This is a genomic window from Oscillibacter valericigenes (assembly GCF_021531915.1).
In the GTDB taxonomy this organism is placed as follows: Bacteria; Bacillota; Clostridia; order Oscillospirales; family Oscillospiraceae; genus Oscillibacter; species Oscillibacter valericigenes_A.
In genome coordinates, this window is sequence record NZ_JAFBIV010000002.1 from 167,288 (window position 1) to 222,756 (window position 55,469).

Annotated in this window: 61 protein-coding genes and 1 tRNA gene (2 of these 62 running past the window's edge); 5 read left to right on the top strand and 57 right to left on the bottom strand. The window is 59.8% G+C overall.

All coding sequences use genetic code 11. From position 1 onward, the window contains the following. The 26 genes from map to JQM66_RS02595 form a co-directional block, all read right to left on the bottom strand. Positions 1–455: the 5' portion of a type I methionyl aminopeptidase gene (gene map, locus JQM66_RS02470; RefSeq protein WP_235228219.1), read on the bottom strand. The gene continues 298 nt to the left of window position 1, outside the view; the window shows 455 of its 753 coding nt (coding positions 1–455); it begins with the start codon at positions 453–455; the stop codon falls past the left edge of the window. Positions 456–459: 4 nt separating this feature from the next. Further along, complete coding sequence (locus JQM66_RS02475; RefSeq protein ID WP_235228220.1) at positions 460–1,092, bottom strand: adenylate kinase; 633 nt, start codon at positions 1,090–1,092, stop codon at positions 460–462. A 16-nt stretch (positions 1,093–1,108) separates the two neighbouring features. Beyond that, positions 1,109–2,515, bottom strand: a complete 1,407-nt coding sequence (secY, locus tag JQM66_RS02480; protein WP_235228221.1) for a preprotein translocase subunit SecY — start codon at positions 2,513–2,515, stop codon at positions 1,109–1,111. 1 nt (position 2,516) lies between these two features. After that, positions 2,517–2,957 (bottom strand): 50S ribosomal protein L15, encoded by a 441-nt coding sequence (gene rplO / locus JQM66_RS02485; RefSeq protein ID WP_235221231.1) that lies wholly within the window; start codon positions 2,955–2,957, stop codon positions 2,517–2,519. Positions 2,958–2,971: 14 nt separating this feature from the next. Further along, on the bottom strand, positions 2,972–3,154 hold the full coding sequence (gene rpmD / locus JQM66_RS02490) for a 50S ribosomal protein L30 (RefSeq protein ID WP_235228222.1): 183 nt from the start codon (positions 3,152–3,154) through the stop codon (positions 2,972–2,974). Positions 3,155–3,167: 13 nt separating this feature from the next. Further along, positions 3,168–3,668: a 30S ribosomal protein S5 gene (rpsE, locus tag JQM66_RS02495; RefSeq protein ID WP_235221229.1), complete on the bottom strand. Its 501-nt coding sequence runs from the start codon at positions 3,666–3,668 to the stop codon at positions 3,168–3,170. A 19-nt stretch (positions 3,669–3,687) separates the two neighbouring features. After that, a complete protein-coding gene (gene rplR / locus JQM66_RS02500) occupies positions 3,688–4,047 on the bottom strand; it encodes a 50S ribosomal protein L18 (protein ID WP_235228223.1) in 360 nt (119 codons plus the stop codon). Positions 4,048–4,061: 14 nt separating this feature from the next. Continuing rightward, entirely contained in the window at positions 4,062–4,607 is a 546-nt protein-coding gene (gene rplF / locus JQM66_RS02505) for a 50S ribosomal protein L6 (RefSeq protein ID WP_235228224.1), read from the bottom strand. A 15-nt stretch (positions 4,608–4,622) separates the two neighbouring features. Beyond that, complete coding sequence (rpsH, locus tag JQM66_RS02510) at positions 4,623–5,021, bottom strand: 30S ribosomal protein S8 (RefSeq protein ID WP_235221226.1); 399 nt, start codon at positions 5,019–5,021, stop codon at positions 4,623–4,625. A gap of 309 nt (positions 5,022–5,330) precedes the next feature. Then, positions 5,331–5,516: a type Z 30S ribosomal protein S14 gene (locus tag JQM66_RS02515; RefSeq protein WP_235228225.1), complete on the bottom strand. Its 186-nt coding sequence runs from the start codon at positions 5,514–5,516 to the stop codon at positions 5,331–5,333. A 14-nt stretch (positions 5,517–5,530) separates the two neighbouring features. Continuing rightward, entirely contained in the window at positions 5,531–6,070 is a 540-nt protein-coding gene (gene rplE / locus JQM66_RS02520) for a 50S ribosomal protein L5 (protein WP_235228226.1), read from the bottom strand. 19 nt (positions 6,071–6,089) lie between these two features. After that, positions 6,090–6,401, bottom strand: a complete 312-nt coding sequence (gene rplX, locus JQM66_RS02525) for a 50S ribosomal protein L24 (RefSeq protein ID WP_235228227.1) — start codon at positions 6,399–6,401, stop codon at positions 6,090–6,092. 15 nt (positions 6,402–6,416) lie between these two features. Further along, positions 6,417–6,785, bottom strand: coding sequence for a 50S ribosomal protein L14 (rplN, locus tag JQM66_RS02530; protein WP_235228228.1), 369 nt, complete (start codon positions 6,783–6,785; stop codon positions 6,417–6,419). A gap of 14 nt (positions 6,786–6,799) precedes the next feature. After that, positions 6,800–7,066 (bottom strand): 30S ribosomal protein S17, encoded by a 267-nt coding sequence (gene rpsQ, locus JQM66_RS02535; protein WP_235228229.1) that lies wholly within the window; start codon positions 7,064–7,066, stop codon positions 6,800–6,802. A gap of 17 nt (positions 7,067–7,083) precedes the next feature. After that, positions 7,084–7,284: a 50S ribosomal protein L29 gene (gene rpmC, locus JQM66_RS02540; RefSeq protein WP_235228230.1), complete on the bottom strand. Its 201-nt coding sequence runs from the start codon at positions 7,282–7,284 to the stop codon at positions 7,084–7,086. A gap of 1 nt (position 7,285) precedes the next feature. Beyond that, complete coding sequence (gene rplP / locus JQM66_RS02545) at positions 7,286–7,708, bottom strand: 50S ribosomal protein L16 (RefSeq protein WP_235228231.1); 423 nt, start codon at positions 7,706–7,708, stop codon at positions 7,286–7,288. Next, positions 7,708–8,583 carry a 30S ribosomal protein S3 gene (rpsC, locus tag JQM66_RS02550; protein WP_235228232.1) on the bottom strand — a complete coding sequence of 292 codons (876 nt, stop codon included), beginning with the start codon at positions 8,581–8,583 and terminating at the stop codon, positions 7,708–7,710. The genes rplP and rpsC overlap by 1 nt, the downstream gene beginning before the upstream one ends. A gap of 18 nt (positions 8,584–8,601) precedes the next feature. Then, positions 8,602–8,946, bottom strand: coding sequence for a 50S ribosomal protein L22 (gene rplV, locus JQM66_RS02555; RefSeq protein WP_235228233.1), 345 nt, complete (start codon positions 8,944–8,946; stop codon positions 8,602–8,604). Between the two features lie 18 nt (positions 8,947–8,964). After that, complete coding sequence (rpsS, locus tag JQM66_RS02560; RefSeq protein WP_235228234.1) at positions 8,965–9,225, bottom strand: 30S ribosomal protein S19; 261 nt, start codon at positions 9,223–9,225, stop codon at positions 8,965–8,967. A 14-nt stretch (positions 9,226–9,239) separates the two neighbouring features. Then, complete coding sequence (rplB, locus tag JQM66_RS02565) at positions 9,240–10,073, bottom strand: 50S ribosomal protein L2 (protein ID WP_235228235.1); 834 nt, start codon at positions 10,071–10,073, stop codon at positions 9,240–9,242. 23 nt (positions 10,074–10,096) lie between these two features. Continuing rightward, positions 10,097–10,390 carry a 50S ribosomal protein L23 gene (gene rplW, locus JQM66_RS02570; RefSeq protein WP_235228236.1) on the bottom strand — a complete coding sequence of 98 codons (294 nt, stop codon included), beginning with the start codon at positions 10,388–10,390 and terminating at the stop codon, positions 10,097–10,099. Continuing rightward, complete coding sequence (gene rplD, locus JQM66_RS02575) at positions 10,390–11,013, bottom strand: 50S ribosomal protein L4 (RefSeq protein WP_235228237.1); 624 nt, start codon at positions 11,011–11,013, stop codon at positions 10,390–10,392. Before rplD ends, rplW begins: the two co-directional genes overlap by 1 nt. Before the next feature lie 18 nt (positions 11,014–11,031). After that, positions 11,032–11,751: a 50S ribosomal protein L3 gene (rplC, locus tag JQM66_RS02580; protein ID WP_235228238.1), complete on the bottom strand. Its 720-nt coding sequence runs from the start codon at positions 11,749–11,751 to the stop codon at positions 11,032–11,034. Positions 11,752–11,903: 152 nt separating this feature from the next. Next, positions 11,904–12,215, bottom strand: coding sequence for a 30S ribosomal protein S10 (rpsJ, locus tag JQM66_RS02585; RefSeq protein WP_235221213.1), 312 nt, complete (start codon positions 12,213–12,215; stop codon positions 11,904–11,906). Positions 12,216–12,727: 512 nt separating this feature from the next. After that, positions 12,728–14,167 carry a proline--tRNA ligase gene (gene proS / locus JQM66_RS02590; RefSeq protein ID WP_235228239.1) on the bottom strand — a complete coding sequence of 480 codons (1,440 nt, stop codon included), beginning with the start codon at positions 14,165–14,167 and terminating at the stop codon, positions 12,728–12,730. Positions 14,168–14,334: 167 nt separating this feature from the next. Continuing rightward, positions 14,335–16,788, bottom strand: coding sequence for a phosphoketolase family protein (locus tag JQM66_RS02595; protein ID WP_235228240.1), 2,454 nt, complete (start codon positions 16,786–16,788; stop codon positions 14,335–14,337). Positions 16,789–17,065: 277 nt separating this feature from the next. Between JQM66_RS02595 and JQM66_RS02600 the strand changes: the two genes are divergently transcribed. Both JQM66_RS02600 and JQM66_RS02605 read left to right on the top strand, forming a co-directional pair. Continuing rightward, the gene (locus tag JQM66_RS02600; protein ID WP_235228241.1) at positions 17,066–17,581 is read left to right on the top strand and encodes a M48 family metallopeptidase; all 516 of its coding nucleotides are present in this window, start codon (positions 17,066–17,068) and stop codon (positions 17,579–17,581) included. An 11-nt stretch (positions 17,582–17,592) separates the two neighbouring features. Further along, on the top strand, positions 17,593–18,297 hold the full coding sequence (locus JQM66_RS02605) for an IMP cyclohydrolase (protein ID WP_235228242.1): 705 nt from the start codon (positions 17,593–17,595) through the stop codon (positions 18,295–18,297). A gap of 49 nt (positions 18,298–18,346) precedes the next feature. Here JQM66_RS02605 and JQM66_RS02610 read toward each other — a convergent pair whose 3' ends face one another. The 3 genes from JQM66_RS02610 to glpK form a co-directional block, all read right to left on the bottom strand. Further along, complete coding sequence (locus tag JQM66_RS02610; RefSeq protein WP_235228243.1) at positions 18,347–18,739, bottom strand: hypothetical protein; 393 nt, start codon at positions 18,737–18,739, stop codon at positions 18,347–18,349. A 149-nt stretch (positions 18,740–18,888) separates the two neighbouring features. After that, positions 18,889–19,266, bottom strand: a complete 378-nt coding sequence (locus tag JQM66_RS02615) for a zinc ribbon domain-containing protein (protein ID WP_235228244.1) — start codon at positions 19,264–19,266, stop codon at positions 18,889–18,891. Between the two features lie 97 nt (positions 19,267–19,363). Further along, the gene (gene glpK, locus JQM66_RS02620) at positions 19,364–20,875 is read right to left on the bottom strand and encodes a glycerol kinase GlpK (protein WP_235228245.1); all 1,512 of its coding nucleotides are present in this window, start codon (positions 20,873–20,875) and stop codon (positions 19,364–19,366) included. A gap of 77 nt (positions 20,876–20,952) precedes the next feature. On the opposite strand from glpK, the gene JQM66_RS02625 reads away from it, so the two are divergent. Then, entirely contained in the window at positions 20,953–21,891 is a 939-nt protein-coding gene (locus JQM66_RS02625) for an alpha/beta hydrolase (protein ID WP_235228246.1), read from the top strand. Positions 21,892–21,937: 46 nt separating this feature from the next. On the opposite strand, the gene JQM66_RS02630 is transcribed toward JQM66_RS02625, so the two are convergent. From JQM66_RS02630 to JQM66_RS02705, 16 genes are all read right to left on the bottom strand, one after another. Next, a complete protein-coding gene (locus JQM66_RS02630; protein WP_235228247.1) occupies positions 21,938–23,911 on the bottom strand; it encodes an S-layer homology domain-containing protein in 1,974 nt (657 codons plus the stop codon). 14 nt (positions 23,912–23,925) lie between these two features. Next, positions 23,926–25,182, bottom strand: coding sequence for an ABC transporter permease (locus JQM66_RS02635; protein ID WP_235228248.1), 1,257 nt, complete (start codon positions 25,180–25,182; stop codon positions 23,926–23,928). After that, a complete protein-coding gene (locus JQM66_RS02640; RefSeq protein ID WP_235228249.1) occupies positions 25,179–25,880 on the bottom strand; it encodes an ABC transporter ATP-binding protein in 702 nt (233 codons plus the stop codon). The genes JQM66_RS02635 and JQM66_RS02640 overlap by 4 nt, the downstream gene beginning before the upstream one ends. A 4-nt stretch (positions 25,881–25,884) precedes the next feature. Continuing rightward, positions 25,885–27,540, bottom strand: a complete 1,656-nt coding sequence (locus tag JQM66_RS02645; protein WP_235228250.1) for an HlyD family efflux transporter periplasmic adaptor subunit — start codon at positions 27,538–27,540, stop codon at positions 25,885–25,887. Positions 27,541–27,734: 194 nt separating this feature from the next. Next, entirely contained in the window at positions 27,735–29,792 is a 2,058-nt protein-coding gene (locus tag JQM66_RS02650) for a TRAP transporter permease (RefSeq protein WP_235228251.1), read from the bottom strand. Between the two features lie 98 nt (positions 29,793–29,890). Further along, the gene (locus tag JQM66_RS02655) at positions 29,891–30,841 is read right to left on the bottom strand and encodes a TAXI family TRAP transporter solute-binding subunit (protein WP_235228252.1); all 951 of its coding nucleotides are present in this window, start codon (positions 30,839–30,841) and stop codon (positions 29,891–29,893) included. A gap of 667 nt (positions 30,842–31,508) precedes the next feature. Then, a complete protein-coding gene (gene thrS / locus JQM66_RS02660) occupies positions 31,509–33,305 on the bottom strand; it encodes a threonine--tRNA ligase (protein ID WP_235228253.1) in 1,797 nt (598 codons plus the stop codon). Positions 33,306–33,670: 365 nt separating this feature from the next. Next, the gene (gene pgsA, locus JQM66_RS02665) at positions 33,671–34,192 is read right to left on the bottom strand and encodes a CDP-diacylglycerol--glycerol-3-phosphate 3-phosphatidyltransferase (RefSeq protein WP_235228254.1); all 522 of its coding nucleotides are present in this window, start codon (positions 34,190–34,192) and stop codon (positions 33,671–33,673) included. Between the two features lie 17 nt (positions 34,193–34,209). After that, on the bottom strand, positions 34,210–35,532 hold the full coding sequence (gene rimO / locus JQM66_RS02670) for a 30S ribosomal protein S12 methylthiotransferase RimO (RefSeq protein WP_235228255.1): 1,323 nt from the start codon (positions 35,530–35,532) through the stop codon (positions 34,210–34,212). A 42-nt stretch (positions 35,533–35,574) separates the two neighbouring features. Then, the gene (locus JQM66_RS02675; RefSeq protein ID WP_235228256.1) at positions 35,575–36,195 is read right to left on the bottom strand and encodes a regulatory protein RecX; all 621 of its coding nucleotides are present in this window, start codon (positions 36,193–36,195) and stop codon (positions 35,575–35,577) included. Then, positions 36,185–37,306 carry a recombinase RecA gene (gene recA, locus JQM66_RS02680; RefSeq protein WP_328284104.1) on the bottom strand — a complete coding sequence of 374 codons (1,122 nt, stop codon included), beginning with the start codon at positions 37,304–37,306 and terminating at the stop codon, positions 36,185–36,187. Before recA ends, JQM66_RS02675 begins: the two co-directional genes overlap by 11 nt. 61 nt (positions 37,307–37,367) lie before the next feature. Next, positions 37,368–38,234 (bottom strand): peptide chain release factor N(5)-glutamine methyltransferase, encoded by an 867-nt coding sequence (prmC, locus tag JQM66_RS02685; protein ID WP_235228257.1) that lies wholly within the window; start codon positions 38,232–38,234, stop codon positions 37,368–37,370. Between the two features lie 21 nt (positions 38,235–38,255). Next, positions 38,256–39,230, bottom strand: a complete 975-nt coding sequence (locus tag JQM66_RS02690; protein ID WP_235228258.1) for a DUF1385 domain-containing protein — start codon at positions 39,228–39,230, stop codon at positions 38,256–38,258. A gap of 71 nt (positions 39,231–39,301) precedes the next feature. Then, a complete protein-coding gene (locus JQM66_RS02695) occupies positions 39,302–40,747 on the bottom strand; it encodes a sensor histidine kinase (RefSeq protein WP_235228259.1) in 1,446 nt (481 codons plus the stop codon). Between the two features lie 262 nt (positions 40,748–41,009). After that, entirely contained in the window at positions 41,010–41,696 is a 687-nt protein-coding gene (locus JQM66_RS02700; RefSeq protein ID WP_235228260.1) for a response regulator transcription factor, read from the bottom strand. Between the two features lie 21 nt (positions 41,697–41,717). Further along, entirely contained in the window at positions 41,718–43,082 is a 1,365-nt protein-coding gene (locus JQM66_RS02705; protein ID WP_235228261.1) for an FG-GAP repeat domain-containing protein, read from the bottom strand. A gap of 190 nt (positions 43,083–43,272) precedes the next feature. Here JQM66_RS02705 and JQM66_RS02710 point away from each other — a divergent pair. Continuing rightward, a tRNA-Leu gene (locus JQM66_RS02710) sits at positions 43,273–43,359 on the top strand. 240 nt (positions 43,360–43,599) lie between these two features. Here the strand turns inward: JQM66_RS02710 and JQM66_RS02715 are convergent. The 8 genes from JQM66_RS02715 to JQM66_RS02750 all read right to left on the bottom strand — a co-directional run bounded on the left by JQM66_RS02715 (position 43,600) and on the right by JQM66_RS02750 (position 50,436). Then, a complete protein-coding gene (locus JQM66_RS02715) occupies positions 43,600–44,292 on the bottom strand; it encodes a lysozyme (RefSeq protein ID WP_235228262.1) in 693 nt (230 codons plus the stop codon). A 10-nt stretch (positions 44,293–44,302) separates the two neighbouring features. After that, a complete protein-coding gene (locus JQM66_RS02720; protein WP_235228263.1) occupies positions 44,303–44,644 on the bottom strand; it encodes a hypothetical protein in 342 nt (113 codons plus the stop codon). A 179-nt stretch (positions 44,645–44,823) separates the two neighbouring features. Further along, positions 44,824–45,708 carry a PfkB family carbohydrate kinase gene (locus JQM66_RS02725; RefSeq protein WP_235228264.1) on the bottom strand — a complete coding sequence of 295 codons (885 nt, stop codon included), beginning with the start codon at positions 45,706–45,708 and terminating at the stop codon, positions 44,824–44,826. A 72-nt stretch (positions 45,709–45,780) separates the two neighbouring features. Next, positions 45,781–47,349, bottom strand: a complete 1,569-nt coding sequence (locus tag JQM66_RS02730; RefSeq protein WP_235228265.1) for an alkaline phosphatase family protein — start codon at positions 47,347–47,349, stop codon at positions 45,781–45,783. Positions 47,350–47,371: 22 nt separating this feature from the next. Then, entirely contained in the window at positions 47,372–48,148 is a 777-nt protein-coding gene (locus JQM66_RS02735; RefSeq protein WP_235228266.1) for an HAD family hydrolase, read from the bottom strand. A 58-nt stretch (positions 48,149–48,206) separates the two neighbouring features. Further along, positions 48,207–48,944, bottom strand: coding sequence for an HAD family hydrolase (locus tag JQM66_RS02740; RefSeq protein ID WP_235228267.1), 738 nt, complete (start codon positions 48,942–48,944; stop codon positions 48,207–48,209). A gap of 20 nt (positions 48,945–48,964) precedes the next feature. Then, positions 48,965–49,696, bottom strand: coding sequence for an HAD family hydrolase (locus tag JQM66_RS02745; protein WP_235228268.1), 732 nt, complete (start codon positions 49,694–49,696; stop codon positions 48,965–48,967). Between the two features lie 2 nt (positions 49,697–49,698). Beyond that, entirely contained in the window at positions 49,699–50,436 is a 738-nt protein-coding gene (locus JQM66_RS02750; protein ID WP_235228269.1) for an HAD family hydrolase, read from the bottom strand. Between the two features lie 600 nt (positions 50,437–51,036). On the opposite strand from JQM66_RS02750, the gene JQM66_RS02755 reads away from it, so the two are divergent. Continuing rightward, entirely contained in the window at positions 51,037–52,050 is a 1,014-nt protein-coding gene (locus JQM66_RS02755; protein ID WP_235228270.1) for a LacI family DNA-binding transcriptional regulator, read from the top strand. Positions 52,051–52,123: 73 nt separating this feature from the next. On the opposite strand, the gene JQM66_RS02760 is transcribed toward JQM66_RS02755, so the two are convergent. The 4 genes from JQM66_RS02760 to JQM66_RS02775 all read right to left on the bottom strand — a co-directional run. Beyond that, a complete protein-coding gene (locus JQM66_RS02760) occupies positions 52,124–52,885 on the bottom strand; it encodes an HAD family hydrolase (RefSeq protein ID WP_235228271.1) in 762 nt (253 codons plus the stop codon). 2 nt (positions 52,886–52,887) lie between these two features. Then, entirely contained in the window at positions 52,888–53,859 is a 972-nt protein-coding gene (locus tag JQM66_RS02765; protein ID WP_235228272.1) for a ComEC/Rec2 family competence protein, read from the bottom strand. Between the two features lie 6 nt (positions 53,860–53,865). Next, the gene (locus tag JQM66_RS02770; RefSeq protein WP_235228273.1) at positions 53,866–54,420 is read right to left on the bottom strand and encodes a hypothetical protein; all 555 of its coding nucleotides are present in this window, start codon (positions 54,418–54,420) and stop codon (positions 53,866–53,868) included. Between the two features lie 83 nt (positions 54,421–54,503). Continuing rightward, on the bottom strand, positions 54,504–55,469 hold the 3' portion of the coding sequence (locus JQM66_RS02775) for an extracellular solute-binding protein (protein WP_235228274.1). Its footprint extends 339 nt past the window's final position; 966 of the gene's 1,305 nt are visible here — the last part of the coding sequence; its start codon lies off the right edge, out of view — the gene reads right to left on this strand; the stop codon is at positions 54,504–54,506.

Sequence of the window (55,469 nt, forward strand, 5' to 3'; positions counted from 1 at the left end):
GACTGGATGGCCGCAGAGATATCCTGCAGACGGTATCCTTCCTTTGCGAACTTGATGCCCTCAAAAAAGCTCTGTCTGGTCACATCGATCAGATCCTGCGCTTCCTTGGAGATCTGTCCGCAGGCGAAGGTCGCCGCGCAGTCACCGTGGAATCCTCCGATATATGCACCCACATCCACGCTGACGATGTCGCCCTCTTGCAGCACCCGTTTGCCGGGGATGCCGTGAATGACCTCGTCGTTGACGCTGATACAGGCGCTGGCCGGATAGCCGTGATAGTGGAGGAAAGACGGGACCGCTCCCTGTTTGCGGATGAAATGCTCCACCGCGTGGTCGATCTCCTGGGTTGTTACGCCGGGTCTTACCATTTCCCCTGCCAAGGCACGGGCAGCCGCGGTAATTTTTCCGGCCCGGCGCATCAAGTCGATCTCATGGGCAGATTTCAGCGTGATCATCGCTTCATCTCCCCAACGCGCGGAGGATGGCCTCAGAGGTCTCCGCCACAGTAGGCTGGTTCTCTACGGATTTCAGGAGGCCGCGCTTCGCGTAGAAGTCCTTCAGAGGTTCGGTCTCCTGGTGATAGACCTCGAGGCGGTGCTTGACCGTCTCGGGTTCATCGTCATGACGCTGGATCAGCTTGCCGCCGCACTTGTCGCAGATGCCCTCCTGCTTGGGAGGCACAGCCACCAAATGGTAGCTGGCGCCGCAGTGCTCACAGACGCGGCGTCCGCTCATGCGCTCCATGATGACCTCGTCGGAGATCTCAATGGAGATGACATCGTCGAACACGATGCCGGCCTTCTCCAGGGACTCAGCCTGGGCGATGGTGCGGGGTACGCCGTCCAGGATGTAGCCGTTCTTGCAGTCGTCCTCGGCCACCCGGTCATGGATGATGCCGATGATAACCTCGTCGGGCACCAGCTTGCCGGCCTTCATATAGGCCTCAGCCTGCTTGCCGGTCTCCGTGCCGGCCTTGATGGCGGCACGGAGGATGTTGCCCGTGGAGATGGTAGGGATGTCCAGCTCTTTACACAGGATGTCGGCCTGTGTTCCCTTCCCGGCGCCGGGGGCGCCAAGCAGGATCAGTTTCATAAAACTGCCCTCTTTCTTATTCCAGGAAGCCCTTATACTGACGCATCAGCATCTGGGATTCCAGAGCCTTGACGGTCTCCAGCGCCACGCCGACCACGATGATGACGGAAGTACCGCCGATGGCCACGCTGTTGTTGCCGATGAGCTTGCCCGCGATCAGGGGGCAGATGGCCACGATACCCAGATAGATGGCACCGAACAGGGTGATCTTGTTCAGGACCTTCTTGATGAAGTCCACAGTGGGCTTGCCCGGACGGAAGCCGGGAATGAAGCCGCCCTGCTTCTTCAGGTTGTTGGCGATCTCAACGGGGTTGAACTGGATGCTGGAGTAGAAGTAGCTGAAGCCAATGATCATCACGAAGTACACCACCATGTAGACGACGGACTTGGTGTCAATGGCCTGATAGATGGAGTAGGACACGGTGCCCTTCTGGGGAACACCGATGAAGCTCCACACCGTGATGGGCAGAGAAGCGATGCTCTGGGCGAAGATGACGGGCAGAACGCCAGCCATGCTCACCTTCATGGGCAGATTGCTGCTCTGGCCGCCGTACATCTTGCGGCCCACCTGACGCTTGGCGTACTGCACGGGGATGCGGCGCTCGGCGTCATTGATGAAGACGATGAACACGATCAGAGCCAGGATGCCCACCAGCAGCAGAATGAGACCCAGGGGGGAGATGGCACCGCTCATGGTGGAGTCCACCATGGTCTGGATCTGCTCTTCGCTGTAATAGGAGTAAGCCGCCTGATAGGAGGCCTTCAGACCTTCAGCAGTCAGCGCTCCGGACCGGATAGAGGACCAGGTCTGGATGCCCTTGATCATGCCGCTGATCATGCTGGGCACGCGGGCCAGGATGCCGGCGAACAGGATGATGGAGATACCATTGCCCACGCCGAACTCGTTGACCTGCTCACCCATCCACATCACGAAGGAGGAACCTGCGATCAGGGTCACAATGATGACCAGGGCGGCCCAGATGCCAGGGGCATCGGTGTCCAGCAGGTTGTAACGCTTGATCATGAAGTAGTAGCCCACAGCCTGCAGAACGGCAATGCCCACCGTGGTATAGCGGGTAATGGACTGGATCTTCTTCTTGCCCTCCTCGCCGCCGTCACGGGCCAGCCGCTCCAGAGCGGGGATGGCCACGGTCAGCAGCTGGATGATGATGGAGCTGTTGATATAGGGCTGGATGCTCAGGGCAAAGACCGTCGCCATGGAGAAGGCGCCGCCGCTGATGGTGTTCAGCAGACCGAAGTAGGTGCTGCCCATGGACTCCAACTGCAGTGCCAGAGCACCCTTGTTGATATAGGGAACGGTGATGGCATTGCCGATCCGGAAGATCAGCAGAATGAGGAGTGTAAAGATGATCTTCTTCCGCAGCTCGGGAATGCCCCACGCTTTGCGAATCGTCTGGATCACGTTACTTCACCTCTGCCTTTCCGCCTGCTGCCTCGATAGCCTCCTTGGCAGAAGCGGAGAAAGCAGAAGCCTCCACGTTGACCTTCTTGGTGACCTTGCCATTGCCCAGGACCTTATAGCCATACTCACACTTGGAGAGAATGCCCTTGGCCAGCAGAGCCTCGGCGGTAACAGTCTCACCATCCTCGAACGCATTCAGTGCGTTCAGATTGATGATCTCCAGGGGCTTTGCGAAAATGTTGTTGAAGCCGCGCTTGGGGATACGGCGTGCCAGAGGCATCTGGCCGCCTTCGAAGCCCACGCGGATCTTGCCGCCGGAACGGGCCTTCTGGCCCTTGTGGCCGCGGCCGCCGGTCTTGCCGTTGCCGGAGCCGGCGCCCCGGCCCTTACGGTAGGCCTGACGGACAGAGCCCTCGGCGGGAGACAGTTCGCTCAGTTTCATAATTCCGTGCCTCCTTACTTCACTTCAGTAACCTGCAGCATGTAGCCGATCTTAGCGATCTTGCCGCGGGTCTGGTCGTTGTCGGGCTGCACGGTGACATCACCGATCTTGCGCAGGCCCAGGGAATGTGCGGTGGCGACCTGCTTCTCCAGGCGGCCATTCAGGCTCTTGACGAGCTTAATATTTAAGTTTGCCATGTTTAGCGCCTCCTTAACCCACGATCTCTTCGACGCTCTTACCGCGGATGCGGGCGACCTCCTCGGGGCCACGCATGTTCTTCAGGCCCTGGAAAGCGGCGGCGACGACATTGTTGGGGTTGTTGGAACGCAGGCACTTGGTACGGATGTCCTTGATGCCCGCGGCCTCGACGACGGCACGCACAGCGCCGCCGGCGATCACGCCGGTACCGGGGGCAGCGGGCTTCATCAGCACGCGGCCGGCACCAGCCTCACCGATGGTCTCATGAGGAACGGTAGTTCCGGACAGAGTCACGGTGATCATGTTCTTCTTGGCGGCCTCGATGCCCTTGCGGATAGCCTCGGGGACTTCGGCGGCCTTGCCCAGGCCGTAGCCGACCTTGCCCTTACCGTCGCCAACGACGACCAGGGCGGAGAACTTCATAACACGGCCGCCCTTCACCGTCTTGGAAACACGGTTCAGGTACACGACCTTCTCGATATACTCGCTCTGCTCTCTTTCAAATCTAGGCATTGTTATCGTTCCTCCTTCCTTAGAAATTCAGGCCGCCTTCGCGGGCGCCCTCGGCCAGAGCCTTCACACGGCCGTGGTACAGGTAACCGCCGCGGTCGAAGACCACGTTCTCGATACCCTTGGCCTTGGCGCGCTCGGCAACCAGCTTGCCAACGGCGGTGGCAGCGGCAACGTTGCCGCCGTAACCTTCGATGGCCTTGTCCAGGGAAGAAGCGGAAGCCAGAGTCACGCCGTTGACATCATCGATGACCTGGGCGTAGATGTTGGCTTCGCTGCGGAACACATTCAGACGCGGCATCTCGGGGGTGCCGGAGATCTTGGCGCGAACGCGCTTGTGGCGCTTCAGACGCTGAGCGTTGGTATTGGGTCTCTTAATCATATCGGCACACCTCCTTACTTCTTAGCGCCGGTCTTACCCACCTTACGGCGGATAACTTCGTCAGTATACTTGATGCCCTTGCCCTTATAAGGCTCGGGGGGACGCTTCTCGCGGATCTCAGCGGCAAACTGACCGACAGTCTGCTTGTCGCAGCCGCTGACAATGATTTTATTGGGACCGGGGACATCGATGGTGATACCCTCGATCTCGGGAACGATCACCTGATGAGAGAAGCCCAGGTTCATGACCAGGTTCTTGCCCTCCTTGGCAACACGGTAACCGACGCCGTTGACGTCCAGCTCCTTCTTGAAACCGTCGGTCACGCCGACGACCATGTTGTGGAGCAGGGTACGGGTCAGGCCGTGCAGGCTGCGGTGCAGCTTGTCATCGGAAGGACGCTCCACGGTGATCGTGTTGCCTTCCTGCTTAATGATCATTTCCGCGCGCAGAGCACGGGTCAGTTCGCCCTTAGGTCCCTTGACGGTGACCACGTTGCCGTCGGCCACGTTCACGGTAACACCGGCGGGAACGGTAATGGGCATTCTGCCAATTCTAGACATTGTTAAATACCCTCCTTACCAGACGAATGCCAGGACCTCGCCGCCGACATGCAGCTCGCGAGCCTTCTTGTCGGTCATGACGCCCTTGGACGTAGAAATGATGGCGATACCCAGGCCACGCAGAACGCGGGGCAGCTCATCGGCGCCCACATAGACGCGCAGGCCGGGCTTGGAAACGCGGCGCAGACCGGTGATGACCTTCTCTTTGCCGGCGTTGTACTTCAGCGTGATGTGGATCATGCCCTGGAGGCCGTCGTCCACCACGGTGAAGCTCTTGATGTAGCCCTCGTCCAGCAGGATCTGAGCAATGCTCTTCTTCATGTTGGAAGCGGGAACATCAACGGTGTCGTGCTTGGCACTGTTGGCGTTGCGGATGCGGGTCAGCATATCCGCAACAGGATCGGTGATATGCATGGTTAAATCCTCCTATTTTAGAGTTGCGGCCCAATGGACCGCTGCGGCAGCGAGGTATCATGGCCAATGGGGTAGTCTGCTCGCGCATGTGTGCCCAATTGGTCATGACCTTTCGCCATCCGAATCACCTAAGCCCCATATCAAAGGCTTTTGGTTACAAAAAGTTAGGTCGCCAGCTCCTGTTTCGTGAGAAAACATTTCTGAACATGGCGCAGTGGGCACATTTCCGTAGAAATGTCCCACTTTTCTAGCGTACCAGAAGAACCGAGGTTCGTCAAGTGTTTTTCGCTGCGCCGATTCAATTTTTTCTTAGAAAGAAGCCTTGCGGACACCGGGGATCTCGCCCTTGTAGGCCAGCTCCCGGAAGCAGATACGGCAGACACCGTAGTCACGCAGGTAAGCGTGGGGACGGCCGCACAGCTTGCAGCGGTTGTACTTGCGAGTGGAGAACTTCGCAGGGGCCTGCTGCTTCAGGATCATAGATTTCTTAGCCATTCTTCTCTTCCTCCTTAGCGGGCGAAGGGAGCGCCGACCTGCTTGAGCAGCTCGCGGGCCTCTTCATCGGTTTCAGCAGTGGTGCAGATGACCACGTCCATGCCGCGGATCTTGTCGATCTTGTCGTACTCGATCTCGGGGAAGATCAGCTGCTCCTTGATGCCCAGGGCATAGTTGCCGCGGCCGTCGAAGGAGTTGGGGTTGATGCCCTGGAAGTCACGGACACGGGGCAGAGCCACGTTGAACAGACGGTCCAGGAACTCCCACATCTTGTCGCCGCGGAGAGTGACCTTGGCGCCGATGGGCATGTCCTCACGCAGCTTGAAGTTAGCGATGGACTTGCGGGCCTTGGTGATAACGGGCTTCTGACCGGTGATCTTGCTCAGGTCGCCCACCACGTTCTCCAGGACCTTGGAGTTTTCACGAGCCTCGCCGCAGCCCACGTTCACGACAACCTTGTCGATCTTGGGGATCTGCATGACGCTCTTGTAGCCGAACTGCTTCATCAGAGCGGGTGCGACTTCGGCATTGTACAGTTCTTTCATTCTAGCCATTTTGCCTTACGCTCCTTTCTTACAGCTCAGCGCCGCAGTGCTTGCACACGCGGGTCTTCTTGCCGCCCTCAACCTTGTGCGCAATGCGGGTAGCCTTGCTGCACTTGGGGCAGACCACCTGCACCTTGCAGGCGGCGATGGCAGCCTCGCGCTTGACGATGCCGCCCTCCTCGCCCTGACGGCGAGGCTTCACGTGGCAGGTCACCATGTTGATGCCCTCCACAACGACCTTCAGGGAACCGGGAATGGTGCCCAGCACCTTGCCCTGCTTACCCTTGTCCTTACCGGACAGGACGACAACGGTATCGCCCTTCTTCACGTTCATAGCCATTACTCGTTGCCCTCCTTAAATGACTTCGGGGGCGAGGGACAGGATCTTCATGTAATCCTTGTCACGCAGCTCGCGAGCCACAGGCCCAAAGATACGGGTACCTCTGGGGTTGTGGTCGTCCTTGATCAGGACGGCGGCGTTGTCGTCGAAGCGGACATAGGTGCCGTCGTTACGACGGACGCCCTTGGCGCTGCGGACGATGACGGCCTTCACGACCTCGCCCTTCTTCACGGTGCCGCCGGGAGTGGACTTGCGGACGGAAGCAACGATCACATCACCGATGTTGCCGAACTTCCGGCCGGAACCGCCCAGAACGCGGATGCACTTGATCTCCTTGGCGCCGGTATTATCGGCGACTTTCAGATAAGACTCCTGCTGAATCATACTTCGGCACCTCCTTACTTCGCTTTCTCAATGATCTCAACCACGCGCCAACGCTTGTCCTTGGACAGGGGGCGGGTCTCCATCACCTTAACGGTATCGCCAATGCCGCAAGCGTTCTGCTCGTCATGAGCCTTCAGCTTGTAGGTACGGCCGACGATCTTCTTATACAGAGGATGGGCGACGCGGTCCTCGATAGCGACGACCACGGTCTTGTCCATCTTGTCGGAAACGACCTTGCCAACGCGGGTCTTCCGGGAGGAAGTTCTGATTTCTTCGTTCATGTTCGCTTACCTCCTTCTTACTGCTTGTCGGAAGCGGCGAGCTCCGCCAGCACGGTCTTGACTCGGGCAATGTCGTGCTTGGTCTCGCGGATCTTCACGGGGTTATCCAGCTGATTGGTAGCGTGCTGCATGCGCAGATAGAACAGGTCTTTCTTCAGGCCGGCCAGCTTCTCATTCAGCTGCTCGGGGGTCATCTTACGGATTTCACTTGCCTTCATCTTACTCACCTGCTTCCTCGGTGCGGGCGACGATCTTCGTCTTGATGGGCAGCTTGTGGCTGGCCAGACGCAGCGCCTCGCGGGCAACTTCTTCGGGAACGCCGGCGATCTCAAACATGACACGGCCGGGCTTCACAACGGCAACCCAGTACTCGGGGTTACCCTTACCGGAACCCATACGGGAGTCGGCAGCTCTCATGGTAACGGACTTATCGGGGAAGATCTTGATCCAGACCTGACCACCACGCTTGGTGTAACGGGTCATGGCAATACGGGCAGCCTCGATCTGGTTGCTCTTGATCCAGCCGGGCTCCTCAGCCACCAGGCCATACTCACCGTAAGCGATGGTGTTGCCGCGGGCGGCCTTACCAGTCATACGACCGCGCTGCATGCGGCGGTACTTGACTCTCTTAGGCATTAACATTACTGGGCTCCTCCTTCCTTAGCGGGGGCTGCGGGACGGCCCTGGCCGCCGCGGTTGAAACCGCCCTGGGGACGGCCCTGACCGTTGCGGTTGAAGCCGCCGTTCTGACGATCACGGTTGAAACCGCCCTGGCCGCCGCGGTTGAAGCCGCCCTGACGACGGTCGCCATCACGGCGGGGACGACGCTCACGACGCTCCTGATAGGGCTTGGAGGTGTCCATGGTGCGGGGGGTGGTGCGCAGGGTCTGGCTCAGAACCTCGCCCTTGTAGATCCAAACCTTCACGCCGATGCGGCCGAAGGTGGTGGCAGCCTCAGCGAAACCGTACTCGATGTCGGCACGGATGGTCTGCAGGGGGATGGTGCCCTCGTGATAGTGCTCAACACCGGCGATCTCGCGGCCGCCCAGACGGCCGGAGCAGCAGGTCTTGATGCCCTTGGCGCCGGCGCGCATGGCGCGGGCCATGGCGTTCTTCATGGCCCGGCGGTGGGAGATACGCTTCTCCAGCTGCTGAGCGATGTTCTCAGCCACCAGCTGAGCGTTCATGTCGGGGTTGCGGACCTCGACGATGTTCAGCTTCACCTTCTTGCCGATCATCTTCTCGACGGCCAGGCGATACTGCTCGATCTGCTCGCCGCCCTTGCCGATGACGACACCGGGACGGGCGCAGTGCAGGTAGATGGTCACGGTATCAGCGCTGCGCTCGATCTCGATCTTGGGCACGCCGGCACCGTACAGGGTCTTCTTCAGGTACTTGCGGATCTTCTGATCCTCAACGATCAGGTCGCCGACCTTCTCATCACTGGCATACCAACGGGAATCCCAGTCTTTGATGACGCCCACGCGCAGGCCGTGGGGATTAACTTTCTGTCCCATAAACTGTTCTCCTCTCTCTTATGCCTTTTCCGCCACAGCCAGGGTGACGTGAGAAGTGCGCTTATTGATACGATAGGCGCGGCCCTGAGCCCGGGGCATCATCCGCTTCAGGATGGGGCCGGGAGTGGCGAACACCTCGGACACCACCAGCTTGGCAGGGTCCATGCCGAAGTTGTTCTCGGCGTTGGCGCAGGCGGACTTCAGGAGCTTCATCAGAGGCTCGGAAGCGGCCTTGTTGGTCTGCATCAGGATGGCCATGGCGGTGCCGGCATCCTTGCCGCGGATCAGATCGCAGACGATCTGGATCTTGCGGGGAGAAATGCGGACATAGCGCAGATGGGCCTTAGCGATCTTGTTTTCCATGTTCAGCATCCTCCTTTATCAGTCTTTGCGATGGCCGCGGAAGGTACGGGTGGGAGCAAACTCACCCAGCTTGTGGCCGACCATGTCCTCCTGGACATAGACGGGCACGTGCTTGCGGCCATCGTGAACAGCAATGGTGTGACCGACGAAGGCAGGGAAGATGGTGGAGCTGCGGCTCCAGGTCTTCAGAACCTTCTTCTCGTTGTTGGCGTTCATTTCCTCGACCCGCTTCAGAAGCTCAGGGGCAACATAGGGGCCTTTTTTAATAGATCTGCTCATATTACCTTGCCTCCTTACTTCTCGTTGCGACGCTTCACAATGAACTTATTGGTGGGGTTCTTGCCCTTGCGGGTCTTGTAACCCAGAGCGGGCTTGCCCCAAGGAGTGACGGGCCCGGAACGGCCGACGGGAGCACGGCCCTCGCCACCGCCGTGGGGGTGGTCGTTGGGGTTCATGACAGAGCCGCGGACGGTGGGACGCCAACCCATGTGGCGCTTACGGCCGGCCTTGCCGATGTTGATGTTCTCGTGCTCGATGTTGCCCACCTGACCGATGGTGGCGTAGCAGTTGGTACGCACGATGCGGACCTCGCCGGAAGGCATACGGATCTGAGCGTCGCCGCCCTCCTTGGCCATCAGCTGAGCAGCGGTACCGGCAGCGCGGACCAGCTGGGCGCCGTTGCCGGGATGCAGCTCGATGTTGTGGATGATGGTACCAACGGGGATGTTGGCGATGGGCAGAGCGTTGCCGGGCAGGATATCGGCGTCGGGACCGGTCATGATCTTGTGACCGGCCTTCAGGCCGACAGGAGCCAGGATGTAGCGCTTCTCGCCGTCCTCATACTCGATCAGGGCGATGTTGGCGCTGCGGTTGGGGTCATACTCCAGGCGGAGCACGGTGGCAGAGCCGACCTTGTCGCGCTTGAAGTCGATGATGCGGTACTTGCGCTTGTTGCCGCCGCCGCGATGGCGAACGGTGATGCGGCCATAGCTGTTGCGGCCGGAACTCTTCTTCAGAGGCTCGGTCAGGCTGGGCTCGGGCTTGGCCTTCTTGTCGATGCCGTCGAAACCGGAGACCGTCATCTGACGGCGGGAGGGAGTCGTCGGCTTAAAAGTTTTGATAGACATATCGCTTTACTCTCCTTCCGTTATCAGACCATGCCTTCGAAGAATTCGATGGTCTTGGAATCAGCAGTCAGCTGGACATAGGCCTTCTTCCAGCTCCGGGTCATGCCGGGGCGGGCAGCGCCCATGCGCTTGGCCTTGCCGGGAACGTTCAGGGTGTTGACGGAAGCGACCTTCACGCCGAAAATCTCCTCAACAGCCTTCTTGATCTCGACCTTGCCGGCAGTCTTGGCAACTTCGAACACGTACTTCTTGTCGGCGGCGCCGGCCATAGCACGCTCGGTGATGATAGGACGGATAATGATATCGTAAGCAGTCATTATGCGTACACCTCCTCGATGGTAGCGAGGGCAGCCTGATCCACCACCAGGTACTGAGCGTTGATGATATCATAAACGTTCAGCATGTTGGCAGCGGTGGTCAGCACGCCGGGGATGTTGCGGGCGCTCTTGACGATGACGGTGTCAACAGCGGGGGTCACGACCACGGCCTTGCCGTTCACCTGGACGGCGTCCAGGAACTTGCGGAAGTCAGCGGTCTTGATGGCGTCCATCTTGATGGAGTCGATGACCACCAGCTTGCCCTCGGCAGCCTTGGCGGACAGGACAGACTTCAGTGCCAGGCGCTTGACCTTCTTGTTCAGCACATAGCTGTAATCCCGGGGCTTGGGGGCGAACACGATGCCGCCGTGAGTCCACTGGGGAGCACGGGTGCTGCCCTGACGGGCGTGGCCGGTGCCCTTCTGACGCCAGGGCTTTTTGCCGCCGCCGGAAACCTCGGCGCGGGTCAGGGCGCTCTGGGTGCCCTGTCTGCAATTGGCGAGGTGGTTCTTCACAACCTCATGCACAACAACGGTATTGGGCTCGATGCCAAAGACCGCGTCGTTCAGTTCCACGGTACCGACTTCTGCGCCGGCCATGTTCAAAACTTTGATCGTAGACATTACTCACGCACCCCTTTCTTACTTCGTTCTGGCGGAAGCCTTCTGCGGGTTGCGGCCGGAAGCCTTCTGCGGGTTCTTGCTGATGTCGGCGCCAGCCTGCTTGACCTTGTGGACCTTGACGGTGGACTTGATGGTCACCAGACCGCCCTTGGGGCCGGGAACGGCACCGCAGACAACCAGCATGTTCAGCTCGGGATCGACCTTCACGACGGACAGGTTCTGGACGGTGACCTGGTCAACGCCCATGTGGCCGGCGCCGATCTTGCCCTTGAAGATACGGGAGGGATCGGTACCGGAACCCATAGAACCGGCATGACGATGGACAGGGCCGGTACCGTGGGTCTCCTTCAGACGGGCAGCGCCGTGACGCTTCACAACACCAGCGTAGCCGTGGCCCTTGCTGATGCCGGTGACATCCACGAAGTCGCCGACCTTGAAGGTGTCGGCCTTGACGATGTCGCCGATGTTCAGCTCGGCGGCGTTCTCCAGGTCGAACTCGCGCAGGTGCTTCTTGGGAGACACGCCAGCCTTGTTCAGGTGACCCATCTCAGGCTTGGTCAGCTTGCGCTCGGGGACATCCTCATAGCCCAGCTGAACAGCCTCGTAGCCTTCCTTTTCGGAAGTCTTCTTCTGAACGACCACGCAGGGACCCGCCTCGATGACGGTGACGGGGATCACATGGCCGTTCTCGTCAAAAATCTGGGACATGCCCACTTTTTTGCCGATGATTGCTTTCATGTATGTTCCTCCTTAAAGGTTATTGGTCGGCTTAGATACGTCCGGGTTGGGTCCCGGGCCGCATTGCTCTGCCGACATGACCCGTCCGCCTCGCAAGTCGGCGGACATGGACAGCAAACAGATTGAATAAGGTATTGCGCGGGAAATCAGCCTTACAGCTTGATCTCGATCTCCACACCGGCGGGCAGCTCGAGGGCCATCAGGGCCTCGACGGTCTTGGGGGTGGACTTGGTGATGTCGATCAGTCTCTTGTGGGTGCGGCGCTCGAACTGCTCACGGCTGTCCTTGTACTTGTGCACGGCCCGCAGGATGGTGACGACTTCCTTCTTGGTGGGCAGAGGGATGGGGCCGGAAACCTCAGCGCCGGTGCGCTTGGCGGTCTCGACGATCTTCTCTGCGCTCTGGTCGATGACCTGGTGGTCATAGGCCTTCAGACGAATGCGGATCATTTCTTTCTGTGCCATGGTTTGTTTCCTCCTGATTTCGTAGGTAGTTTGACGCAGTCTCGACGACCTACGGCGAGAGAGTTTTTCTATACGCTTATCCGTGCGTATCATTCCCGCTCATGAAAAATACCGGCATAAGGAATGCTCCTCCGGCCGGTACCAGATCATGGCGTGGCGATATACGCGACGTACAGATCATCTCAGCCGCCCGATTATCGGACATACTCCCCGGAAGTTACCTCCTCTCGGAGCAATCTCCCGGTTCATCGCAGTATCCACACGGCGGGACATGCCCTTCCCGCGCGGACTTACTTATAATAAAAGAAAATCCCCTTGATGTCAAGGGGATTTTCTCTGTTTTTGATGAAATTTTTCAGAAATTTTTGGAGGTAATTCCTTTTATATTCCAATCATTTTTGTCAGGACATGTGCCTGACAAAAATTCCTTGGCCCAGCCGCCCTGGGCGGCGACACCAGTGAAGAACGCTTCACTGGTGAGGGGAATCTAAAGGGGGGACGAAGTCCCCTCTTTAATAAGCGACACCCCAGTAAATATCGGTGGTGCACTTCTTGCCGCACACGGGGCAGACGCCCTCGGTGCCGCTCTGGGCCAAAGGCATGCAGCGGGAGCTGACACCGGCCCGCTCCTTCATGGCCATCTCGCACTCCAGTGCGCCGCACCACTTGGACCGCAGGAAGCCGCCCTTGCCGTCAGCGATGGCCTTGGCCTCCTCGGGAGTCTTGATGTCAAAGGTGTTGTCCTCCCGGTTCTTCAGGGCCATGGCGTACATGTTGTCGTGGACGGCGTCCAGCAGCTCCGCCACCTTGGTCTCCAGCTCAGCCAGGGGGACGAACACCTTTTCGCCGGTGTCCCGGCGGGCGATGACGCACTGCTCCTTCTCCATGTCCTTGGGGCCGATCTCCACCCGCAGGGGCACGCCCTTCATCTCATACTCGGCAAACTTCCAGCCGGGAGAGTTGTCGGAGTCGTCCAGCTTGGCCCGGACACCGGCGGCGTTCAGCCGGTCCCGCAGGGCCGCCGCTGCGTCCAGAACGCCGGGCTTGTGCTGGGCCACGGGGATCACGATGGCCTGAATGGGAGCCACCCGGGGAGGCAGCACCAGGCCGTTGTCGTCGCCGTGGGTCATGATGATGCCGCCGATCATACGAGTGGACACGCCCCAGGAAGTCTGGTGGGGATGGTGGGGCTGGTTGTCCTTGCCGGCGAAGGTGATGTCGAAGGCCTTGGCGAAGCCGTCGCCGAAGTAGTGGCTGGTGCCGGCCTGGAGGGCCTTATGGTCGTGCATCATGCATTCCACGGTGTAGGTCTCCTCGGCACCGTTGAACTTCTCCTTATCGGTCTTGCGGCCCCGGATGACGGGCATGGCCAGGTAGTTCTCCATGAAGTCCGCGTAGATGTTCAGCATCTGCATGGTCTCTTCCCGGGCCTCTTCCTCGGTGGCGTGCATGGTATGGCCCTCCTGCCACAGGAACTCCCGGTGGCGCAGGAAGGGACGGGAGGTCTTCTCCCACCGCAGGACGGAGCACCACTGGTTGTACTTCTTGGGCAGGTCCCGCCAGGAGTGGATGATGTTGGCATAGTGCTCGCAGAACAGGGTCTCGGAGGTGGGCCGGACGCAGAGCCGGTCCTCCAGCTTCTCGCTGCCGCCCATGGTGACCCAGGCGCACTCGGGGGCAAAGCCCTCCACATGGTCCTTCTCCTTCTGTAGCAGGGACTCGGGGATCAGAACGGGCAGATACACGTTCTCATGGCCGGTCTCCTTGAAACGCTTGTCCAGCTCCTGCTGGATGTTCTCCCAGATGGCGTAGCCATAGGGACGGTAGATGAACATACCCTTGACGGAGGTGTAGTCGATCAGCTCGGCCTTCTTGCAGACGTCGGTGTACCACTGGGCGAAATCCACATCACGGGCAGTGATGGCGTCCACTTGTCTTTTATCCTGTGCCATATCGTTTCTTCCTTTACATCTATATAATAATAGTAGTACGCATTCGCGGTTTTCACTGAATTCTTATTGTATCTACTTCCGTGGAAAATGTCAACTGTCACTGTTACAGCGCGTTTTGCCAACACTTTTTGAGGCGGCCGCCGGAAACGGCAGCCGCCTCATCAGGATCATATGTTGGCGTCCGGTCCTCGGGTCTCCAGGCCCTTTCCGTCGTTCCAGGTCCACTCCCGGACCTCCGGCAGGTCCACGCCGTGGTCCTTGATATACTGGCGGTGCTCCACCAACTTGTCGTTCATGCGTTGGACCAGATAGGCGCCCCGGTTGCCCAGGGAGTGCATCCGCTGGACCACGTCGATGACCAAGTGGAACCGGTCAATGTCGTTCAGGACCCGCATATCGAAGGGCGTGGTGATGGTACCCTCCTCCTTGTAGCCCCGGACATGGAGGTGTTTGTTGTGCCGGCGGTAGGTCAGCTCATGGATCAGCGTCGGATAGCCGTGGTAGGCGAAGATAATGGGCTTATCCTGCGTGAACAGCATGTCGTACTCCATATCCGTCAGGCCGTGGGGATGCTCGGTATGAGGCTGGAGCTTCATCAGATCCACCACGTTCACCACGCGGATCTTCAGTTCCGGCAGTTCCCGCCGCAAGATTGTGACCGCCGCCAGGGTCTCCAGGGTAGGCGTGTCGCCGCAGCAGGCCATGACCACATCAGGCTCCTGGCCCTGGTCGTTGGAAGCCCAGTCCCAGATGCCGATGCCTTGGGTGCAGTGTTTCACCGCCTGGTCCATGGTCAGCCACTGGGGACGGGGATGCTTGGAGGCCACCATGACGTTCACATAGTTCCGGCTCTTGATGCAGTGGTCAAAGCAGCTCAGCAGGCAGTTGGCATCGGGGGGCAGATAAATGCGCACCACATCCGCCTTCTTGTTGGCCACATGGTCCAGGAAGCCGGGGTCCTGATGGGTAAAGCCGTTGTGGTCCTGCTGCCAGACATTGGAGGAGAGGATATAGTTCAGGGAGGCGATATCCTGTCGCCAGGGCAGCTCGGAGCAGGTCTTGAGCCACTTGGCGTGCTGGGCGAACATGGAGTCCACGATACGGATGAACGCCTCATAGCTGTTGAAAAATCCGTGGCGGCCGGTGAGCAGATAGCCCTCCAGCATACCCTCGCACATGTGCTCGGACAGCATGGAGTCCATCACGCGGCCGTCGGGGTCCAGATGCTCGTCCTGGGGCATCTGGGGATCCAGGAAGCGGCGGCCCGTCACCTCGAATACAGGATGCAGGCGGTTGGAGGCCGTCTCGTCCGGTGCGAAGAACCGGAAGTTCCGGGACTCCAGGTTCAGCTTCATCACATCACGGACGTAGTAGCCCAGCACCAGCATGTCCTGCGCCTCCACGGCGCCGGGTGCGGTGACGTTCACGCCGTACTCCCGGAAGTCCGGGGTCCGCAGGTCCCGCAGCAGCAGGCCGCCGTTGGCATGGGGGTTGGCGCCCATGCGGCGGTTGCCCTTGGGCGCGAAGTCCCGCAGCAGCTCCACCGGCCGGCCGTTTTTATCGAACAGCTCCTCCGGCTTGTAGCTGCGGAGCCACTCCTCCAGCAGAGGCAGGTGCTTTTCCGTGTCCGCACCCATGGAGATGGGCACCTGGTGCGCCCGGTACGCGCCCTCCACCGGATGGCCGTCCACTTCCTTGGGGCCGGTCCAGCCCTTGGGTGTGCGGAGCACGATCATCGGCCAGCGGGGGCGGGTGGTATCGCCGTTGGCACGGGCGTGGCCCTGGATGCGCTTGATCTCCCGGATGGCCCAGTCCAGCGCGGCGGCCATCTTCTGATGCATTACCGCAGGCTCATCACCCTCCACAAAGCGGGGCTCCCAGCCGCAGCCGCGGAAGAAGCTCTCCACCTCCTCATGGGACATGCGGGAGAAGATGGTGGGATTTGCGATCTTAAAGCCGTTCAGGTGCAGGATCGGCAGCACCGCGCCGTCGGTAATGGGATTGACGAACTTGTTGCCGTGCCAGGAGGTGGCCAGCGGGCCGGTCTCCGCCTCGCCGTCACCCACCACGCAGGCGGCGATCAGGTCCGGATTGTCCGCCACAGCGCCAAAGGCGTGGGCCAGGGAATACCCCAGTTCGCCGCCCTCGTTGATGGAGCCGGGCGTCTCCGGCGCCACATGACTGGGCACACCGCCGGGGAAGGAAAACTGCTTGAACAGCTTCTTCATGCCGTCCTTGTCCTGGGTGATGTTGGGATAGACCTCGGTATAGCTGCCGTCCAGCCAGTCCTGAGCCACCATGGCGTTTCCGCCGTGGCCGGGGCCGGAGAGATAGATCATGTCCAGGTCATCCTTTTTGATGACTCTGTTCAGATGGGTATAGATGAAATTCTGTCCCGGGCAGGTGCCCCAGTGTCCCACGATGGTCTGCTTCAGGTCGGAAGCGTCCAGGGGCCGCTCCAGCAGAGGATTGTCCAGCAGGTACAGCTGGCATGCAGTCAGGTAGTTTGCGGCACGCCACCAGGCGTCAATCTGTTTGAGCTGTGCGGCGGAAAGGGGCGGTTTTTTGGAAAGGCGGGTACTTGCCTTCCCATTCGCCGTCTTTTTTGCGGTTCCAGGCATAATAGTTCCTCCTTCTGTTCCCGTTTTGCACATTTAGTATATCGCTTATTTCCAAAAAAGCAATCTGTTTTTGAATGATTTGATAGCAATTTCGCTTTTTTAATCATTAACGTTTTTCTTAGCCCCATTCTTTTCTTTTTCAGTTCTGTTCTTCTTTTTCTTGTGTTTTTTCGCCAACCATGCTACCATCAGTTGAGAAAGGCAGCTGCGGCACTCCGGCAATGATACCGGCCGCCGGCGCCCATGTTCGTCCATATCAGATGATGGTGTTTGCCCCATGGAAAATTTTGAACTGATCCGCTCCCGCCGGAGGACTCTGGCGCTGGAGATCACAAAGGACTGCCGCGTTCTGGTGCGGGCGCCCCTGCGGCTGTCAAAGGCCAAGATCGACGCCTTTGTATCCAGCCACGAGGCCTGGATACAGACCCATTTGGAGCAGCAGCGGCAGCGGGCGGCCTCCGCCCCACCGCCCCTCACTCCGGAGGAGATCACGGCCCTGAAAGCCAGGGCCCGGGCCATTCTGCCGGAAAAGGCGGCATATTGGAGTCAGAAAATGGGCGTCCGTCCCACCGGGCTGAAAATCACCACCGCCCGAAAACGCTACGGCAGCTGCAGCGGCAAGAACAGCCTGTGCTTTTCCTGCTTTCTGATGAACTGCCCGGAGGAGGCCATTGACCTGGTGGTGGTCCATGAGCTGTGCCACATCCGGGAGAAAAACCACGGTCCCCGGTTTTATGCCCTGCTGGAACAGTACCTGCCCGATTACAAAGAGCGAAAGAAACTTTTAAAATAAGGAGAATACACATGAACAAGCTGAATCTCACCGACCTGCTGAAAAGCAACGCCTACCCCGGCCGGGGCATCGTCCTGGGCCGCAGTGCCGACAACAAGTACGCCGTGGCCGCCTATTTCATCATGGGCCGCAGCGAGAACTCCCGGAACCGGGTGTTCACCGTCACCGAGGACGGCATCCGCACCGAGGCCCACGATCCCTCCAAGATGACCGATCCCAGCCTCATCATCTATCATCCCGTCCGCCAAGTGGGCAACGACCTGATCGTCACCAATGGCGACCAGACCGACACCATCCGGGACGGCCTGCTGTCCGGCCGGAGCTTCGGTCAGGCACTGCACACCCGGGAGTTCGAACCGGACGGTCCCAACTACACCCCCCGCATCTCCGGTATCCTCTGCGAAAACGGCAGCTTCCGCCTGTCCATCCTGAAGTCCGCCGACGGTGATCCCTCCTGCTGCCACCGGTTCTTCTACACCTATGACCACCCTCTGGCCGGCGAGGGCCGCTTTATTCACACCTACATGGGCGACGGCTCTCCCCTTCCCTCCTTCGAGGGTGAGCCGGAGCGGGTCATCCTGGACGCTCCCGGTGCCGAGGCTCTCGCGGAGCAGATGTGGAATGCCCTGAACCCGGACAATAAGGTCTCCCTGTTCGTGCGGTACACCGATCTGGCCACCGGCGAATATCAGCAGGTCATCCGCAACAAATTCTGATCACATACGCAAAAAGGACACCGCCGAAAGGCGGTGTCCTCTTTTACTGTCATACTGTCTTTTTGTCCAGGAAACCCTGACGGGGCCCGCACACATCCATGGGCAGGTCCGGCCGGGCGGCACGAATGCGGTCCAGAACTTTATCCGCCACAGTCCGCTTTTCAAAGAGGAAGTCCTTGTAGAACTCTCCGTCATAGGAGGCCCGGACGCATATCATGGGAAGCTGCTTGCCGCAGGTGCCGGTGACCGTGATCGCCGTATTGCGCACCTTCACCCCAGAGAGGGCATCAAAGGCAATATACTGGGTGCCGGGGAACGCCGCAAAATAAACAGCCCGGTCACTGACCCGGAACTGCTCCACCCGGATCGCTGTACGATAGTCCTGTTCCGCATCCTCCAGCGCATGGCTCTGCGCCAGAGATTTCATTTTGAAAATTGCCATATCATACCCTCCTTTGATTTTAAGTTTCGCTTTATGATAGATGTTTCTCTGCCCTATTGTCTATCGCAAATGCAACATTCCGGTAAGTTTCTCCACCGGTGCGCAAAAAGAAACCGGCCATTCAGCCGGTTTCTCTGATGGCTGATGCCTTACTCACCCATGGGAGCGCCGCACTGGGGGCAGAACTTGCTGTCAGCCTTTGCGCCGCAGATGGGGCAGGTCTTTTCCGCCGTGACCACTTCCGCCACAGGCTCGTCCTTGGTGGCTTCCTTGGCGGCTTCCATCTCCGCGATCTTGGCCTTGGAGGCGTTGACGGCCTCCACCATGTCGCGGACGGCGTCGGGGATCTCACCCTCGTACTCGTTGACGAACCACTCGCCGATGATGCGGTAGTTCTTGTCGATCTCCCGCTGCTCGCCGGCAATGGCGACGGAGAGCTTGGTCAGTTCAGCCGCATCCTTTGCCTTGTCCGCGGCAACAGCGGCCACGTCCCTTGCCTTCTTGGTCAGTTCATCAAAAAAAGCCATTTGAAAATCCCCTTTCTATCATACGGCCCTTGGCCGTTTCTTTGATGCTCTCAGTATATCCGAGTTTTTTCGGAAACGCAACTGCTTTTCCATTTGTTTACACATCGTTTTCAATCCAGCTCCGGGCGCGCTCCACTGCCCGCCGCCACTGGCGGTAATCCGCCGCACAGTCTGCCTCCGCCCGCTGGGGCTGGAACACATGCTGGCTGCGGCGCAGGCCCTCCAGCTCCGGCAGGCCGCTCCAGACCCCCGCTGCCAGTCCCGCCAGGGCCGCCGCACCGAAGGCGGTGGTCTCCACCTGGGCGGGCCGGTCCACCGGCAGCCGCAGCAAGTCCGCCTGGGTCTGCATCAGGATGTCGCTGACGGAAGCGCCGCCGTCCACCCGCAGGGTAGTGATGGGGCAGGAGGCGTCCGCGTTCATGGCCCGCACCAGGTCCGTCACCTGGAAGGCGATGGAGTCCAGCACCGCCCGGGCAATATGGGCCTTGGTAGAGCCCCGGGTCAGGCCAACGATGGTGCCCCGGGCGTACATATCCCAATAGGGTGCGCCCAGTCCCGTGAAGGCAGGCACGATGTACACACCGCCGGAGGAGGGCACACTCTCCGCCAGCCGGTCGCAGTCCGGCGCGGATTCGATGAGGCCCAGCTCATCCCGCAGCCACTGGATGGTGCTGCCGGCGTTGAACACGCTGCCCTCCAGAGCGTAGGAAACTTCGCCGTTCAGCACCCAGCCCACGGAGGTCACCAGACCCGACCGGGACCGCACCGCCTGGCCGCCCACGTTCATCAGGGTGAAGCAGCCGGTGCCGTAGGTGTTCTTGGCCTGACCCGGCGTAAAGCAGCCCTGTCCGAACAGTGCCGCCGGCTGGTCTCCGGCGCTGCCGCAGATGGGGATGCCCGCCAGGTCCTCCAGACCGGGAATTCCCGCCGCGACCATGCCGTACACCTCGCTGTTGGACCGGGGCTCCGGCAGCAGGGACATGGGGATGTCCAGGGCCTTGCACAAGTCCGCGTCCCATTGCAAGGTGTGGATGTTGAACAGCATGGTGCGGGAGGCGTTGGAGACGTCGGTCACATGGACCTTTCCGCCGGTCAGATTCCAGATGAGCCAGGAGTCCACCGTGCCGGCGCACAGCTCGCCCCGCTCCGCCCGTTGCCGGGCGCCGGGGATGTTGTCCAGAATCCATTTGATCTTGGTCCCGGAGAAGTAGGCGTCGATCAGCAGGCCCGTCTTCTCCGTCACGGTCTCGTCCAGCCCCTCCGCTTTCAGAGCGTCGCAGATGGCGGCAGTCCGGCGGCACTGCCATACGATGGCGTTGCACACCGGGCGCCCGGTGGCTCGCTCCCAAAGGACCGTGGTCTCCCGCTGGTTGGTGATGCCCAGAGCCGCGATCTGCTTGGGGTCGATGTGGGCGGTGTCCACAGCCTCCGCCAGGGCCCGCTTCTCCGTAGCCCAGATCTCCATGGGATCGTGCTCCACCCAGCCGGGCCGGGGGTAGATCTGGCGGAAGGGATACTGGGCGCGGGACACGATGGCCCCGGCCCGGTTGAACAGGATGGCCCGGGAGCTGGTGGTCCCCTGGTCCAGTGCCACGACATAATTTTCCATAAACAACCTCCTCTGGCATTTTTCGACGGAGTATGATATGATAGCTATGATTATATCACAAGGAGGCGGCGTTTGCTATGGTCCGAAACGAATTTACCTTCCTCTCCGCCGACGGAAAGACCCCCATCCACGCGGTGGAATGGCTGCCGGAGAGTCAGGTCCGGGCTGTTCTGCAGATCTCCCATGGCGTGTCTGAGTACATCCTGCGCTATGAGCCCTTCGCGGAATATCTCACCGCCCGGGGCTTCGCCGTGGTAGGCCACGACCATCTGGGTCACGGCCAGTCTGTGGCAGAGGGCAGCGCCCGACTGTACTTCGGCCCCAAAGGCAGCTGGAACTGGGTGGTGGACGACATCGACCAACGGCGGAACCTGGCAAAGGAGAAATTCCCCCAGGTCCCCTATTTCCTGCTGGGCCACTCCATGGGCTCTTTCCTGGCCCGCACCTATCTGATCCGCTATCCCGGCGCCGTGGACGCGGTGGTCATTATGGGCACCGGGCAGATGCCCCCCGCCGTCATCGCCGGAGGCATGGCGGTGGCCGCCGAGGAAGCTCGCCGCGTGGGCGAGGACCAGGTCAGCCCGCTGGTAGACAAACTGTCCTTCGGTGCCTACAACAAGCGCTTTGCCCCCAACCGCACCAACTTTGACTGGCTGTCTCTCAATCAGGACAACGTGGACCGCTACATTGCCGACCCCCTCTGCGGCGGGAACGCCACCATTGGTCTGTTCCGGGAGATGCTGGGCGGTCTGTCCTTCATCGCAAAGCCCAAAAACCTGAAACGGATGAATCTGAACATTCCGGTGCTGTTCATCTCCGGGGAGATGGACCCGGTGGGCGACTGCGGCAAGGGCGTGCAGCGGGCTTATGAGAGCTTCCGGAAGGCGGGCGTCCGGGACGTGTCCCTGAAGCTGTATCCGGAGCTGCGGCATGAGATTCTCAACGATACCTGCCGGGAGACGGTCTATGACGATATTTATCAATGGCTGGCAGCCAAAGTTCCTGCTGCTGTTTAACCAAAAAGGAAGCGGTGCTGAAAAGCACCGCTTCCTTTTTCATGGTTTAATGCTTCACTTCCACCACACGGATGACGCCGTCCTTGGCATAGAGGTTGGCCGTATCGGCATAGGCCAGGGCCTTTTCAAGAGTAGTCCACTCCTTGCTGTCCAGGTTGTAGCACAGGACATCCTGGGGGACCTCATAGGTCCGGCCGCCGAAGGTCACCACATCTTTGCCGATCCAGGCGTCCTTGGACACGTTGGCCATCTTGGACAGCTTGATGAGGCTGGAGAAGCCGGAACCGTTGCGGTTCAGCTTCACCGCCGCGTAATCGCCGGTCTGCACGTTGTAGCGCATGTTGAAGGGACCAACCCGGTCCTCCTTGCCGTTGCCGTACTGGATACCCAGCAGTTCCTCGTACTCCGGCTCCTGGCCTTCCTCAGTAACCGGGAGTCGGTTCACTTCCCAGAACACCCGGCCGAAGATCTCGTCGGTGGTGCGGTTCAGCACGATCAGGTCTATCTGACCGGCCCAGTTGGTGCGGGCGTACTTGATCTGTGCTTCCCGGACCAGGCCGGTATTCAGCTGGCTCAGGGAGATCATCTGGCCGTTGTCAAAGACCATGGCGTTCTCCGCCAGAGACTTGCTGCCCAACTTGCGGGCGCTCACATCCAGATCACCCCGGACGCTGCCGGACTGGACAGTCAGTGTGACCGTATCTTTCTTGTCAGCGGAGATGCGGACCACCTGGCCGCTGTACTTCTCCTCCGCCGTGCCCGCCAGCTGGATGGTCCCGGTACCGCACAGCAGCTGCACAGTGCCGTCCCCGGACACCACGCCCAGCGCATTGCCCCGGGCAGAAGTGCCGCTGGGCTCCACGGCACCAGCCACCTGGCCGTCCGCCGTCAGCAGCAGAGTCATCTGCTTGCCGGGCTTGAAGGCCGCCAAGGAGTCTCTGGCCGTAGGCAGCACATAGAGCTCCGTGCCGTTCAGGACCTCGATCTTGGTGGGCGCATCGGGATTGGGCTCACAGGATTCATAGTACACCGTCACCCGGGTGTCGCAGACCAGGATGGAGTTGGTGGCGGGGTAATAGGTGGCCACGTCATTCTTCCGCAGGTCGCCCACCGTGGCGGGGGAGCCGTTCTTATAGATCTGATAGTTGTCGTTTCCAGCCAGGGTATTCAGGCCCACAGCGGAACGGTCGGCGTAGATGATGACCGCCGCAGCGGCATTGCCCGTGCTGCTGGTGGACTGAGGCAGGAATGTCAGGGCCTTGCCCTTGCTGAGCACCACCCGGCCACGGGTACCCAGCAGAGACGAGGTCGCCACAGGATGGGCCATGGGGTACTGCTTTCCGTCGGAGGTCTTGAGGGTGCCGGTGCCGCCGTCAATGGACAGAAGCTCTGTCTCCTCCCCCAGCTCATACAGGGTGCCGCCCTCCTTCTGCTGGGCCTGCAGCAGGTTCACAAACAGCTTTGCCGCCTGAACGCGGGTCAGGGGCGCATTTCCGTCGGTGCCCACGCCATCGGTCAGGCCAGCGGTGGCGCCCACGGCCATGTAGCTGTCCGGCCACACGCCGCCCACGTCCTCGTCCTTATAGCCCAGCAGCCGCAGCAGGATGGTCACCGCCTGCCCCAGGGTCACGGTCCGCTCCGGATAGAACTTTCCGTCGGGGTAGCCTGCGATGATGCTCCGGCCCTTGGCGGCCAGGTTGATGTATCCGGCAGCCCAGTGGGAGGGCTTCACATCCGGAAAGATCGTCACCGTCCGGTAGCGGCCCAGCTCGCTGGCGCCGTCCACGGCATAAGTCACCATTTTGCAGAACTGGGCCCGGGTCAGCTGCCGGTTGGGGCGGAACGTACCGTCCCCATAGCCGTCCAGCACCCCCATGAGCCGCAGGCTCTCCACCGCCACGGCGGTGTTGGTGTCCGACAGGTCGGAAAACCGGACGGTCTCTGCGGCGCCCGCCGGGAGCACCAGTGTGGTCATCACCATGACAACCGCCAACAGGGCTGTCAGGATTCTTTTTTTCATAGTTTTCTTCCTCCTTATTCCGCCCGCAGGGCTTCCACGGGCTGGAGCTTCGATGCTTTGGCCGCCGGGTAGCTGCCGAAGATGATACCCAGTGCCACGGACAGGGCAAAGGCCCCCACCGTCACCTTCACCGGCGGGAAAATGGTCATCTGCAGCAGCAGGTTACTGAGGATCACGCTACCTGCCGTGCCGAACAGGATGCCAATGATGCCGCCGATGCCGCAGAGCATGGCCGCCTCGATGAGGAACTGGGCCACGATGCTGCTGCGCTGGGCGCCGATGGCCCGGCGGATGCCGATTTCCCGGGTCCGCTCCGTCACCGTCACCAGCATGATGTTCATGATGCCGATGCCGCCTACCGCCAGAGAGATGGCAGCGATGCCGCCCAGCACCAGGCCGATCATGCTCAGGTACTCGTTGGACTGCTCCTGCCACTGGCTCTCCGAATAAACGTTGTAACCGCCGGTGTTCTGGTCCACCAGGCCCTTCAAAAAGCCGCTGAGCCGGGAGATGGCCTCGGTCATGGCCTCGCTGCTGCGGGCCTTCACCAGGAACTCCGTGGGCTTGTCGCCGCCCAGGAGCCGCCGGGCGGTATAGGGAAACACAATAAAGTTATCCAGCCAGCTCTGGTCTGCGCTCTCATCGCTGAGACGGGCGGTGTAGACGCCCGCCACCAGGAATTTGTTGCCGTCGACGGACAGCTCCTTTCCCACCGGGTCTGCGGAGCCGAAGAAGGTCTTTGCCGCCTGGGCGCCCAGAACACAGACCTGGTTGTACTTCTCAATGTCCAGAAGGGCCAGGTCCCGGCCCCTGGCAATGGTCAGGTTGTTGCAGGCGGCGTACTGGTCGCTGCCGTAGTACAGACTGGGGGGCATATCGCCGGTGAGGTTGCCCATCTCGTCCCACTGGTACTGCATATTGGCGGTGGATTTGGTGCCGTAGGACACCGTGGCATCGCACCGTCCGGTGGGTGTCACGCCCAGCACGTATTCCTTCAAGCCGTTGCAGTAGTCGTACAGGTCCGGGAAGTAGTCCCTGGAGATGTCATTGCCCTCCTCGTCGTACATCCAGCTGTAAATGCTGACGGTGATGCGGTTGCTGCCCATGGCCTCGAACTGCTCCATGGTCTTGAGCTTCATGCCCTCCATGACGGAGACGATGGTCATGACGGCGGCAATGCCGATAAAGATGCCCAGGATGGTCAGGGCGGACCGGCCCTTCTTGCCCCAGATGGATTTCCATGCCATTTTCACGGCCTGTTGGAGATTCACAGCCAATCCACCTCCTGTTCCCGGTCCTCCACGATCTTTCCGTCCGCCAGCCGCACACAGCGGCGGGCGGTGGCGGCGATGCCGTTGTCGTGGGTGATGAGGATGACGGTGCTGCCCTCCTTGTTGAGCTGCTGGAGGAATTTCAGCACCTCCTGGCCCGTCCGGGAATCCAGGGCGCCGGTGGGCTCGTCGGCCATGATGATGGGGGGCTTGGTGGCGATGGCCCGGGCAATGGCCACCCGCTGCTGCTGGCCGCCGGACATCTCCGTGGGCTTGTGCTTCACCCGGCCCGCCAGCCCCACCCGTTCCAGGGCCTCCATGGCCATGTCATAGCGGTCATCGGCGTTGATGCCCTGATAGATCAGGGGCAGCTCCACATTTTCCAGCACCGTCAGGGACTGAATCAGGTTGTACTGCTGGAAAATGAAGCCGATCTGCTTGTTGCGGATGCGGGAAAGCTCCTTGTCCGTCAGTTCCCGGACATCCGTGCCATCCAGATAGTAGTCGCCCCGGGTGGGAATATCCAGGCAGCCCAGCACGTTCATCATGGTGGACTTGCCGGAGCCGGACTGGCCCACCACGGCCACGAACTCCCCCCTGTCGATCTCAAGGGACACGCCGTCCAGGGCGCGGACCTCGCTCTCCAGGCCCTCGCCGTAGATCTTATACACGTCCCGCAGTTGTATCAAGTGTGCCATGGCGTCAACCCCAGGCTTCCATGGTCTGGAGCTGAGTGAACACCTCGGTTCCCTCTTCCACACCGGACTTGATCTCCACGTTGTAGTTGTCGGAAATGCCGATCTCCACCGGCACGGCCCAGAAGCCGTCGGGGATCTCCTCGTCCGCCATGACACCGTCCAGGGCGTTATCGGGCCGGTCACCAGAGACATAAACCACCGTGGCGGTGGAGCCGTCCTCCAGGGACACCGTCCGCACCGCCTGGATGGGCAGGACCAGACAGTTGTCGTTCTGGCTGGCGATCAGGGAGTACTGGATGTTGCTGTTGACCTGGATCATACCCTCGGTGTTGTCCATGGACACCACCATGGGATAGGTAGCCACGCCGTTGTTGACGGTGCTGGACAGGCTGACGCTCTCCACTGTGCCCATTGCCGCATTGCCCCACTGGTCCAGGTCCACCATCATGCCAGGCTTGATGTAGCTGATGTTCCGCTCGTCCACGTTGGCGTTGACGATGAGGGAACGGATATCGGAAATCGTCAGAATGGGCTGCTGGGTGTTGATCTCGTCGCCGGGCTGGATGGTCAGGCCGATGACCTTGCCGTCGATAGGCGCCACAGCGTTGCAGTTGGCCAGGTTCTTCTCCGCCTTCTCCAGCTCCTCACGAGCTTCTTCCAGACTCTGCTCAATGCTGAAGATCTCGCTCTCGCTGTCCTCGCCGTCAATACGCACCAGCACCTGTCCGGCGGACACCTGGAGGTAATTCACCAGGTCGCTGGAGAGGACCGTGCCGTTGACGGTGGATTTCAGCTCGCCGGTGCGGTAATATGCCAGCTTGCCCGGCTCGTAGGGATAGACGGTCTCGCCGTTCACCACGGCGGTGGCAGTAGCCGCCATCTCCGCGGTCAGAGCGCCCTCGTTCTCCACGATGATCTCCGCGGAGAACAGCTTGGACCCCTCCGGGGTGATGCGGCTGACCATGTGGACCGCCTCCACCGTACCGGGGACGGTGGTCATCAGGGCGGGGATGGACACGTCCACCGTCTGCCCCGCCTTCAGCTCGCCGGCGTAGGCGTAGCTGTAATACTGCTCCAGCCGCAGGCGGGTATCGTCGTTGAGCTGGGCCACCACCTGACCCTTGGAAATGGTGTCGCCGGGGTTCAGGGTGGCGACCTCCATCAGTTTGCCGGGATAGGTCGCCGCCAGATTCAGTCCGGCGATGTCCTTCTGTGTAGCGGAGAGCTGCTTCTCGAAGCCCTCCACCTGGCTCCTGGCCTTCTGCACTGCCGCCTGGGCAGCGGGAGAATCCACGGTGAACAGGGGCGTACCTGCGGTGACCTCCTGCCCCTCCGTCACCAGCACCTCCAGCACCGTACCGGGGGTGCTGATGGAGATGCTCTCGCTGCTCTTGGCCTTCACCAGGCCGCTGCCCTCCACCTTGGCGGTGATGGCGCCGTACTGGACGAAGTCCGTCACCACCTGCTTTTCCGCATCCTTCTTTCCGCCCAGCAGCTTGAACAGCGCAAAGGCGATGACCGCAAGCACCACCAAAATGACACACCAGCGGATGATACGGCGCCGGGTCTTGCGGGATAGTTTCTTTTTCACAGGCGTTCCGGCATCCGCTTCCAGCGGCTCCTTCTGGACCTGCTGCTCCTTTTCCATCAATTCAGACATGTCGACACTTCTCCTTCACTGACTGTTTCGATCTGTACCAACCATGCTAGTACAGTCCATTCCGTAAAACAACAACAAAACGGTTACAGTTTTACATATATTTCCCTATTTCATAGACGGAAGAATCAGTCATTTGGTTGCAAAAAATCGTCCCCAAATATGGGGACGATTTTTTGTGAAAACGAAACAGATATTTAAGCCTTTTCGGTCTTTTTCGCAGCAGCCCGCTGGAGCAGGATGATACTGACTACCACCGCCAGGCCGATCACGTCGGTCAGGGTGCCGGGGATCATCATGCACAGGCCACCGGCGGCCAGGACCACGCGGAACAGAGGATTGATGTTCCGGTACAGGAAGCCGTTCAGAGCCGCGGCCACGCCGAACAGGCCCACCAGGGAGCTGAGAACGATCTGGACCACCTGGACAGGCGTGGTGTTGATGAACAGCATGGCCGGATTCAGGGCGAAGATGTAGGGCACGATGAAGGCCGCGATGGCCAGCTTTGTGGCATTCAAAGCCGTCTTCATGGGCGGTGCCTTGGCGATGGCGCTGCCGGCGTAGGCCGCCAGGGCCACGGGAGGCGTGATATCGGCCACAATGCCGAAGTAGAACACGAAGAAGTGGGCCGCCAGCATGGGGATGCCGATCTGGTCGCTCATGAGGATGGGCGCGCAGGTGGAGGCCATGATGCAGTAGTTGGCGGTGGTGGGGACACCCATGCCCAGCACGATGCAGCACAGCATGGTCAGGAACAGGGCGATGATCGCCATGCCGCCGGACAGGGACACGATGCCCCGCAGGATGGTGTTGGCAAGGCCCGTGGAGGTGATGCAGCCCGCCACGATACCGGCCATGGCGCAGGCGGCCGCCACGGTGATGGTGCCCTTGCCGCCGGCCTCCAGGGCGTCGACGATCTTGGGCAGGGAGATGCTCTCCGCCCCGCTGTCCCGGCGAACCAGGGACATGACCAGATGCCGGCCAAAGCTCTCACCGGCCCGGCTGGCCGTGACGGCGTTGATGATGTTGCCGATCAGGCCCACCGCAATGGTGACGATGATGGCGATGGCGGCGGAAGACTGCATGGTGCGGGTGCCGTTGGAAACCAGCACCACCAGGATCACCAGGGGCGCCAGCAGGTAGATCTTCTTGATGAGAACGCTGAACTTGGGCAGTTCCTCCTTGGGGATGCCCTTCAGACCCAGCTTCTTGGCCTCCAGATGGACCGCCATGAAAATACCGGTAAAATACAGTGCGGCGGGCAGGATCGCCAGAAGGGCGATCCTGGCATAGGGGATACCGGTGTACTCCGCCATCAGGAAGGCGGCGGCGCCCATGATGGGGGGCATGATCTGGCCGCCGGTAGAGGCGGCAGCCTCCACGGCGCCGGCGAACTCGCCCCGGTAACCGGTCTTCTTCATCATGGGGATGGTGACGGAGCCGGTAGTGACGGTGTTGCCCACGGAGGAGCCGGACACCATGCCGCACAGGGCGGAGGAGATGACGGCCACCTTGGCGGGACCGCCTGCGGCGGAGCCGGCCACACAGTTGGCCAGATTGATAAAGAAGTTGGAGATGCCGGTGCGTTCCAGGAAGGCGCCGAAGATAATGAACACCACGATGTACTTCTGGCAGACGTTGATGGGGGTACCCATGACGCCGTTGGTGGTGAAGAACAGGTCATAGAGTACCTTGCCGAAACGGACGTTAGCAAAGGTGTAGACCAGCAGGCAGCCCACCACACACAGGATGGGCAGGCCCACGCTGCGGCGGCAGAGCTCCACCAGGGTCAGGATACCGATCACCGCCATGGCCAGCATCAGGGCGTCCTTGGACAGGACCGTGTAGCTGGTGTTGACGATCTTGTTAGCATTGAAGGCAAAATAGAAAAAGGGCAGGCAGCCCACCACCATAATGATGATGTCATACCAAGGCATGTAATTGACCCGGACATGGCCCCGCTTGGCGGGATAGTTCAGATAGCCGATGATAATGATCAGCGCCAGGAAAATGGTAAGGCGGAACTCCGGCAGGCTGGTGTCAAACAGGGTCAGGTACAGGCAGAACAGGGAAAAGCCGGCCATCAGGGCCTTGACAACGATCCCGGGAACACCTTCCCAAACACGGACGTTGGATTCCCTGTCATACTTTTTCATGACCTCTTCCACGTCCGCCGCAGTCCCCACGTCGGCGGAATCGGCAGGCGCCGTGGAGGTCTGGGGCGCCGTGTCCGGCTTTTTCTTCAAAAAGCTCATATATTGGCCTCCTCTTAGCGATTATTTAACACTCTCTCATAGCACAAGGGACTGCGGCGGAAAATCCGCCGCAGTCCGTTGGTCATGCAGTCAGCTGCTTACTTGGTGGGGACGGTAATGCCCTTCTCGCTGAAATACTTGGCAGCGCCGGGATGATAAGGAACGGCGGTGACGGAGGAGGCGAAGTCCAGGCTCAACTCGTTCTTCTTGTCATGGGCCAGGGTGTCGATGCTCTCGAAGATACCGGAGACCACATTGTAGATGTCGTCGTCCTTCACATCGTTGTTGGCGATGATGACGGCACCCACGGCCACGGTGGTGGCGTCATGCTCCAGACCGTAAGCGGCGGCGGGGATGACGTTTTTGCTGTAATAGGGAGAAGCGGCGATCAGCTTCTCGATGTGAGCGTCGTCCAGCTCCACCACGTACACGTCGCGGGTAGCGGCCAGAGAGGTAACAGCGGTGGTGGGAGCGCCGGCCACGATGAAGGCAGCGTCGATCTTGCCGTCCTGCAGGGCCTCGGCGCTGTCGCCGAAGGACTGGTAGGTGGGCTTAATGTCATCCAGGGTCAGATCATAGGCGCCCAGCACGTCCAGAGCGTTGAAGTACACGCCGGAGCCGGAGTCACCGACGGACACGTTCTTGCCCTTCAGATCGGCAACGGTCTTGATGGAGGGATCCAGGGTGATGATCTGGACCTGCTCCATGTACAGGGCAGCCACAGTGGAGAAGCTGTCGATCTTGCCGGCCTCGGCAAACAGGTTGGTACCGTTATAGGCATACGCCATAACGTCGGACTGGACGAAGCCCAGCTGAGCGTCGCCGGCAGCCATGGCCTCGATGTTGGCCTTGGAGCCCTTGCCCACGATGGCGGTCACAGTGGTGTCGGTGTTGTCGCTGATCTGACCGGCCAGAACACTGCCAAAGCCATAGTAAGTACCCTGGTCACCGCCGGTGGTGAAGGTCAGCTCGGTCTTCTTGCCGCCGCAGCCGGCCAGCGTGGCAGTCATGGTCAAAACAACCAGCATCAGAGCAAAAAACTTCTTCATAGTAACATCCTCTTTTCCTTTTTAATACGGGGGTCGATGCATTACTTGCACATCATACCGCAACCGCTGTCATTTTTCAAGTCTTTTTTCACATTTCCAGAGATTTTCTGCAAGTACATTCGCTTTATCCTGCATTTTCTTTAACCGGATAAGGTTTTAAAGTCTCAAGCCACCTCAGAGGTAGTATCTTTACACAACTCTTCCGGTCCTCCCCGCCGTCGGTTTGGGCAAATCGACGGCAGGTGACTTTCAGCGGATGGTCAGCAGTCTGCCTCCTATCATATCCGGAATTTTGGAGCCGGGGCTGATGTTCAGATGCCGGTCTCCCCGCAGCCCGGGCGAAGTCACACAGCCGCAAACGGGATGGATAGCGTCAGCGCTGTGCGGAAAATGCCGTATGTATCCTCACAGAAACAGGCCGCGATGGTCCGAAAGCACCTCCTCTTCACGATCCATGCAGCAGAAATATGATATAGAGTATACGCTCTTCGATTCATCCCATGCAACGACTTTCCCCCGACCCTTCTCATTTTCGGAGGTGACGCCAGATTCTTTCTTCTGCCGTCAAAAAGTTTTATCTATTATTCAAGACATTTGTCCGCTATGTGCGCACGCTTCTTTATAAAAGACACCGCACCCAGATCGGGTGCGGTGTCTTTTATGCATCTTACTTCTTCGCTTTGGAGTCCACCACGTCCTTCAGCAGGGCGTTGAAGGCCTCGAAGGTCATGGCGCCCAGGTCGCCGTCGGCGCGGTGACGGGGAGACACGGTGCCGTTCTCCATATCCCGGTCGCCCACCACCAGCATATAGGGGACTTTCTCCAGTTGAGCCTCGCGGATCTTCTTGCCGATCTTCTCGTTGCGGTAGTCCACCTCCACGCGGTAGCCCTGCTCCGTCAGCTTGCGGGCCAGGTCGGCGCAGTAATCGGCGGCGCGGTCGGTGACGGGCAGGAAACGGACCTGCTCGGGGGCCATCCAGGTGGGCAGGGCGCCGGCATACTCCTCGATCAGGTAGGCCAGGGTCCGCTCGTAGCAGCCCAGAGAGGTGCGGTGCAGAATATAGGGCAGAGCCTTTTCACCGTTCTCGTCGATATAGTACATGCCAAAGCGCTCCGCCAGCAGCATGTCGATCTGGATGGTGACCAGAGTGTCCTCCTTGCCGTAGACGTTCTTGTACTGAATGTCCAGCTTGGGGCCGTAGAAGGCGGCTTCGTCGATGCCGATGGTATACTCCAGGCCCAGGTCGTCCAGGATCTGGCCCATGACCCGCTGGGCCTCCTCCCACTGCTCGGCGGTACCCTCATACTTGTTGTTGGGGTTGGCGGGGTCCCACTGGGAGAACCGGAAGGTGCACTTGTCCAGCATGCCCACGGTGCCCAGGAAGTACTTGCACAGGTCCAGGCAGTTCTTGAACTCCTCCTCCAGCTGGTCGGGACGGACGATATTATGACCCTCGGAGATGGTGAACTGGCGGACGCGGATCAGGCCGTGCATCTCGCCGGAGTCCTCGTTGCGGAACAGGGTGGAGGTCTCACCCAGCCGCATGGGCAGATCCCGGTAGGAGCGCTGGCGGTTCAGATAGACCTGATACTGGAAGGGGCAGGTCATAGGACGCATGGCGAAGCACTCCTTGCTCTCGTCATGAGGATCGCCGATGATGAACATGCCGTCCAGATAGTGGTCCCAGTGACCGGAGATCTTGAAGAACTCACGCTTGGCCATCAGCGGGGTCTTGGTCAGCAGGTAGCCGGCCTTCTGTTCGGTATCCTCCACCCAGCGTTGCAGCAGCTGCACCACCCGGGCGCCCTTGGGCAGCAGCACCGGCAGGCCCTGGCCCAGAGTATCCACGGTGGTGAAATACTCCAGCTCACGGCCCAGCTTGTTGTGGTCCCGCTTCAGGGCCTCCTCCCGCTGCTTCAGGTACTCGTCCAGCTCGTCCTTCTTGGGGAAGGCCACGCCGTAGATGCGCTGCAGCATCTTGCGGTTGGAGTCGCCGCGCCAGTAAGCGCCGGTGGCGGAGGTCAGCTTGATGCCGTTGCCCTTGATGCGGCCGGTGGAATCCAGGTGGGGACCGGCGCACAGGTCGGTGAAGTCACCCTGCTTGTAGAAGGAGATGACGGCGTCTTCGGGCAGGTCGTTGATCAGCTCCACCTTGTAGGGCTCTTTCTTCTCCTCCATGAACTTGACGGCCTCTTCCCGGGGCAGCTCGAAGCGCTCCAGCTTCAGCTTCTCCTTGCAGATCTTCCGCATCTCGGCCTCCAGGGCCTCCAGATCCTCGGGGGTGAAGGGGCGGGGGGTATCGAAGTCATAATAGAAGCCGTTCTCAATGCTGGGGCCGATGGCCAGCTTGACCTCGGGGTGCAGGCGCTTCATGGCCTGGGCCAGCACGTGAGAGCAGGTGTGCCAATAGGTGCGGCGGTACTGCTCGTTCTCAAAGGAATACTGGTTGTTTTCTTCGGACATAAAAATTCCTCCTTGTCATAAGGGGCAAGATGAAAAAATCCCACCCCTGAAAGATCAGGGGTGAGATACGAAAAACGTATTCCACGGTTCCACCCTGCTTACGGTCCTCAGACCGTCGCTCGTGTCCTCTGTAACGGGAGGTCCCGTCCCAGCCTACATATCGGTGGGCGGCTCCAAGGCGGTGACTGGTTTCGGTTCCGACAAGAGCCGTTTGCAGCCAACGGCGGCTCCTCTCTGATGTCTTTCCCGGACAGCGTCCTTTTCAAGGCCTTTTTCAAATCGGAATTTATGATAACACTTGCTTTTGTTCCTGTCAAGAGGACAAATCTCACGAAAATGGTACATTTTCGCAAGTATCCGGTCCGTCAGATGGATTGGATGACATCCTTATTCTTCACAAAATATTCCACGCCGGAATACAGGGTCGTCAGGGTGATGACCCAGCCACAGATGGTGTTCAGAACGGCGGGAATGGGCAGGAACATCACCACGATGCACACCATGGTGGAGGCGGTCTTTACCTTGCCGGACCAACCGGCGGCGATCACCCGGCCCTTGTCGCTGGCGATCATCCGCAGGCCGCTGACAGCGAATTCCCGGCAGATGACGATCAGCAGCATCCAGGCCGCCATCTGGCCGTTCTCCACGAACCACAGCATGGCCGCCGTCACCAGCATCTTGTCCGCCAAGGGGTCGGCGAACTTGCCGAAGTCCGTCACCAGGTTGTACTTCCGGGCGATCTTGCCGTCCAGCATGTCCGTCAGACTGGCGATGATGAAGATGGCCAGGGCCACCCAGGTGGCGCCGGGGAAGCCCCAATACAGCACCAGCATGAACACAGGGATCAATATAATGCGCAAAAGCGTCAGTTTATTAGGCAGATTCATAAGTTCCTCCTGCTTTCTCAGACCATCTCACCCGTCAGCTCGCCGTCCATGGTGCCGGTGAGCCGGACGTTCACGAAGGTACCAGGGGCTATCTCTTCCTCGGCGGTGAAGTAAATGCGGCCGTCGATATCCGGGGACTCGGCGTAGCTGCGGCCGAAGAACATCTGGGCCTGACTGTCGAAGCCCTCGCAGAGGACCTCCCGCTGGGTGCCCAGCACGGACTCGTTGTAGTCGTCGATGATGTCGGACTGGACGTCCACCGCCAGCTCCGCACGGCGCTTGGCCTCCTCGGTGTCCACATGGTCCATCTGCGCCGCCTTGGTACCCTCCTCCGGGGAGAAGGGGAACACGCCGGCCCGCTCGATGCGGACCTCCCGCAAGAATTCGCACAGCTCTTCGAAAGCCGCCTCGTCCTCATAGGGCAGGCCGGTGATCAGGCTGGTCCGCAGCACCAGACCGGGGATGCGTTGGCGCAGCTTTGCCAGCATGGTCGTCAAAGATACCTTGGTATCCCGGCGGTTCATGGCCTTCAAAATGGTGTCGTTGCAGTGCTGGATGGGAATGTCCAGATAGGGCAAAATCTTGGGTTCCGCCGCGATGGTGTCGATCAGCTCGTCGGTGATCTCATCGGGATACAGGTAGTGGAGTCGGATCCAGTGGAAGTCCAACTTGCACAGTTCTTTCAGGAGCTTCGCCAGCTGGTGCTCGCCGTTCAGGTCCGTACCGTAGCGGGTGATGTCCTGGGCGATGACCAGCAGCTCCTGTACCCCGGCAGAGGCCAGCTCGGCGGCCTCGTCCAGCAGCTCATTCATGGGGCGGCTGCGGTACTTGCCCCGCAGGGCGGGGATCACGCAGTAGGCGCAGTGGTTGTCGCAGCCCTCGGCGATGCGGAGATAGGCATACCAGGGCGGCGTGGACAGGATGCGCTCACCGCTCTGGTTGGCGGTGTGGATGTTGCCGATGTGGCAGGGCCGCAGGCCCTGTTCCATGACCTCCACAATGGCCCCGGCAATGTCGTCGTAGCTGCCGGTACCCAGGATGCCGTCCACTTCCGGCAGTTCCTTCAGCACATCCTCCTTGTACCGCTGTGCCATGCAGCCGGTGACGAGAATTTTCTTCACCTGGCCGGCCTTTTTCAGCTCGGCCATCTCCAGGATGTTGTCGATGGCCTCCTCACAGGCGGAGGCCAGGAAGCCGCAGGTGTTGACCACCACCACGTCGCAGCCCTCGGGAGCGGCCTGGATGTGGTAGCCCGCAGCCTGGCAGGTTGCCATCATCTGCTCGCAGTTCACCTGGTTCTTGGCGCACCCCAGGGAAATGAATGATACGTTATAACTCAAGTCTGTATCCTCCGATACATTGATATTTCAATCGCAGAGTCCTCAATCCTCCCAGGTTTCGGACCCCAGCCGGCTCCACGCCGCTTTCACGTTGCCCCATGAATAGCCCCGGCGCAGGAGGGCGTCACTCAGACGCTTTTTTGTCTTTTCATCCGGTGCCTGGCCCCGCAGCTTGCTCCTCAGGAAGCGGTCGATCTGTTCGCCGGTGTCCGGAAGCTGGTCCAGGGCGTCCTCCCACAGTTCCCGGGGGATTCCTTTTTCATACAGCTTCTGGCGAACATAGGCGGGACCATAGCCCATTTCGCCGTAGTGCCGCGCCAACAGGGCAGCGTAGTCGGCATCGTTGATGGCCCCAATGGCCTCCAGCCATTCGGCGGCGTAACGGGCCTCTGTCTCGGAGGCCCCCTTTTCCTGCAGCTTTTTCTCCAGAGAAGCCCGGCTCATAGCCCGCTTGCCGATCAGATCTGCCGCCGTGGCCTTCACATTGGAGACGCCCGCCGCCTCTTTCAGCCTTGCCAGAGTCGCTTCATTCAGGTCATCCCCGGCCCGCAGGCCGAAGTCCAACAGCTCCTGCTCCGTGATTTTCAGGCAGGCGCCGTCCTCCAGAAACACCAGCACCCGGCCCCGCTTATGCCTGGAGGCCTCGATGCGCTCAATCCTCATCCTTAAAGTCGTCGGCACTGACGTCCACGGCCTTGCCGGCGGTCCTGCCCGCGGCCTTGGCAGCGGCGATGCGGGACTGGTTGCTCATGAGCTTGTCAAAGTTGGCCCGGATATCGGCCTCCAGCTTCTCCGCCACCTCCGGGTTGTCCTGAAGGTACTTCTTGGCGGCGTCGCGGCCCTGGCCGATGCGGGTCTCGCCGATGGAGAACCAGGAACCGGCCTTCTGGACCAGGTCCAGCTTCACACCCAGGTCCAGCAGCTCACCCTCGTGGGCGATGCCCTCGCCGTACATGATGTCGAATTCCGCCTCCCGGAAGGGGGGTGCAACCTTATTTTTGACCACCTTGGCCCGGGTGCGGCTTCCCACCACCTCGCTGCCATTTTTCAGGGCCTCGATACGACGGACGTCGATGCGGACGGAGGCGTAGAACTTTAATGCCCGGCCGCCAGTGGTGACCTCCGGATTGCCGTACATGACGCCTACCTTCTCGCGGAGCTGGTTGATGAAGATGACGATGGTGTTGGTCTTGCCGATGGCGCCGGTGAGCTTCCGCAGGGCCTGGCTCATGAGCCGGGCGTGGAGGCCCACATAGCTGTCGCCCATCTCGCCCTCGATCTCCGCCCGGGGCACCAGAGCCGCCACAGAGTCCACCACGATGACGTCGATGGCGCCGGAGCGGACGAGAGCCTCGGTGATCTCCAGGGCTTGCTCACCTGTGTCCGGTTGGGCAATCAGCATCTCCTCCACGTTGACGCCCAGCGCGCGGGCGTAGGTGGGGTCCAGAGCGTGCTCGGCGTCCACAAAGGCCACCTCACCGCCTTTCTTCTGGGCCTCGGCCACCACATGGAGGGCCAGGGTCGTCTTACCGGAAGACTCCGGTCCGTAGATCTCGATGATACGGCCCTTGGGCAGGCCGCCGATGCCCAACGCCACATCCAACGCCAGCGATCCGGTGGGGATATAGTCCACGGCCAGATTGCTCTGATCGCCCAGGCGCATGATGGAGCCCTTGCCGTACATCTTCTCGATCTGGGCCATGGCGGTGTCGATGGCACGCTTCTTGTCGCTGGCAGGTGCTGCCGCAGGCATGGGCGCTTTCTCTTTTGCCATAATTTCGTCCTCCTAAATCTCTATGTAAATGCTGTATAAACGTTCTTGTTAAACAAAACGATCAGAGCTCCGTGCAAAGGGTTCCGAACACCACTCTCGGGATGTCATGGTAGTCCTTCACTATCTGGATATCTCCAAATCCCTGGGCCCGCATGATGCGCAGAACACTGTCCGCCTGGCCGATACCCACTTCAAAGTACAGCCGGCCGCTAGGCCGAAGGGCATCCTTCCACTTTTCGGAGATGGAGCGGTAGAAATCCAGGCCGTCCTCCCCGCCGTCCAGGGCCAGATGGGGCTCATAGTCCTTCACGGACACATCCAGCCCGGCGATATCCGCCCGGGGGATGTAGGGCGGGTTAGAGATGATGCAGTCAAACTCTCCCAGAGCCCGCTCCGGCATATTCCGGGCATCCACCTGCACGGGGACCACCCGTCCGGAGAGATTGTTGCGGCGGATATTCTGGCGACAGATCTTCAGGGCCGCATCGGAATACTCGCCCAGCACCACCCGGCTGTGGGGCAGCCGGGACGCCATGGCAAGACCGATGCAGCCGCTGCCGGCGCACAGATCCAGGATACGGCACTCGGGAAGAATATCGCAGTACGCCAGGGCCTGTTCCACCAGGACCTCCGTGTCCGGTCGTGGGATCAGCACATCCCGGGAGATGTCCAGGGGCAGGCCGTAGAACTCCCACTCACCGATCAAATAAGCCACCGGCTCTCCCGCCAGATGGCGGTCCACCAGATTCCGGACCCTCCGTTCCACCTCCGGAGAGGCATACAGTCGGCCATCCCGCTGAAGCTCCTCCCGGCTCTTTCCGGTGCCGAAGCACACCAGCTCCCGTGCCTCCAGGGTGGCGGCGTCGATGCCGCTCTTCCGCAGTTGTTGGCGAATATCCAAATACAAATTGTTATATGTGATTGCCATAGCTGTGCTCCGTAATTGTTATTACCACTCGTCCTTGCCTTTCTCGCTAGGCAGGACCAACTCCAGGGACCGGATGGCAACTTCGATCATGCCGTCGTCTGGCTCGTTGGTGGTGAAGTTCTGCAGCCACATGCCCGGCGCCGTCAGGACCTTTGCAAGACCGCTGTCCTGCACATGACGTCCCACCCAGCGGTTGAACTCATAGGTGACGCCCACGATCAGGGGCAGCAGCAGCAAATGGATCAGAGACCGCAGCCAGACGTTGGTAATAGGCCAGATTCCGAAAACAATGCTGGAGAAAACAATGGACACAAAAATGACCACAAACAGGAAGCTGGTGCCGCAGCGGGGATGGTGCCGGGGCTGGACACGGACGTTCTCCACTGTCAGAGGCAGGCCCGCCTCATAGCAGAAAATGGACTTGTGCTCCGCGCCGTGGTATTGAAACACCCTGTAAATGTCCTTCTGTTTGGAGCAAAAGATCAGATACAACAGGAAGATGGCGATCTTCAGAAGGCCCTCCACCAGGTTCCGCCCCCACATGGGAAAGCCGGGGAAAAAGTGCAGGATGCCGCCGGTGATGAAGGTGGGCAGCACCATGAACAAAAACACACTGAGGCCCACGCCCAGCACCACCGCCAGACCAACGACCGCCTGCTCCAGCTTTTTGCTGGAGAGGTGCTTTTCCAGCCACAGTTCAAATTTGGAAGGCTGGGAGACCTCCTCATCGGGATAGAATTCCGCGGAGTACATGAGGGCCTTCACACCATTGACCATTGCCGCCAGGAAATTGACGGTGCCGCGCACCAGGGGCATGCCCAGAATGGGATATCGGTCCTTGATGAATTTCAGACCCTCTACTTTTTCTACCAGGTTCCCTTCCTGGTCCCGGACCACGATGGCCTGTTTCTCAGGCCCGCGCATCATCACGCCTTCGATCAGCGCCTGCCCGCCGATACTGGTACGGAAAGTGCAGGATTTGTTCTCTTCTGCCATGGGATTTCCTTTCTTGCTTTTCAAGTATATCACAACGTTCCATAGAAATCAAACGTTTGTTCTAATTTCTTTTATTCTTCCATAGGCAGCCGGATAGCCACTACGGCACCCCCGCCTTCGGCGTTGCCGATCTCAAAGGTGCCGCCGTGGAGCTTCACGATCTCGTCGCAGACCGCCAAGCCGATGCCGCTGCCCCGGGCCTTGGAGGTGCCCTTATAAAATTTCTGCTTCACGTAGGGCAACTCTGCCTCTGGGATACCGGGGCCGTAGTCCCGGACCCGGATCACCTGTTCCTTCCCCTCCCGGGTCATGGAGACCGTGATGCGTTTACCGGTGCCGCCGTGCTTGGCCGCGTTGTCCAGCACGTTGCAGAACACCTGCTTCAGCCGCTCGGGGTCGCCCATGATGGCGGGAAGCAGCTCGTCTCCCGCCTCGTATTCCAGCTGGATGCCATCCTGCCGAAACAGCTCCCGGTAGGTGAAGATGGCATCCTCCAGCTCCGCCTGCAGGTCTGTCTCCTCGATATGCAGGGTGAATCGGCCATCCTCCATTTTGGAAAAGTCCAGCAGTTCCTCCACCATGGAGGACAGGCGCCGTGACTCGTTGAGGATGATGCGGATGCCCCGGCGCAGCTGCACCGGGTCCCCGGTGGGGTCCTCCAGAATGGTCTCGCCCCAGCCGTTGATGGCGGTCAGGGGCGTCCGCAGCTCATGGGACACGGAGGAGATGAATTCCGACTTCATCTTTTCGTTCTGGCCGATCTGCATGGACATGTCGTTGATGCTCTCCACCAGCTCACCCAGCTCGTCACTGTACTGCTTTTCAATGCGGAAGCCGTAGCTTCCGGATGCGATCCGTTTAGCTGCCTCCGTCACCACTGCCACCGGCTCCACCACGTTGTTGATGAACACTAGGTTGGAAATGATGACCAGCGCCATGCACAGCAGCGCCACCAGCACCACCATCAGTACCACCATCAGCACCTGACGGTTCACTTCCCGCAGAGAGGTGACGAACCGCATGACGCCCACCACCTGGCCGTTGAAGACCAATGGGTGGGACACCGCCATGATCTCCTCCCCGGTCTCCGGGTCCTGGCCCCGGAAAGGTGTCATCTGGTTGGTGGAAATGGCCTGACTGATGTCGCCCGTGCCGGGAGAGGTGCCTGCCGTCAGGCCGGAGGTGGACACCTGGATGCGGCCGGTCTTGCTGCTGATGAACTGCAATTCGATGTGGCCCTTGTCCTCGAAGTTCTCCGCAGCCTGGGTGGCCTTCTGGATATAGCTGCTGTAGCCGTTGCTCATGAAATACTCATTAAAGGAGTTGGCCATGGTCTGGGCCCGGGTCTCCAGGCCCTCCCGCATGGTGCCGTAATAATAGTTGGAGATACCGGCGGAGACCGCCAGCACCAGCAGCGCCAGCAGTAAAAACACCGGCATCACGGTGTTGAATACCCAGCGCTTCCGCAGACCCCGCAGCCGCAGGGGTCCCCATGTTCCCTTTTCTCCCCTGGCCACGGACTCACTTCCCTTCTCAGAATTTCACAGTGCTGCTCAGAATCCCCACTTGTAGCCATAACCCCAAACCGTGGTCATATAAACCGGATTCTGCACGTTGTTTTCCCACAGAGCTTCGCTCTGCGGGAGCCCTTTTGATTGCACTTGCGCGGCGGAAATGAATTCCACCTTGCGCCAAGGTTTTGCCTCCCGGCAAAACGCTTGTACGCGCCTGCCGGCGCGCCCCGCTATGCGGGGCCCTGGACAACGTGCCATAGGTCTGTCAGAAGCCCCACTTGTAGCCGTAGCCCCAGACTGTGGTAATGTATACCGGATTCTGCACATTGTCCTCGATTTTCAGCCGCAGACGGCGGATGTTCACATCCACGATCTTCAGCTCCCCGAAGTAATCCCGGCCCCAGACCCGGTCCAAAATCTCCTCCCGGGAGAGCGCCTTGCCGGGGTTCTCCATGAACACCCGCATGATAGAATACTCCACCTGGGTCAGCTTGATGCGCTGACCGTTTTTCTCCAGGGTCCGGTTCCGGGTGTTCAGCAGGAAGGGGTCCTGTCGGATCTCCCCGGTCTGGACCGGGTCCTCCCCGCCGGCCCGGCGGAACAGGGCGTCCACCCGGGCGGTCAGCTCCGCTGGGGAGAAGGGCTTGGTCACATAATCGTCGGCGCCGGTCATCAGCCCCGTCACCTTGTCCATCTCCTGGGAACGGGCGGTCAGCATGATGATGCCGATTTTCGTGTTGGTGGCCCGGATGCGGCGGCAGACCTCAAAGCCGTCAATACCCGGCAGCATAATGTCCAACAGAGCCACCTTGGTGTCCGGGTGCTCCTTCAGGCGCTCCAGCGCCTCCTCGCCGGTCTCGGCCTCGATGACATCGTAGCCGGCCCGCCGCAGGTTGATGACGATAAAACTGCGGATACTGGATTCATCTTCCAAAACCAATACTTTTTTCACGGCTTGTATCCTTTCTCACACTCAGTTGTCTCCGGCAGCCCATTCCGTGGTGATAAGGCTGAATGCCTCCCGCACCCCGTCTGCCGTGATCCCGTATTTCCAGTTCTCGTTGGCGTCCAGCAGCTCCGCCGTGTAGATGATCTCCGGCTGCCGGCTCAGCAGGAACCGGTTGCCCCGCACCGCGCGGTACTCCCGGCTGCTGCCGGTGATGGCGGTGATCCGCAGGAAGGGCTCCGCCTCTTCTCCATCACCACCCAGGATATAGAAAGTGGCGGAGGTCTCGTCCGGCGCTGCCATCCGGCTGATCCAGATTCGGTTCACCCACTCCTCCGGCAGGCGGAAATACCACTTGTCCTCCATGTTGTGATAGGTCCGCAGGACCACAGTGCCATTGCCTCCGCTGTCGTAGCGGTACCAGTCCACCCGCTGGTAGGACAGGCCCTCGTTGGCCAGAGACAGAAGCTGGGTGGGCCAGGGGACCTCCGTCAGTCCGTCGCCGTTGATATCCGTGGGATACAGGGAGCAGTAGGGCGCGATCTGGGAGGAAACGCCGGTGAGCTCTGAAAGGACGATGTTGCTCAGTTCCCCGTTCCGCACCGCCAGAATATCCGTGATGGCCCGGGGCATCTCTGTGACGCCGGTGACGAACAGGGCCGGGACCTCCCCTTCCAGCTTGCCCGCGGTCACGCGGCCCTGCTGGCTCAGCTCAGCCATAGTGACAGAGATACGGGCGGAGGACTGGCTGTTGAAGCTTCCGTCGGGCTGCCAGCTGTAATAATCCGCCACACCGTCGCCCTCTTCATCTGCCCGGATGACCACCAGCTCCCGCCGCCGGTCCTGGTCCAGGTCCGTGGTAATGTATTTCACATAGTTGGCCCGCACCAGAGCCTCCATGCCACTGATTCCCTTGGTGTAGACCTCCAGCACCTGCTGATCCACGGCGATCTTCCAGCCCACCAGCAGTTCCATCCGCCCGTCGCCGTTCAGGTCCTCATAGGCCATGCTGTAAATACCGGTGCCAGTGCCTTCGATCAGGCCGGACTGCTGATAACTGTCCTCACCTGCAGTAAAAATATAGATCTTCAGGGGTTTTTCGTCATTGGGATTGCGGAAGAAGGCCACAGCCTCCTCCCGTCCGTCCCCGTCCAGGTCCACCAGCTGCACCGGCTGGGTATTGGTGCCGGAGGTGGGAGCGGCATACTCCGCGCCGCCGTCCAGAATGTCGCTGAGGAGGGCATTGAGGTCCGTATACTTTTCCGGCAGGGTGGGGAGGGCATACAGGTCCTGGGGATTGAGGATCATCTTCGGCACACTACAGCCGGTCAGCAGATACAGCGCCGCCAGCAGTACGCCGGACAGCACCAGTGTTTTCCAGCCCCGTTTCACCGTTACCCTCCTCCTTTCCAGTCAAATGCGCATAGTTTAACAGATATTATCATAGCACATCCCCCGGTATTTGGGTAGCTTTTCTTTGGATTTTCCGTGCTTTTAACGGTATGTTCATTTTTTATGGATACCGGGTAAATCTCCTCTTGAATTTTGCCCCGGTGTCTTGTATAATGGGCAAGTACCATCAGCCGGTGTGATGGAATTGGTAGACGTGACGGACTCAAAATCCGTTGGTAGCGATACCGTGTGGGTTCGAGTCCCACCACCGGCACCACGTCGTCGCGGACTGCATATCGTTCGCGACGACGTTTTCTTTTTCAAAGCAAACGTCATCTCTCACTCATTTCGTCGCTTCTCCTTTCCGAATCGAACCCGCTGCGCTGGGCTTCGATTCGGGTTGGGAAACGTAAATATCCGAATCGAAGCCACCTGACAAAAAGCGCCCTTAGAGTTGCAATGCTCTAAGGGCGCTCTAATTTTTACGAGTACCCACTTAGGTACCCACTTTTGAAATTTACTGCACCGCAGTGGGCAGGCCGGCCACCCTCAGCTTGGCGTCAAATCCGCCGCCGCGGTAGACAAACATCAGCGTCCGCACCTGCTCATGGGTCAGGTTGATGACGTCGCCGTTGCCGGAGGGGTCGCTGCCGTCACCCTGGATGATGCCGGCGGTCATCAGCACCTCAATCATGGGGCGGAACTGCTCCGGAATGTCCTCCAGATACTGATAGGTCACGTTCTCTCCCTCCTTCCCTTCCTTCGATATCACCGGAGTATTGAACAGGTCCTGCTCCGCCTTCCTGCGGTGCGTCAGGCCGACGAGGACCTTGCCGCCCGCCTTGTCGTACAGCGCCATGGCCGTGCAGATCTGGGGCAGGCTGCGACCCTTGCAGAGGGTTTTCAGATTACCAACGCCGCAGTTAAAGGCAAAAGAGATCAGAGCATCCCGCTGGTTGGCGTTCAGCCAGGCCGTCAGCGGGCAATACGCCGTGTTGTCCACCGCATCCGCGAACCGCTGGCAGTCAGATGCCAGCAGGGCATCCGCCTCCGCCTGGGTGATCCGGTCCCCTTCCCGCACGTCCGGGCCGTAGTGGCCCCAGCCGATGGTCCAGTATTTCTCCGTGGGCACGGGCTTGTAGGCCATCAGGCGGCAGCCCTCGAACTTCTTGATCAGCGCCAGCCCGGCCGCGCCAATGGGCTTGCTCATAGTTCCGCCCTCAGTCCGCAAAGGTCACGCGGCGCGCCTTTGCGGCATAGCCGTCTTCATCATAGAATACGGCAAAGTATCCGCTTCTGACCCTCTGAATGACTACCTGTCCGGCCAGGTCCCTGCGGCGGCACATATCCGGGGTGTTGCGCAAGGGCTTCTCACTGCCGCGGCCGATGTCGATGAGGCCCTCCCGGTCCTCCCGCTCTCCTTTGGCTCTGGCCTCCTCTTCTGTCATGGGCTCCAGGTGATACCCCGCCCCCAGTTCCTTCAGCTTTTCGTTGATCTCCTCCATCGTGAGCTCACCGGCAGCATACTTCTCCATGATCTCGCTGATTACTTTCTTCTCCATAGGATCATCCTTTCCGCATCGTTGTCGCGGTCTCTGCCTTAATAAGCGGGACCGCTCTTAATAGCGGGAGGAAACACACCGGTTTTTGCCCTTTTTCGTGCAACAAAGCTGTTGGGATATCCCGTCCGGCATAAAAATGGCCGGCCGGACATCTGCCCGGCCGGTCTCTTTACTTCGTATTATCCCTGATAGAATTCCCGGATGTAAGCCTGAACATCTTCCCGGGTCCCGGTGAAGGGGCCGGGGGTCTCCATTTTCAGAGAGACGCAGGCAGTGGCATACAGCAGGGCCTCCTCCATATCCGCGCCCAGCATCCGCATGGCCAGGTAGGAGCCGAAGGTGGTGTCGCCCCGGCCGGTGCGGCCAGACAGGTTCCGGGCCTTGATGGGGCAGGTGCAGTACCGCTCTCCGTCATAGGCCAGGATCTCGCTGTTGTGAGAGATGACGACCTCCTTGGCGCCCCACTCATGGAGCTGCCGGGCAGCAGCTGCCCGGTCTGTCAGACCCGTCAGGATCTCCGCCTCGGCGGCGTCCGTCTTGAGGAAATCCATGTAGGGCAGGTACTTCAGCTTCTTCTCCCAGTCGTGGAAGCACAGGGTTCCGTTCTCATTGTGCCGCAGGAAGCCCTGAGCATCGGCGGACACCAGGCCCATCTGGTGCAGCTTCTCGATCAGTGCGTCGGGGAAGTCGCCGTACAGCAGGCCTGCCAAGTGGTACAGGCGGCAGGGCACATCGGGGATCTCCTCCGGCAGCACAGGGTCGGACTGCGCCGGGCAGGAGGAATTGCGCCGCTCCCGGTCGGCGGTGAAATACTCATTGCGCATCAGAGTGGTCTTTTCGGAAGGCAGCAGCGCCGCATCAGCGGGATCGCCGCCCAGGGGCTCCAGCACATCCCGGTCTGCCGGGTTGGCCTTTACGGCGGCAAAAACCTTGGCGCCCGTGGCTCTGGCGGCAGGGGTGCAGAAGGTGACAGCGCCGCCCACGCAGCGGTCCTCCGCGCCGGTGTAGTCGATGTTCACATCTCGGGTAGCGGGGCCAATGATCATCAGATCGTAGGAATTCATGGAAATATCCTCCCTTTTTCATAACGCTCAAATTTCCCGCACCCTTTCCGGGTGCGGGAAATTTGCGGTTTTTCAGCAATACTGGGTGCCTACGCCGTCCACCATGGCATCATAGGCCCGCTTGACCTTGTCATAGTTCTTGTCACGGTCCAGGACCACACCGCGGCCCACGCCGTCCACGATACGGCCCAGACCGATCTGATCCAGTCTGGCGTCCAGCTCAGCCAGCAGAGTGGGAGCGGAGCCCGGCTCGGTGGAGCGGCCGTCGAAGATGATGTGGAAGTAGACCTGCTCCAGTCCGGCCTCCTTGGCCATCTCGCAGACGGAGATGGGATAGTCGATGCAGCCGTGAGAGGACTTGTAGGTCAGGTAGGCCAGCAGGTGCAGGGCGGTGCCGTTCTTCTTGGCGTGCTCAATGGCCTGCAGGAAGATGGGATTCTTCTTGAAGCTGCCGTCCTTCACAGCAGCGTCCAGGCGGACGTCATCCTGCATGACGCAGCGGCCCGCGCCCAGGTTGGAGTGGCCGGCCTCGGAGTTGCCGGCCTTGCCGGCGCCCAGGCCCACGAACTCGCCGGAGGCGTGGAGCTTGCTCCAGGACTGTTCAGCCAGCAGGGAATCCCAGTAGGGGGTGTCTGCCACATGGATGGCGTCGTTCTCGTCGCCGGAGCCCAGGCCCCAGCCGTCGCAGATGATGAGCAGCATTTTGCGGTCCTTGCCCCAGTCCTTGCCAACAGCCAGGGACTTGCCGTCCATCTCGGCGGGCTGCGGAATGCCCATGACCTCCAGAACCGTGGGGGCAACATCGCCCAGGGAGCCGTCCCGCAGGGTGATGGGAGCCTTGTCGGCGGGATCGATCATGATGAAGGGCACCAGGTTGGTGGTATGGGCGCCGTCGGGTTTGCCGGCAGCGGTGTACAGCTTCTCAATGTTGCCGTGGTCGGCGGTGATGGCCACCACGTAGCCCTTTGCCAGAGCGTCGTTGACGACCTTGTCCAGGTAGCGGCTGACATGGCCGCAGGCCTCGATCTTGGCAGCGGTGTTCTGGGTGTGGCCGATGACGTCGCCGTTGGCGAAGTTGGTGACCACGAAGTCGTACTTGCCCAGAGCATCCATCACCGTATCCGCCACCTTGGGCAGAGACAGCTCAGGCTGCTGGTCAAAATCGATCCCCTTGGGAGAGGGGATGCAGACATCGTCCTCACCGGGGAAGGGGTTGTTTTCACCGCCGTTGAAGAAGAAGGTCACATGGGCGAACTTCTCGCTCTCGGCGCAGTGGAACTGACTCTTGCCGGCCTCGCTGAGGATCTGGGCCAGGGGCTTCACCACCTTGGCGGGAGCGAAGGCGATGGGCAGGTCCTTGAATTTATCATGATACATGGTCATGATGACAAAGTCAAGGTCGTTCAGCTTCCGGCGCTCCACCTTGTCGAAGGGATCGTCGGTGAACATCTCGGTCAGCTCGATCTCACGCTCGCCGCGGCGGCAGCAGAACACCACGGAATCGCCGTCGCTGATCTTGCCCACGGGCTTTCCGTCCTCCACCAGGAGCATAGGTTCCAGATGGTAGTCGTCCTGACCCAGTTCGTATGCTTTCTTGACGGCTTCCGCCAGCTGGGCGCCGCCGCGTTTACTATCAGACATGAAATATACCTCCTATTACAAGTTACTGCCCGTCATCGGGGGCAATCAGCTTATCGACAGCCACCTGACCGCAGGCGGGGAAGATGTCCAGCAGCTGGGGGAAGGTGTAGATCTTGCCGCTGGGCATATTCTCCTCGGTAAGCTTCAGGGGCTTGTTTTTGTTGTACTGGACAGCCACGGTCATGCCGAAGTCCACGGCCTTGGCGCCGACGATGTCGCGGTTGAGGTTGTCGCCGACGTAGCAGCAGTTCTCCGGCTGGGCACCGACTTCCTCCATGGCATAGTAGTAAATGGCAGGACCCGGCTTGCGAACATAGGTGATGGAGGACTGCTGCACGGTCTTGAAGTAGGGCCGCAGGCCGTCGGCATCCAGCCACTCGTCCACCTCGCGCTTGCCCACCAGGTCGCTGATGATGCCCAAGGTGTAGCCACGCTTGCACAGCTCCTTGACGGTCTCGGCGCCACCTTCCACCACGGTACGGCGGCCCTTGGTCTGGCGATACTGGTAGGTCAGCTCGGCGGCGTTCTTCAGGATGCGCTCCCGGTCCATGTCGTAGGCCAGCCAGCGGGTCCAAAGGACCTCCTCGGGAGCCTCGCACATATACTTCAGCGCCCACTCACGGTACTTGTCGTACCGCTTGTCGATCACGTCGTCAAACCACTTGTTGGGATCATCGGTCTCCACACCGCACAGCTCGGCGATCTTGGCCCGGGCTGCGGAAAGATAGGCGGGGTCCTCGTCGATGACGCGGAAGGTACCGCCCAGGTCGATGAAGATGTAACGGATATCAGTATTCATAGTAATGACCTCCATAACGCGGGACGCGTCCGGGTGACCCCGGACGTCCCGTATCGATTCAGTTCAGGGGCGGCAGCAGGTCCAGGATCTCCCGGAAATCCTTGATGATGGCATCAGGGCGGTTCTCCTCGGTGAACTCCACGGCGTGCTTCTTCTCGGGAGACTCGAAGATGATGTTGCAGCCCACGCCGGCTTTCTTGGCACCGGGAATATCCCGCTTGATGTTGTCAGCCACGGACACGCAGTCCGCCAGGTCCACGCCCATTTCCTTGGCGCAGAGCTGATAGATCTCAAAACCGGGCTTGCGCAGATGGCACACAGAGGAGAGAATGACGGAATCGAAGTACTTGTCCAGACCGTCCTCCTCCAGCCAGTCGGGCACCTCGTTCTCACCGATGAGGTTGGAGATGATGCCCAGCTTGTAGCCGCGCTCATGGAGACCCTTGATGACCTCCACACCGCCGTCCACGACGACGCGGCGGCCCTTGGTCTGGCGGTACTGGAAGCTCAGCTCGTGGCAGACCTGCTTGATGCGCTCCTGGTCATAGTCAGGCAGCAGCCACTTGCACCACAGCTCCTCGTCACCGGATTCCTTGTATTCGCCCAGAGCCCACACACGATAGGGCTCATAGCGTTCCTCGATCACCTGGTAGAATTCCTCGTAGGGCATCTCCGTGCCGGCCAGCTCCGCCATTTTCCGGCGGGCGTGCTTCATATAGGGTTCATCCTTCAGCGCGATACGCAGCGTACCGCCCAGATCAAAAAAGACTGCCTTATAACGTTTATTCAGTTCCATGGGATGAAGCCTCCTCTCTTTTAAGTGCGGGCGGGAAAAATATCCAACAATTCGCCCAGATTTTCAATCAGATAGTCACAGGCCTCCCGCTTCTCCTCCACACGGCCCTTCTTGGGATCGTGGATCAGGATCATGCAGCCGAAGCCGGCGGCCCGGGTCCCCTCTACATCCCGGTCGATGTTGTCGCCCACATAGGCGCAGCCGGCCTCGGGGGTGCCGCAGCAGCGGCAGGCCAGATGGTAGATGGCCGGGTCCGGTTTCCGCAGACGCACCTTGGCGGAGAGGATCGTGGTGGTGAAGCAGTGGGAGATGCCCTCCTCGATCATCCAGTTGGTGATCTCCGTCTCGGTGATAGTATTTGCGATGACGCCCAGCTTGTAGCCGCGGCGGTAGAGCTCCCTGACCGTCTCCACTGTGTCGAACCGGGTCAGGCGCTTGCCGTTGGTACCATCCCGCCAAAGGGTGGTCAGTTCCTGGGCATGAGCCGCCACATACTCGGGCTCCACATCCGGCAGCATGATCTGCTGCCAGAACTCGATCTCAGGATAGTCCAGCAAATCGATCTTGGATCTCTCCCGGTACACATCATAGCGGGCCTTCAGCTTGTCGTAAAAGGCCTGGGGATCTTCCTTGCTCCCGGCCAGCTCCGCCAGCTTCCGGCGGCCTTCCGCGATAAACGCGGGGTCCTTGTCAGTCACCCGCAGGGTGCTGCCAATGTCAAAGAAAATGGTTTGAATATTGGAAGCACTCATAATTACATGCTTGCCCGGTCGGGGAACAGATCCAGCAGTTCCCGGATGGCCTTGATGCGGTAATCAGGCTTCACCGTGGGGGCCTTGCCCTCCCGGTCTGCCGTTCCGGCATCCTCATACAGGATCATGCTGCCGTAACCGGCGTCCACGGCACCTTCCACGTCGCGGACCGGGTTGTCGCCCACGTAAGCGCAGTTCTCAGGGACAGAGCCGATGCAGCGGGAGGCCAGCAGATAGATGGCGGGATCGGGCTTCCGCAGGCGTACCTTGGAGGAGAGGATCACGGTCTGGAAGCAGTCGGCCACCTGGTCGTGGCACATCCAGTCGGGGATCTCCGTCTCGGTAATGGTGTTGGCAATGATGCCCAGCTTGTAGCCGCGGCGCTTCAGCTCCAGCAGCGTGTCCTTCACGTCATCGTGAGGCACCCGGCGGCCATCGTGGTCACGCCACAGGCGGGTCAGACGGGCGGCATTGGGTGCGATGACCTCCGCGGGATAATCCGGCAGCAGGTACTGGAGCCACAGCTCCATTTCAGACACATCCAGCAGGACCGTCTTGGCCAGCTTGCGGTAGGCCTTCCAATTCTTGTTCAGCTTCTCAAAAAACACTTCGTGGGACTCGGTGGCACCGACGATCTTCATCAGTTCCCGGTCTGCGGCGGCGGAGAATTCGGCGTCCTCCACCACATAGCGCAGCGTAGCTCCCACATCAAAGAAAATAGTATCGATATTCCGGTTCATGGGGATACCTCCTTGTTTTTTTGAATCAGATCACGTTCTTGCGGTTACTCGCTTTGTACATGCTTTTTTCTGTTTTGGCCGGAGCCTCAGGCCAACCTATGGGAGGCGCTCCGCCAGGTCTGCGCGTTTCTTTCGGGCTGCCGGAATCCGGCGAACACACTTCTGCCGGATCGCCGCCAGGGGTATCCCTCTCCCTGGAAACGGTTCGTGTGTTCTTCGCCGGTCCGGTCTCCCGTCTTTGCTCAAACGTTTCCGCTTTCTACAATTTGAATTTTACTGTATTTTTTGTATGGTGTCAACACAAATTTTGAATTTTTCACTGTTAAATAATCTAAATTTTCTTTGTTTCTATTATTTTTCGGAATTTATTCGGATATTTCCGGAAATTTTCCGTTTGAGCCAAGAGGCATTTTCGATACCCCTCAAGTGGGGTCCTCCCCCCAAAAAACAGCACCGTCTCTTCTGCCAAAAAGGCTATGATCCCCGCAGCTTTTACATATTGAAAACTTTTTTGGGATTTCCTCTTGATTTCTTTGCGAGAAAAAATTACAATATGGTTACGAAAATCGCATCGTAAATTTTCGACGCGGAGGCATACTTATGAAAAACGTCACGATCAAAGATGTAGCGAAAGCCGCCGGTGTCTCCTACTCTACCGTTTCCCGTGCTCTCTCCGGCAGTCCGGAGATCAGTGCAGACACCCGGGAACGTATTCTCCAAGTCTGCAAGGATATGAACTACACCGCCAACACCGTGGCACGGGCCATGGTCATGAAGAGCACCAAACTGCTGGGCCTGATTCTAACCGGGGTCAACAACCCATTCATGTCAGAGCTGGCATACCATATCGACCGTCAGGCCAGAGCCCGTGGCTACAACATCATTCTGTGCAATTCTTCCCGGGATGCCGAGCAGGAGCGGGAGCAGTTCGAGCTGATGATCGGCCGTCAGGTGGACGGCATCATCCTGTGTCCCTCCGGCCCCGAGAGCTACGAGTCCCTGCGTCCTTACCTGTCCCGCCTGCCCACCGTATTCGTGGGTGAAAACCTGCGGGAAGTCCCTGAGAGCTATGTCTCCGTGGACAATGCCCGGGGCGCCTACATCGGCGTGGAATACCTCTATAACCTGGGCCATCGGGATATTCTCTATTTCGGCCGCCGCCGGGGCAGTACCACCCACCAGCTCCGGGCCGACGGCTACGCCGCCGCCTGCCGGGATCTGGGCCTCACGCCCCAATACTGCAACAATACCTTCTCTTTCACGTCCATCAAATACGGCTACCAGTTGGCCAAGCAGCTTTTCGCCCAAGAGCGGCACTACTCCGCCATCTTCGCCGCTACCGACACCAATGCCCTGGGTATCATGCAGGCCGCCGAAGAGAACGGCATTCGCATCCCGGAGGATATCTCCCTGCTGGGCTTCGATAATATCCGGGACAGCGGCCTGCCCCGCATCAACCTGACCACCATCGAACAGCAGAAGAAAATGCTGGCCTCTGTGGCGGTGGACAGCCTGCTGGACAAGATCCAGAACGAGCTGGCCGGCTACACCCACCGTATCCTGACCCCCACCTTGATCGAGCGTGACTCTTGTGCCCCCTATTCTGGGAAATAAACACCTGATAAAGCAGTACCGCCCCGCCGTTTTTCCAAACGGCGGGGCGGTTGTTTTACCGCTGTATGAGAGTTCAGGCGGTCTCTGCTTCCCGCAGCTGCTGCACGATGGGATAGACCTCATAGATATCCTCCACCATGTAGTCCGGCTCAAACTCCCGCCGGATACCGCTGTCCTTTTCGCCCGTCAGCTTGGAGCAGATCTGGATGGCCTTGGCAAAACCGGCCCGCTTGGAACCGATCACGTCCCGGGAAACCGTGTCTCCCACATAAACGCACTCCTCCGGCTCGGACTGCACCTGCCGCAGGGCCACCGTGAAGATGTCGGTGCAGGGCTTCCGGAAGCCGGTGACAGAGGAGAGTGTCACGTCCTGGAAGTAGTCCCGGATGCCGTATTCCTTCAGAATGTCAAACACCTGATAGAGCGCTGCCGTGTTGCTGATGATACCCAGCTTGATGCCCATCTCCTTCAGGCCTTCCAGCATGGGCACCACCCGGGGACGGAGGCGGCGGTGATAGTGGGTCACTTCCCACATGTGGGCGATCTCCTCACAGTGGGGTGCCAGCGTCTCTCTGGGGAAGCCGAAATCCGTCAGCACATAGTCGCACCAAATCTCCACAGGCTTCAGCTCCACATCACAGGAGTCCCGATAGGCCCCGTAGCGCTTCCAGCCTGCATCCACCCGGCGCTTCAACTCCTCCAGATCCACCTGGGGGTCCAGACCGCAGCTCTTCAGGATCTCCGCCAGCTTTTCAACAGCCTCCCGCTCGGAGGCCTCATCCACGAAGATATCCTCCAGAGTGCCTCCCATGTCAAATAAAACAGTCGTAATCATTGTTACCTCCTATCGCCGTCACAGCTTTCCGGAGCTATGACGGTCCCATCCTCATGGATCGTAAAATCCACAGAATTCCAATAATCCGCCTGGTGCCACGGGGCGGAAAACGAATCGGTGAACAGCACACAGGCGCCGGTCCGGCGCAGCAGTTCCACAGCCCCCTGAGAAGGGCGGTCCTTGTGGGGGATGTACTCCGATTTGCAGGAGATCACCGCCCATGTAGGACGGAGCTTCTCCGCCAGTTTTTCCGTCATAGACTTTGCATCTCCGTGATGCGGCACCTTGAAAATATCACAGGGCGTAAGCGCCTCGTTCTCCCACACGCAGCCATAGCAGTCCCCTGCCAGCTCCATGACACGCCCCGCGTAAGTCAGGCGTACCCGCAGAGAGCCGGGGTTTCTGGATTTGGCAGCCCAGTACTTCAGGTCCTCCGGCACGGGAAGGCCCCGGAGCATGTCCCCCCATACCAGCCGCTGGGCAGCGTTTTCCGTCCGGTTGGGACAGATGATATCCACGGACAGCCGGGGTGTCAGAGGAAGCGCCCGAAGGGTTTCGGATACCGTATGCAGCCTGCATCCCATCTCCCGCAGCCGGTCCGCATTCTCAGCCCATTCGTTGAGACATTCAATCAATCCGCGAACGGTCTTTTGCCCGTCAGGCTCCAGGGGAGCACGCTCTCCCGGACCGCCGGGGAAAAAACCGGAATATACGTTGTCAATCATGATCTCCGGCAACAGGTTTCCAAGACCGCCGGAGTGGTCTGTATGCAGGTGGGTGACCACCAGCACGTCCAGATGCGTGATCTTCTTCTCACGCAGATAGTCGATGGTCCGGCATCGCAGGGAATCGGGCACATCTCCCAGTTCCTGCCGTCCGGTGTCCACCATCATGCGGAACACCCGATCTCCCTCCCAATCCTCGATCAGAATGGAGTCGCCGTCCGCCACATTGATAAAATGGATGTTCAGCATCCGTTATCACCGCCGCTGAAGAGATTTTTTCCAGTCCGGCTCATCATCCGGCTTGGGAGGTACATAGTCCCGCCGGAAAAGGTAGTATGTCACCGCCAGTCCCAGGGCCAACGGGATCACGACGAACCAACCGTAAAAGGTCAGCAGAGCCCCGACAGCGCCGGTCCCCCGCAGGTAAATCAGCAGCGTGATCAGACAGGCAGCGGCATACAGTGCCAGCCACAGATAGGTGCCGAACATCAGCCGCTTGTCCGTCAGGACAAAATGCAGCAGTATACTCACCAGCAGTCCTACGATAGCAGCCGCCAGGGATTGGATCAGGTTGCCCCAGAAGACCGGAAGCCCCGCCGTCAGATTATGGAGTCCTTCGATCACAACAAAGAAGGCGGCTCCGTATACCGCCAGCATCACAAAGCTGAGGCAGAAGGTGTATACCAACAATCCGCTTTTGGGCTTTCCGTTCTCCGTCATCCGGAAGGCAGACCAGAAACTGTCCGCCGCCTTGGTGACTTTTTCGTTCCACTCCTTGTCCTGAATGGGGTTGGTGCCTTTGCTCAGCATGGAGTTCCTCCTTTTTAAAAGGGCGGGCAGCCGGCTGGCTGCCCGCCCGGTGCGTGGTTTGATCAGCTGTCAGATATGTATGATCACTTCTTCTGGTTCAGCCAGTAAGTCCACATATCCTGAACGTCGGGATAGATTGCATAGATGGCGTCGATGTCATTGGGACGGGCGCCCAGCTCAGACAGCTTGGCGGGGTTCTTCTTGTCCTCAACGTCGTCACGCAGGGGCCAGTTGCCGACCTTGGTGAAGGGCTTCAGACCACCGCTCTGGCCATCAGCGCCGCCGGTGATGTAGCGGATGAACAGACGGGCACCAGCAGGGCTGTCGGTACCGGCAGCAACGAACAGGGACTCGGTGTTCAGCAGAGCGTTGTAGGGCTTCAGGTCGATGCACCAATCAATGTTGTAACCGGACTCCTCCTGGTTCTCGATCTTGCCGGCAGAAGCCAGGCACAGAGCGGGTTCGTCCTTGGTGGAGTTGTGAACGGCCAGCACCAGCTCGTCGCCGTCGCCGATGAAGGTCATCTCAGCCTGAGTGAAGCGCCACAGGTACTCTACGCCGGCGTTGTTCTCGGGCACCTCGAAGTTGAACTTGGAAGCGTCATAGGTGTACTCCAGATCCTTGCCGTAGACGCGCTTGTAATCGGCCTCCATCTCGTCAGCATGGTTGATGAAGCTGGCGAACAGGGACAGGTAAGCGGACTCCTGACCGATCTCCTTGGTGTACAGGTGGAAACGCTGATTGCCATTCTCGTCCTTCTCAATGATCTGCCACCAGCTGTCGATAGGCTGACCATCGGGGAACGCCTCGGTGTTGTAATACCAGAAAGCCTGAGAAGCGTACAGAGGATAGCTGTACTTCAGGTTGCCCTCTTCGATGTGGGAGCAGATGTCACGGGGATAGAAGGGCTCCAGGATGCCCTGGTTGTACCACTCGTAGAACACGCTGCCGTTGACGTCCTTGGTCTGCAGCACGTCGGCGGTGACGTTGCCGGTCTCATGCTCGATCTGAGCCTTGCTCAGGACCTCGTCGGAGTCCAGGTCGGAAAC

Bases quoted from the DNA above. Each gene is read 5' to 3' on its own strand.
- JQM66_RS02475 (WP_235228220.1), bottom strand. From the start codon at position 1,092: ATGAAACTGATCCTGCTTGGCGCCCCCGGCGCCGGGAAGGGAACACAG.
- rplO (WP_235221231.1), bottom strand. From the start codon at position 2,957: ATGAAACTGAGCGAACTGTCTCCCGCCGAGGGCTCTGTCCGTCAGGCC.
- rpmD (WP_235228222.1), bottom strand. From the start codon at position 3,154: ATGGCAAACTTAAATATTAAGCTCGTCAAGAGCCTGAATGGCCGCCTG.
- rpsE (WP_235221229.1), bottom strand. From the start codon at position 3,668: ATGCCTAGATTTGAAAGAGAGCAGAGCGAGTATATCGAGAAGGTCGTG.
- rplR (WP_235228223.1), bottom strand. From the start codon at position 4,047: ATGATTAAGAGACCCAATACCAACGCTCAGCGTCTGAAGCGCCACAAG.
- rplF (WP_235228224.1), bottom strand. From the start codon at position 4,607: ATGTCTAGAATTGGCAGAATGCCCATTACCGTTCCCGCCGGTGTTACC.
- rpsH (WP_235221226.1), bottom strand. From the start codon at position 5,021: ATGCATATCACCGATCCTGTTGCGGATATGCTGACCCGCATCCGCAAC.
- JQM66_RS02515 (WP_235228225.1), bottom strand. From the start codon at position 5,516: ATGGCTAAGAAATCTATGATCCTGAAGCAGCAGGCCCCTGCGAAGTTC.
- rplE (WP_235228226.1), bottom strand. From the start codon at position 6,070: ATGGCTAGAATGAAAGAACTGTACAATGCCGAAGTCGCACCCGCTCTG.
- rplX (WP_235228227.1), bottom strand. From the start codon at position 6,401: ATGGCTATGAACGTGAAGAAGGGCGATACCGTTGTCGTCCTGTCCGGT.
- rplN (WP_235228228.1), bottom strand. From the start codon at position 6,785: ATGATTCAGCAGGAGTCTTATCTGAAAGTCGCCGATAATACCGGCGCC.
- rpsQ (WP_235228229.1), bottom strand. From the start codon at position 7,066: ATGAACGAAGAAATCAGAACTTCCTCCCGGAAGACCCGCGTTGGCAAG.
- rpmC (WP_235228230.1), bottom strand. From the start codon at position 7,284: ATGAAGGCAAGTGAAATCCGTAAGATGACCCCCGAGCAGCTGAATGAG.
- rplP (WP_235228231.1), bottom strand. From the start codon at position 7,708: ATGTTAATGCCTAAGAGAGTCAAGTACCGCCGCATGCAGCGCGGTCGT.
- rpsC (WP_235228232.1), bottom strand. From the start codon at position 8,583: ATGGGACAGAAAGTTAATCCCCACGGCCTGCGCGTGGGCGTCATCAAA.
- rplV (WP_235228233.1), bottom strand. From the start codon at position 8,946: ATGGAAAACAAGATCGCTAAGGCCCATCTGCGCTATGTCCGCATTTCT.
- rpsS (WP_235228234.1), bottom strand. From the start codon at position 9,225: ATGAGCAGATCTATTAAAAAAGGCCCCTATGTTGCCCCTGAGCTTCTG.
- rplB (WP_235228235.1), bottom strand. From the start codon at position 10,073: ATGTCTATCAAAACTTTTAAGCCGACGACTCCCTCCCGCCGTCAGATG.
- rplW (WP_235228236.1), bottom strand. From the start codon at position 10,390: ATGACTGCTTACGATATCATTATCCGTCCTATCATCACCGAGCGTGCT.
- rplD (WP_235228237.1), bottom strand. From the start codon at position 11,013: ATGTCTACGATCAAAGTTTTGAACATGGCCGGCGCAGAAGTCGGTACC.
- rplC (WP_235228238.1), bottom strand. From the start codon at position 11,751: ATGAAAGCAATCATCGGCAAAAAAGTGGGCATGTCCCAGATTTTTGAC.
- rpsJ (WP_235221213.1), bottom strand. From the start codon at position 12,215: ATGGCACAGAAAGAAATGATCCGCATTCGTCTGAAGGCCTATGACCAC.
- proS (WP_235228239.1), bottom strand. From the start codon at position 14,167: ATGGCACAGGATAAAAGACAAGTGGACGCCATCACTGCCCGTGATGTG.
- JQM66_RS02595 (WP_235228240.1), bottom strand. From the start codon at position 16,788: ATGCCTGGAACCGCAAAAAAGACGGCGAATGGGAAGGCAAGTACCCGC.
- JQM66_RS02600 (WP_235228241.1), top strand. From the start codon at position 17,066: ATGGAAAATTTTGAACTGATCCGCTCCCGCCGGAGGACTCTGGCGCTG.
- JQM66_RS02605 (WP_235228242.1), top strand. From the start codon at position 17,593: ATGAACAAGCTGAATCTCACCGACCTGCTGAAAAGCAACGCCTACCCC.
- JQM66_RS02610 (WP_235228243.1), bottom strand. From the start codon at position 18,739: ATGGCAATTTTCAAAATGAAATCTCTGGCGCAGAGCCATGCGCTGGAG.
- JQM66_RS02615 (WP_235228244.1), bottom strand. From the start codon at position 19,266: ATGGCTTTTTTTGATGAACTGACCAAGAAGGCAAGGGACGTGGCCGCT.
- glpK (WP_235228245.1), bottom strand. From the start codon at position 20,875: ATGGAAAATTATGTCGTGGCACTGGACCAGGGGACCACCAGCTCCCGG.
- JQM66_RS02625 (WP_235228246.1), top strand. From the start codon at position 20,953: ATGGTCCGAAACGAATTTACCTTCCTCTCCGCCGACGGAAAGACCCCC.
- JQM66_RS02630 (WP_235228247.1), bottom strand. From the start codon at position 23,911: ATGAAAAAAAGAATCCTGACAGCCCTGTTGGCGGTTGTCATGGTGATG.
- JQM66_RS02640 (WP_235228249.1), bottom strand. From the start codon at position 25,880: ATGGCACACTTGATACAACTGCGGGACGTGTATAAGATCTACGGCGAG.
- JQM66_RS02645 (WP_235228250.1), bottom strand. From the start codon at position 27,540: ATGTCTGAATTGATGGAAAAGGAGCAGCAGGTCCAGAAGGAGCCGCTG.
- JQM66_RS02650 (WP_235228251.1), bottom strand. From the start codon at position 29,792: ATGAGCTTTTTGAAGAAAAAGCCGGACACGGCGCCCCAGACCTCCACG.
- JQM66_RS02655 (WP_235228252.1), bottom strand. From the start codon at position 30,841: ATGAAGAAGTTTTTTGCTCTGATGCTGGTTGTTTTGACCATGACTGCC.
- thrS (WP_235228253.1), bottom strand. From the start codon at position 33,305: ATGTCCGAAGAAAACAACCAGTATTCCTTTGAGAACGAGCAGTACCGC.
- pgsA (WP_235228254.1), bottom strand. From the start codon at position 34,192: ATGAATCTGCCTAATAAACTGACGCTTTTGCGCATTATATTGATCCCT.
- JQM66_RS02675 (WP_235228256.1), bottom strand. From the start codon at position 36,195: ATGAGGATTGAGCGCATCGAGGCCTCCAGGCATAAGCGGGGCCGGGTG.
- recA (WP_328284104.1), bottom strand. From the start codon at position 37,306: ATGGCAAAAGAGAAAGCGCCCATGCCTGCGGCAGCACCTGCCAGCGAC.
- prmC (WP_235228257.1), bottom strand. From the start codon at position 38,234: ATGGCAATCACATATAACAATTTGTATTTGGATATTCGCCAACAACTG.
- JQM66_RS02690 (WP_235228258.1), bottom strand. From the start codon at position 39,230: ATGGCAGAAGAGAACAAATCCTGCACTTTCCGTACCAGTATCGGCGGG.
- JQM66_RS02715 (WP_235228262.1), bottom strand. From the start codon at position 44,292: ATGAGCAAGCCCATTGGCGCGGCCGGGCTGGCGCTGATCAAGAAGTTC.
- JQM66_RS02720 (WP_235228263.1), bottom strand. From the start codon at position 44,644: ATGGAGAAGAAAGTAATCAGCGAGATCATGGAGAAGTATGCTGCCGGT.
- JQM66_RS02725 (WP_235228264.1), bottom strand. From the start codon at position 45,708: ATGAATTCCTACGATCTGATGATCATTGGCCCCGCTACCCGAGATGTG.
- JQM66_RS02730 (WP_235228265.1), bottom strand. From the start codon at position 47,349: ATGTCTGATAGTAAACGCGGCGGCGCCCAGCTGGCGGAAGCCGTCAAG.
- JQM66_RS02735 (WP_235228266.1), bottom strand. From the start codon at position 48,148: ATGAATACTGATATCCGTTACATCTTCATCGACCTGGGCGGTACCTTC.
- JQM66_RS02740 (WP_235228267.1), bottom strand. From the start codon at position 48,944: ATGGAACTGAATAAACGTTATAAGGCAGTCTTTTTTGATCTGGGCGGT.
- JQM66_RS02745 (WP_235228268.1), bottom strand. From the start codon at position 49,696: ATGAGTGCTTCCAATATTCAAACCATTTTCTTTGACATTGGCAGCACC.
- JQM66_RS02750 (WP_235228269.1), bottom strand. From the start codon at position 50,436: ATGAACCGGAATATCGATACTATTTTCTTTGATGTGGGAGCTACGCTG.
- JQM66_RS02755 (WP_235228270.1), top strand. From the start codon at position 51,037: ATGAAAAACGTCACGATCAAAGATGTAGCGAAAGCCGCCGGTGTCTCC.
- JQM66_RS02760 (WP_235228271.1), bottom strand. From the start codon at position 52,885: ATGATTACGACTGTTTTATTTGACATGGGAGGCACTCTGGAGGATATC.
- JQM66_RS02765 (WP_235228272.1), bottom strand. From the start codon at position 53,859: ATGCTGAACATCCATTTTATCAATGTGGCGGACGGCGACTCCATTCTG.
- JQM66_RS02770 (WP_235228273.1), bottom strand. From the start codon at position 54,420: ATGCTGAGCAAAGGCACCAACCCCATTCAGGACAAGGAGTGGAACGAA.